Source organism: candidate division KSB1 bacterium, from assembly GCA_016214895.1.
In the GTDB taxonomy this organism is placed as follows: Bacteria; Electryoneota; RPQS01; order RPQS01; family RPQS01; genus JACRMR01.
Genome location: JACRMR010000023.1, coordinates 1 through 57,671 on the forward strand (window position 1 = coordinate 1; position 57,671 = coordinate 57,671).

Annotated in this window: 40 protein-coding genes and 2 tRNA genes; 7 read left to right on the forward strand and 35 right to left on the reverse strand. The window is 61.0% G+C overall.

The genetic code is table 11. The features are described 5' to 3' along the window. Positions 1-496: 496 nt before the first annotated feature. On the forward strand, positions 497-2,239 hold the full coding sequence (locus HZB60_11760) for a carbon starvation protein A (protein ID MBI5060444.1): 1,743 nt from the start codon (positions 497-499) through the stop codon (positions 2,237-2,239). A 49-nt stretch (positions 2,240-2,288) separates the two neighbouring features. Here HZB60_11760 and HZB60_11765 read toward each other — a convergent pair whose 3' ends face one another. The 19 genes from HZB60_11765 to dnaK form a co-directional block, all read right to left on the reverse strand. Continuing rightward, a complete protein-coding gene (locus tag HZB60_11765; protein MBI5060445.1) occupies positions 2,289-2,753 on the reverse strand; it encodes a D-tyrosyl-tRNA(Tyr) deacylase in 465 nt (154 codons plus the stop codon). Further along, positions 2,750-3,727: a hypothetical protein gene (locus HZB60_11770; protein ID MBI5060446.1), complete on the reverse strand. Its 978-nt coding sequence runs from the start codon at positions 3,725-3,727 to the stop codon at positions 2,750-2,752. Before HZB60_11770 ends, HZB60_11765 begins: the two co-directional genes overlap by 4 nt. Before the next feature lie 18 nt (positions 3,728-3,745). Then, complete coding sequence (locus tag HZB60_11775; protein ID MBI5060447.1) at positions 3,746-4,948, reverse strand: bifunctional 3,4-dihydroxy-2-butanone-4-phosphate synthase/GTP cyclohydrolase II; 1,203 nt, start codon at positions 4,946-4,948, stop codon at positions 3,746-3,748. Positions 4,949-4,950: 2 nt separating this feature from the next. Further along, positions 4,951-5,598, reverse strand: coding sequence for a riboflavin synthase (locus HZB60_11780; protein ID MBI5060448.1), 648 nt, complete (start codon positions 5,596-5,598; stop codon positions 4,951-4,953). After that, the gene (gene ribD, locus HZB60_11785) at positions 5,579-6,745 is read right to left on the reverse strand and encodes a bifunctional diaminohydroxyphosphoribosylaminopyrimidine deaminase/5-amino-6-(5-phosphoribosylamino)uracil reductase RibD (protein MBI5060449.1); all 1,167 of its coding nucleotides are present in this window, start codon (positions 6,743-6,745) and stop codon (positions 5,579-5,581) included. Before ribD ends, HZB60_11780 begins: the two co-directional genes overlap by 20 nt. Continuing rightward, positions 6,742-7,779: a D-alanine--D-alanine ligase gene (locus HZB60_11790; GenBank protein ID MBI5060450.1), complete on the reverse strand. Its 1,038-nt coding sequence runs from the start codon at positions 7,777-7,779 to the stop codon at positions 6,742-6,744. Before HZB60_11790 ends, ribD begins: the two co-directional genes overlap by 4 nt. Then, the gene (locus tag HZB60_11795) at positions 7,776-9,248 is read right to left on the reverse strand and encodes a glutamate--tRNA ligase (GenBank protein ID MBI5060451.1); all 1,473 of its coding nucleotides are present in this window, start codon (positions 9,246-9,248) and stop codon (positions 7,776-7,778) included. Before HZB60_11795 ends, HZB60_11790 begins: the two co-directional genes overlap by 4 nt. Continuing rightward, positions 9,249-9,725, reverse strand: a complete 477-nt coding sequence (locus tag HZB60_11800; GenBank protein MBI5060452.1) for a 2-C-methyl-D-erythritol 2,4-cyclodiphosphate synthase — start codon at positions 9,723-9,725, stop codon at positions 9,249-9,251. It abuts the gene before it with no gap. A gap of 107 nt (positions 9,726-9,832) precedes the next feature. Next, positions 9,833-10,528 (reverse strand): 2-C-methyl-D-erythritol 4-phosphate cytidylyltransferase, encoded by a 696-nt coding sequence (locus HZB60_11805; protein MBI5060453.1) that lies wholly within the window; start codon positions 10,526-10,528, stop codon positions 9,833-9,835. Then, positions 10,525-11,601, reverse strand: coding sequence for a tRNA preQ1(34) S-adenosylmethionine ribosyltransferase-isomerase QueA (gene queA / locus HZB60_11810; GenBank protein ID MBI5060454.1), 1,077 nt, complete (start codon positions 11,599-11,601; stop codon positions 10,525-10,527). Before queA ends, HZB60_11805 begins: the two co-directional genes overlap by 4 nt. 45 nt (positions 11,602-11,646) lie before the next feature. Then, a complete protein-coding gene (gene ruvB, locus HZB60_11815; protein ID MBI5060455.1) occupies positions 11,647-12,663 on the reverse strand; it encodes a Holliday junction branch migration DNA helicase RuvB in 1,017 nt (338 codons plus the stop codon). Continuing rightward, positions 12,663-13,247, reverse strand: coding sequence for a Holliday junction branch migration protein RuvA (ruvA, locus tag HZB60_11820; GenBank protein MBI5060456.1), 585 nt, complete (start codon positions 13,245-13,247; stop codon positions 12,663-12,665). The genes ruvB and ruvA overlap by 1 nt, the downstream gene beginning before the upstream one ends. Further along, the gene (gene ruvC, locus HZB60_11825; GenBank protein MBI5060457.1) at positions 13,244-13,750 is read right to left on the reverse strand and encodes a crossover junction endodeoxyribonuclease RuvC; all 507 of its coding nucleotides are present in this window, start codon (positions 13,748-13,750) and stop codon (positions 13,244-13,246) included. Before ruvC ends, ruvA begins: the two co-directional genes overlap by 4 nt. A gap of 15 nt (positions 13,751-13,765) precedes the next feature. Then, entirely contained in the window at positions 13,766-14,512 is a 747-nt protein-coding gene (locus HZB60_11830) for a YebC/PmpR family DNA-binding transcriptional regulator (GenBank protein ID MBI5060458.1), read from the reverse strand. Between the two features lie 133 nt (positions 14,513-14,645). Further along, positions 14,646-15,059 (reverse strand): cobalamin B12-binding domain-containing protein, encoded by a 414-nt coding sequence (locus tag HZB60_11835; GenBank protein ID MBI5060459.1) that lies wholly within the window; start codon positions 15,057-15,059, stop codon positions 14,646-14,648. A 168-nt stretch (positions 15,060-15,227) separates the two neighbouring features. Further along, the gene (locus tag HZB60_11840; protein ID MBI5060460.1) at positions 15,228-15,950 is read right to left on the reverse strand and encodes a TerC family protein; all 723 of its coding nucleotides are present in this window, start codon (positions 15,948-15,950) and stop codon (positions 15,228-15,230) included. 65 nt (positions 15,951-16,015) lie between these two features. Beyond that, the gene (gene clpB, locus HZB60_11845; protein MBI5060461.1) at positions 16,016-18,640 is read right to left on the reverse strand and encodes an ATP-dependent chaperone ClpB; all 2,625 of its coding nucleotides are present in this window, start codon (positions 18,638-18,640) and stop codon (positions 16,016-16,018) included. 182 nt (positions 18,641-18,822) lie between these two features. Beyond that, the gene (locus HZB60_11850; GenBank protein ID MBI5060462.1) at positions 18,823-19,989 is read right to left on the reverse strand and encodes a nucleotide-binding protein; all 1,167 of its coding nucleotides are present in this window, start codon (positions 19,987-19,989) and stop codon (positions 18,823-18,825) included. Between the two features lie 392 nt (positions 19,990-20,381). Then, complete coding sequence (dnaK, locus tag HZB60_11855) at positions 20,382-22,286, reverse strand: molecular chaperone DnaK (protein MBI5060463.1); 1,905 nt, start codon at positions 22,284-22,286, stop codon at positions 20,382-20,384. A gap of 23 nt (positions 22,287-22,309) precedes the next feature. Here dnaK and HZB60_11860 point away from each other — a divergent pair, with 23 nt between their 5' ends. Beyond that, positions 22,310-22,537 (forward strand): hypothetical protein, encoded by a 228-nt coding sequence (locus HZB60_11860; protein ID MBI5060464.1) that lies wholly within the window; start codon positions 22,310-22,312, stop codon positions 22,535-22,537. 635 nt (positions 22,538-23,172) lie between these two features. On the opposite strand, the gene HZB60_11865 is transcribed toward HZB60_11860, so the two are convergent. The 5 genes from HZB60_11865 to HZB60_11885 form a co-directional block, all read right to left on the reverse strand. Then, complete coding sequence (locus HZB60_11865; GenBank protein ID MBI5060465.1) at positions 23,173-24,168, reverse strand: NAD(P)-dependent alcohol dehydrogenase; 996 nt, start codon at positions 24,166-24,168, stop codon at positions 23,173-23,175. Between the two features lie 301 nt (positions 24,169-24,469). Next, positions 24,470-25,117, reverse strand: coding sequence for a carboxymuconolactone decarboxylase family protein (locus HZB60_11870; protein MBI5060466.1), 648 nt, complete (start codon positions 25,115-25,117; stop codon positions 24,470-24,472). Then, positions 25,114-26,673 (reverse strand): histidine ammonia-lyase, encoded by a 1,560-nt coding sequence (gene hutH / locus HZB60_11875; protein MBI5060467.1) that lies wholly within the window; start codon positions 26,671-26,673, stop codon positions 25,114-25,116. The genes HZB60_11870 and hutH overlap by 4 nt, the downstream gene beginning before the upstream one ends. Positions 26,674-26,691: 18 nt before the next feature. Next, positions 26,692-27,093: an HTH domain-containing protein gene (locus tag HZB60_11880; GenBank protein ID MBI5060468.1), complete on the reverse strand. Its 402-nt coding sequence runs from the start codon at positions 27,091-27,093 to the stop codon at positions 26,692-26,694. Positions 27,094-27,208: 115 nt separating this feature from the next. Further along, positions 27,209-30,931, reverse strand: a complete 3,723-nt coding sequence (locus HZB60_11885; GenBank protein ID MBI5060469.1) for a T9SS type A sorting domain-containing protein — start codon at positions 30,929-30,931, stop codon at positions 27,209-27,211. A 462-nt stretch (positions 30,932-31,393) separates the two neighbouring features. Between HZB60_11885 and HZB60_11890 the strand changes: the two genes are divergently transcribed. Further along, positions 31,394-32,806, forward strand: coding sequence for a hypothetical protein (locus HZB60_11890; GenBank protein ID MBI5060470.1), 1,413 nt, complete (start codon positions 31,394-31,396; stop codon positions 32,804-32,806). 71 nt (positions 32,807-32,877) lie between these two features. On the opposite strand, the gene HZB60_11895 is transcribed toward HZB60_11890, so the two are convergent. The 6 genes from HZB60_11895 to sppA are packed head-to-tail and all read right to left on the reverse strand — an operon-like array spanning position 32,878 to position 38,586. Continuing rightward, positions 32,878-33,345 carry a hypothetical protein gene (locus tag HZB60_11895; protein MBI5060471.1) on the reverse strand — a complete coding sequence of 156 codons (468 nt, stop codon included), beginning with the start codon at positions 33,343-33,345 and terminating at the stop codon, positions 32,878-32,880. Beyond that, the gene (locus HZB60_11900) at positions 33,342-34,022 is read right to left on the reverse strand and encodes a class I SAM-dependent methyltransferase (protein ID MBI5060472.1); all 681 of its coding nucleotides are present in this window, start codon (positions 34,020-34,022) and stop codon (positions 33,342-33,344) included. Before HZB60_11900 ends, HZB60_11895 begins: the two co-directional genes overlap by 4 nt. Beyond that, on the reverse strand, positions 34,015-34,728 hold the full coding sequence (locus tag HZB60_11905) for a glycosyltransferase (GenBank protein ID MBI5060473.1): 714 nt from the start codon (positions 34,726-34,728) through the stop codon (positions 34,015-34,017). Before HZB60_11905 ends, HZB60_11900 begins: the two co-directional genes overlap by 8 nt. A 51-nt stretch (positions 34,729-34,779) precedes the next feature. Next, positions 34,780-35,535: a class I SAM-dependent methyltransferase gene (locus HZB60_11910; protein MBI5060474.1), complete on the reverse strand. Its 756-nt coding sequence runs from the start codon at positions 35,533-35,535 to the stop codon at positions 34,780-34,782. A gap of 28 nt (positions 35,536-35,563) precedes the next feature. After that, a complete protein-coding gene (locus HZB60_11915) occupies positions 35,564-36,799 on the reverse strand; it encodes a polysaccharide biosynthesis C-terminal domain-containing protein (protein ID MBI5060475.1) in 1,236 nt (411 codons plus the stop codon). Positions 36,800-36,828: 29 nt separating this feature from the next. Beyond that, positions 36,829-38,586, reverse strand: coding sequence for a signal peptide peptidase SppA (gene sppA / locus HZB60_11920; GenBank protein ID MBI5060476.1), 1,758 nt, complete (start codon positions 38,584-38,586; stop codon positions 36,829-36,831). A 258-nt stretch (positions 38,587-38,844) separates the two neighbouring features. On the opposite strand from sppA, the gene HZB60_11925 reads away from it, so the two are divergent. Next, positions 38,845-40,323, forward strand: coding sequence for a hypothetical protein (locus HZB60_11925; protein MBI5060477.1), 1,479 nt, complete (start codon positions 38,845-38,847; stop codon positions 40,321-40,323). Between the two features lie 57 nt (positions 40,324-40,380). On the opposite strand, the gene HZB60_11930 is transcribed toward HZB60_11925, so the two are convergent. From HZB60_11930 to HZB60_11945, 4 genes are all read right to left on the reverse strand, one after another. Then, a tRNA-Glu gene (locus HZB60_11930) sits at positions 40,381-40,452 on the reverse strand. 50 nt (positions 40,453-40,502) lie between these two features. Next, positions 40,503-40,576 (reverse strand) — tRNA-His (locus HZB60_11935). Between the two features lie 31 nt (positions 40,577-40,607). Beyond that, the gene (locus HZB60_11940) at positions 40,608-41,945 is read right to left on the reverse strand and encodes a GTPase (protein MBI5060478.1); all 1,338 of its coding nucleotides are present in this window, start codon (positions 41,943-41,945) and stop codon (positions 40,608-40,610) included. A gap of 216 nt (positions 41,946-42,161) precedes the next feature. Next, on the reverse strand, positions 42,162-44,555 hold the full coding sequence (locus HZB60_11945; GenBank protein MBI5060479.1) for a PAS domain S-box protein: 2,394 nt from the start codon (positions 44,553-44,555) through the stop codon (positions 42,162-42,164). Between the two features lie 445 nt (positions 44,556-45,000). Here HZB60_11945 and HZB60_11950 point away from each other — a divergent pair, with 445 nt between their 5' ends. The 3 genes from HZB60_11950 to HZB60_11960 all read left to right on the forward strand — a co-directional run bounded on the left by HZB60_11950 (position 45,001) and on the right by HZB60_11960 (position 56,139). Next, positions 45,001-49,767 (forward strand): choice-of-anchor J domain-containing protein, encoded by a 4,767-nt coding sequence (locus HZB60_11950; GenBank protein MBI5060480.1) that lies wholly within the window; start codon positions 45,001-45,003, stop codon positions 49,765-49,767. 295 nt (positions 49,768-50,062) lie between these two features. Further along, positions 50,063-55,231: a hypothetical protein gene (locus tag HZB60_11955; protein MBI5060481.1), complete on the forward strand. Its 5,169-nt coding sequence runs from the start codon at positions 50,063-50,065 to the stop codon at positions 55,229-55,231. A gap of 302 nt (positions 55,232-55,533) precedes the next feature. After that, complete coding sequence (locus tag HZB60_11960) at positions 55,534-56,139, forward strand: peroxiredoxin (GenBank protein ID MBI5060482.1); 606 nt, start codon at positions 55,534-55,536, stop codon at positions 56,137-56,139. A gap of 104 nt (positions 56,140-56,243) precedes the next feature. Here the strand turns inward: HZB60_11960 and gdhA are convergent, their stop codons facing one another. Then, positions 56,244-57,608: an NADP-specific glutamate dehydrogenase gene (gdhA, locus tag HZB60_11965; protein MBI5060483.1), complete on the reverse strand. Its 1,365-nt coding sequence runs from the start codon at positions 57,606-57,608 to the stop codon at positions 56,244-56,246. Between the last annotated feature and the right edge of the window lie 63 nt (positions 57,609-57,671).

The following is a 57,671-nucleotide window of genomic DNA, read 5'->3' on the forward strand; positions in this document are numbered from 1 at the left end:
CGCTGAGAGGGGCTTTTTTCCACGCGGCGTTATGTGTCGGCATGTGCCCCGCTCGGGAGGACTTGCTGACGGCTCGCTTCCCGACATGCGGTGCGGTTCAGAGGTCGGGTCGTGGACCCGCCCCTACGGGAGATACGGCCCGTGATGTGCAGGAATTGACGCACCTGCCGTGTGGCGGACTCTGGTCTGGTTGACGACCGGAGCGAGATTCCGGCAGGGACACAGTCCCTGCTCGGCGAGGAGTTCCCGATGCGCGAAGACGCGCACCGCCCCGGCCCCCCACGGGATGTGGGGGGAGAGCCGACCCACCGATTCCGGCAGGGAGCTCCCGATGCGCGAAGACGCGCACCCCCCCGGCCCCCCACAGGATGTGGGGGGAGGGCCGACTCGCCGATACCGGCGGGGCGAAGAAGAGCGGGGCACGTCAACGCTCAAGAGACGTGCCGCCGCGAAGTAGCTTATTGTATTGTTCCTTGTTCCTTGATCCTTTCTTCCCATGCCTCTGCTTCCTATCGTGCTTGCCGCGGCCGTGATTTTCGTGCTGGCGTACCGCTGGTACGGCGGCGCGCTGGTGAAATGGCTGCGGATTCGCGACGACGAACCCACACCCGCCGTCGCGCTGCGCGATGACGTGGACTTCTCGCCCATCGAAAGAAAGTTCCTGCTCAGTCAACACTTCTCGGCGATTGCGGCGGCGGGACCGATTGTCGGGCCGATTCTCGCGGGGGTGATGTTCGGTTGGCTGCCCGCGCTGCTCTGGATCATCGTCGGTTCGATCTTCATCGGCGGCGTGCATGACCTGACCGCGCTGGTGGCCTCGCTGCGGCATCGCGCGCGCTCCATTGCGGAGGTCGTGAAGGAACGCATGTCGCAGCGGACCTATCTGCTCTTTCTCACCTTCGTCTGGATCGCGCTCGTCTATATTATCGTCGCGTTCACGGACATTGTGGGCGCTTCGTTCGTGGGCAGGCAGACGCTGGAGAACGGGACGGTGATCACGGGCGGCGGCATCGCGACCTCCTCCCTGCTCTATCTGGCGCTGCCGATCATGATGGGTCTGCTGCTCCGCTTCAGCAAGCTCAGCTTGAATTGGGCCACGGCGATCTTTCTGCCGCTGGTCGGCGTGGCGATCTGGGTCGGGCAATACATCCCGCTCGAGCTGGCGGCGCTGCTGGGCACGACCGACGGCGACGCGCAGCGCATTTGGAACGTGGGCTTGCTCGGCTACTGTTTTGTCGCGTCGCTTGTGCCGATGTGGTTTCTATTGCAACCGCGCGGCCATCTTGGCGGCTATTTCCTGTACGTCGCACTCGCGGGGAGCGCCGTCGGCCTGCTGTTCGGCGGCAACACGGTGAGCTATCCTGCTTTCACCGATTGGACGTTCATGTCGCAGCGCGGCGAAGCGTTTCCGCTCTTTCCGCTGCTCTTCATCACCGTGGCCTGCGGCGCGTGCTCCGGTTTTCACAGTCTGATCGCCAGCGGCACGACGGCCAAGCAGCTCTGCAAGCAATCCGACGCGAAGCTGATCGGTTATGGCGCGATGCTGCTCGAAGGATTTGTTGCCGTGGTCTCACTCTCGTGCGTAATGATGCTCTCGCAGAGCGCGGCGGCCGCTCTGCAAGGGAAGCCGAACTTCCTCTATGCGCAGGGCATGGCGGGATTCCTGAACACGATCGGCATTCCGGTATCCTTCGGCATTGCGTTTGGTCTGCTCGCGTTCACGACGTTTGTGTACGACACGCTGGATGTATGCACGCGCCTCGGTCGTTACATCGTACAGGAACTGACGGGCTGGCACGGCACGTTCGGCCGCTGGTTCGCTACGGCACTGACATCGGTCACGCCGCTGTTTTTCGTGACGCAGACATTGCTCGACGCCGCGGGCAATCCCGTTCCGGCCTGGCGCGTCTTCTGGCCGCTGTTCGGCGCGAGCAATCAGCTGCTGGCGGCGCTCTCGCTGATCGGCGTCACGGTGTGGCTGCATTCGGAATCCCGCGCCCGGTGGGTGTGGTACGTCACCGGGTTGCCCGCCGTGTTCATGTATCTGATGAGTTCATGGGCGCTGCTGCGGTTCATCCGCGCGGGGTTTTCAGATCAGTACGGCGCGTGGAGCATGACTGCCGATCCGGTGCCGTGGGTGGCGCTCGTGCTGCTGGTGCTGGCGATTTTTGTGCTGGTCGAAGCGCTGCGCATAGTGATTCGCTCCACGCCGCGCGCTCCGCGAGCGGTGCCCGCATAGTTCGCTCCGGCTCCCAAAAGAAAACCCCGCCAAATCGCGGGGTTTTTCACTATTCAAGCTCCGGCGCGCCACCGGGCGGGCGTTCAACGATGATCGTTACGGGTCCTTCGTTGACCAACGCCACCGACATTTTGGCGGCGAAAATACCGGTGGCGACGCTCAGCCCCATCTCGCGCAGTCGTGCGCAAAAGCGCTCGTACAGCGGATTGGCGAACTCCGGCGGGGCGGCCCGGACGAAGCTCGGTCTGCGGCCGCGCTGCACATCTCCGAGCAAGGTAAACTGGCTGATGACCAGGACGCTCCCCCCCGCTTCGATCACACTACGGTTCAGCTTGTGATCGTCATCGGGGAAGATGCGCATGCCCGCGGTTTTCTGTGCGCACCACTCCAACTCCGTTTCCGTATCGCCTTGCTCGACCCCCAGCAGCACGAGCAGACCCGGTCCGATTTCGCCGACGCGCCGGCCGTCCACATCGACGGCCGCGCTGGAGACGCGTTGCAGCACCAGCTTCAGTCGTGCTCCTCCCAGAGCGTGAAGGCGGCCAGATAGCGCGGGAATTTCATCGTGTCAATTTGAGTTTGCGCGGTGTCGGTCAGGGAGAAGCGCAGGATTTCGTCGGTGGCCAGCGAGGCCACGAACAGGTGCTCCGCGCTGCGCTCGAAGCGCGGGATGCCCGCCGAGGCTCCGGCATGATAGTCGCGTCGCTCGCCCGTGGTCAAGTCCCAGACGCGGACGGTACCGTCCACGGAATCCGCGGCCGCCAGCCAGCGATTGTTCGGGCTGACCGCGATATCCCGCGTCCCGCCGGAGGTCGTGTAGCTGTCAATCAGCTCCATGGTCTCGACCGCGAAGAGATGGACGGCCGTGGCGGTATTGACGAAGCCGACGGAGCCGTCGGATTGAAAGCACACATCGTACGGCCGGCGATCAAATCGCAAGGTGTCCGTGATTCGCCGAGCCAGCAAATCCACTTCGTACACGGCGGAATCTCTGGGACACGTTACCCACAGGCGGACAAGATCCGGCGGCACCATGCTCATGCTTCGCGCATCGGTGCTCACGTCGATCGAGTCGTAGGTGGCGTGGGCGATTGCGTAGTCCCAGATCAGTCCATTGCGAGTGAGCACAAACGCGTGCGCACCGGCGCGGTCCAGCTCCAGGTCGAGCGGAATCCCGCCGACGGTGAAGCTTGAGAGTAGCGGCAGATCGGGCAAGCGGTAGATCAGAATCCGATCGGCTCCGGCGTCCGTCACGAACAACCGGTCGCCGCCGAAATTGACCATGACGTCCGTGGCGGAAGAGCCACCGACTTCCGTCAGGTAATGCACGTCACCGTCGCGCGTGTCAAAGCTGTAGAGCAAGCCCGCCGGGGAGCAAATGGCAAGCCCCGCCGGCGGTCGGATCATGCCGCTGCTGGTGTCGTCACCGGTTCCCTTGTCCCGGCACGCCAGCACGAGCAGCAGAGTAAGTAGCAGATACGGCCTCATCCCCCGGCCTTTCTCACGCTAAGAATCGAAATGAATCAGATGTCCCATCTTATCGCGCTTGGTCAGCAAATACTGACGATTGATGTCCGTGGCGTTTACGACCAGCGGCACGCGTTCCGTGACCCGCACACCGTGGGCTTCCAATTCTTCGACCTTTTTCGGGTTGTTCGTCATCAGCCTCACGGTTGTTGTCCCCAAGGCGCGCAGGATTTGCGATGCGGCGCCGTAGCTCCGCAGGTCGGCCTTGAACCCGAGTTTGAGATTCGCTTCGACGGTATCCAGGCCTTCATCTTGCAGCTTGTAGGCCAAGAGCTTCGGACCAAGTCCGATTCCGCGTCCCTCCTGCCGCAGGTAGATCACCGCGCCCGCCCCTTCGCGTTCAATGGCGCTCATGGCTGCGACCAACTGCGCGCCGCAATCGCATCTCGCGCTCCCGAACACATCCCCGGTCAGGCACTCCGAGTGCACGCGCACGAGCGCTGACGGTTTCAGCGGAAGCTCGCCTTTGACAATCGCGAGGTGGTCTTTGCCCGCGTACACATCTTCAAAGTGCACGAGCGTAAAGGTGCCGTGGGCCGTCGGGAAGTATACGTGCACGCGCTCTTCGACGAACCGCTCGCGTTCCGTTCGATAGCGGATGAGATCGGCCACGGAGACCAGTTTCAGACCGTACCGGTCGGCAAACTGTCGCAGTTCGGGGCGGCGCATCATGGTGCCGTCGTCGCGCATGATTTCGCAGAGCGTACCGGAGGGATAGGCGCCCGCGAGTCGCGCCAGATCGACGGAGGCTTCGGTCTGGCCGGTTCGTTCGAGCACGCCGCCGGCGCGCGCGCGCAGCGGGTGAATATGTCCGGGTCGGGCGAAATCTTCCGGTTTGGTCCGCGGGTCCACCACGGCTTTCAGCGTCTTGGCGCGGTCGTAGGCCGAAATGCCCGTGGTCGTGCCGTGCAGATAGTCGATCGAAACCGTGAAGCCGGTTCCGCGCAGGGAGGTATTCTGCGCGACCATCGGGTGCAGATTCAGTTCGTCGGCGCGTTCGTCCGTCACGCAGACGCAGATCATTCCGCGTCCGTGCTTGGCCATGAAGTTGACCGAATCGGGAGTGACAAATTGTGTCGCCATGATCAAATCGCCTTCATTCTCGCGATCTTCGTCATCGACGACAATTACCATCTTGCCCGCGGCGATCTCATTCAGCCCATCGCGAATCGAGTCCAGTATCTTCAATCGTCACTCCCCGCTTTCGCCACGGCACTCGCGCCGCGTAGCCCCACGGGCGCCGCGCCGGACGCCAGCAGCTTTTCGATGTGTTTCGCGAGCAAATCGGTCTCGATATTCACACGGGTTCCCGATCGCCAACGCGAAAAATTTGTCGCATCCCAGGTATGCGGAATCACTCCGACCGTCAGGACATCGCCTTCGATATCGGCCGCGGTCATGGAGACGCCGTCCAGCGCGATCGATCCGGTTTGGATCACATATTTGCTGAGCTGCGGCGGCAGCCGTAGCGTGATGCGTCGGTCCTCCACGGTGTCCAGGACCTTGACCACGGTGGCGACGCCTTCGACGTGGCCTTGGACAATGTGCCCGCCGAGTTCGTCGCCGAGTCGCAACGGTCGTTCGAGATTGACGATGTCGCCGACCTCGAGCCCGCCGAGATTCGTGCGGTCCAGCGTGAGCCGCATCAAGTCGCAGCGGAATGCGCGTCCGTCGGATTCCGTTGACGTGACACAGCAGCCGTTCACGGCGATGCTGCCTCCGAGCGGGAGCAGCGTGACCACGCCCGGCGCTTCAATCCGCAGGTTTTTGCCCCCGGCGGTGACGCGGATCTCCGCGATCCGGCCCGTTGCTTCAACGATTCCCGTAAACATCGCGTTCAAACTCCAACCATATATCGTGCCCCAGTCGGCGGCAGCGGCCCACCACAAAACGCGGGGCGTTATCCAGCTTGGTCAATCCCAAATCTCCCACCGCCGGTCGCCCGTCACCGCCGAGCAGGAGCGGCGCGATGGCCACGATGAACTTGTCGAAGAGCCCCTCGCGAATGAGCGAGGCATGCAGGGTCCCGCCGCCTTCCACGAGGGCCGACGTGATTCCGTGTTGCGCCAGCGTGCGCATGGCCCCGGTCAGGTCCAATCGGCCATCGGGATTCGCCGCGCACCCAAACAGGGTCGCGCCGGTATCCGCGAAGCTGCCGCCACGCTCGCCCAGCGAGGATTCAGTTGTCATCACCCACGTGCGCGCGGGCTGGGACTGCTTAAAGACTCTCGACCCGGGCGAGATTCGCAAGCGCGAGTCCAGCACAATACGGAGCGGATCGCGACCGGCCACGTGCCGCACGGTGAGTTCGGGATCGTCGTCCAGCACGGTCTGCGATCCCACGATAACCGCGTCCAGTGTGGCGCGCAGCTTGTGCACTTCCGTCCGCGCCGCGACGCCGGTAATCCAACGCGACTGGCCGTTGGCCAGCGCGATTCGGCCGTCGAGGGACTGGCCCACCTTCATGAGCAGCCACGGCCTGCCGCGCGTGATGTAGGTCAGGAACGGGGCGTTGATGCGGCGCGCCTCCCGTTCCATCACGCCGACTGCAACCTGGATTCCCGCCGCGCGCAGGGCGGCAATTCCGTTCCCCGACACCAGTGGATTCGGGTCTTCGTGGCCGATGACCACTCGCCGCACGCCCGCGCGAATCAAGGCCTCAGTGCAGGGCGCCGTCTTGCCCACATGGCAGCAGGGTTCAAGGTTGACATAGACGGTCGCATCGCGTGCCAAGTTCGCGGAAAGTTTTCCCAGCAACTCGACCTCCGCGTGCGCGTCTCCATAGCCCACATGATACGCCCGCGCCAGGAGCTTTCCGTCCTTGACGGCCACGGCACCTACGAGCGGATTTGGACTGACGAGACCGGCGCCCCGTGCGGCTTCGCGCAGCGCGATGCGCATGAAGCGTTCGTCCGCTTCACCCGACTCCCGGCCGCGAAACTCCGTGCTGCCGCTGCCGCCGCCGCTCTCCGACGTCACGCGGGCGCCGCCGATTTCCGCAGTGACGCCCGCACGACCTTCTGCATAAGCTCCGCCGGCGACTCACCGCGGGCCGCCGCCGACTTGGGGACCAGCGAAGTCCCGGTCATTCCCGGCAGCGTATTGACTTCAAGACAGATGAATTCATCGCGTTCGTTGAGCAGGAAATCGACGCGCACGACCCCGCGGCATCCGATGGCATTGAAGGCCCGCACGGCGGCATCCCGAATGGCCGCCGCGACCGGCTCGGTGACGGGTGCCGGGCAGAGATAGTCCGTGCGGCCCGCCGTGTACTTGTTGGCGTAGTCGTAGAAGCCTTCGTGGGGGCGAATCTCGATCAGCGGGTATGCTTCCCCGTTGACGACGGTCGCCGTCAATTCGCGGCCTGAAAAATAAGTTTCGACCAGCGCGACATCCCCTTGGGCGGCGATTTGCAGCAACGCCGGCTCTACGTCGTGCTCCGTTCGCACTACGGAGACGCCCACCGCCGAGCCGCTGCAGAGCGGCTTGATGATTACGGGCAAGCCGATTTCGCGCTGCGCTCGCTTTACGACACCGGCCGTCTCGCGCATTTCGGCGGCGCCGACGACAAATCCCTTGGCAATGGGCACTGCTGCCGCGGCCATCGCCACTCGACCGGCTTGCTTGTTCATCGCCATCGCGCTCGCCAGCGCCCCGGAGCACGCGTAGGGCACATTCACCCAATCCAACAGGGCTTGCAGCGTGCCGTCTTCTCCCCAGCCGCCGTGCAGAATCGGAAAGACGAACTCCGCCCGTTCGTGCTCGATGAGGTCGAGAATTCCGCGCACCGTACGTGCATCGAACCCGTCGGTATTCCGCGGCAGCGGCGGCAGCGTGCCGATCTGCGGCGGCGCAAGTTTCTCGGACGGCGTATGCGTCACGCCCGGTCGGGCCGGATCATATTTTAGCACGCAGTGTCCCGCCTCGGCGAGCCATCCGGCAACCGCGTCGCCGGAAGCCAAAGATACAATTCGTTCCGCCGAGTCACCGCCGCAAAACACCAGCAACTTCATGAACTCACCGCCGTAGTTGCCGAAGCGGCATTTTCGAGCTCGGCCATTACCCGCGCGCGCCCCCAAATGCCCACCAGCTTTGCCAGCTCCGGGCCGTGCAGCTGTCCGGTCAAGGCGGCTCGCACGGTTTGCCAGAGTGACTTCCCCTTCAAGCCGACGGCCTGTCCGCTATCGTTGGCCGCAGCTTTGAACGCCGCTTCCAGTGCCGGAAAGTCGTTCCAGATTTCCGGCGGGATTTCGCTCATTCTGCGCTGAAACTCCGTCACGAGCTTTCGCGCCTCCGCATTGGCGAGCAAGGCGATGGATTCCGGATCGTCCGCGCTACGCGGTCCGAGTGTCGCGCGAATTCGGTCGGCCAAATCGCCATAGACTTCCGTCCCGCCGCGCAGGGTGGCGACGGCATAGCGCACGCGTGACTCACCACAAATCTCAATTTGCTCCGTCAGCAATGCCGCCACGTGCGCGTACAGGTCGTGCTCAGACTCGCGCTTGATATACTCGGCATTCATCCACCGCAGTTTGGCACCGTCGAAGATCGCGCCCGCCTTGTTTACGCGCTCCAGCGAGAATTCTTTCACGAGCTCATCCACGCTGAAGATTTCGCGCTCATCCTGCGGATGCCAGCCCAAGAGCGCCACGAAATTGATCAATGCCGCCGGCAGGATCCCGTTGCGGCGATAATCCTCGACGGCGACATCGCCGCCGCGTTTGGACATCTTGCTGCGATCGGGATTCAGCAGCAGCGGGAGGTGCGCGAACCGCGGTCGCTCCCAGCCGAAGCACGCATAGAGCAGCGCGTGCTTGGGCGCCGATGGCAGCCATTCTTCGCCGCGAATCACGTGGCTGATTCGCATGTAATGGTCATCGACGACGTTGGCGAGGTGATAGGTCGGAAAGCCGTCGCTTTTGAGCAGCACCTGGTCATCGACCGTATCGGTGGCGAATTCGACGTCGCCCCGCACCAGATCATGTACGCGCACAATTTGTCCGCCCGGTACCGCCATTCGCCAGACATGCGCCTCGCCGCGCTCGATTCGTCGCCGGGCGTCAGCGGGCGAAATCGACTTGCAGCGCCGGTCATACATCGGCGGTTCGCCGCGCGCGCCTTGCGCCGCGCGCATTTCGTCGAGCGTCGCCGGAGCGCAGAAGCAGGGATAGGCGTGATTGGCGTCGGCGAGCCGCTTCACGTGCTCGCGGTAGAGCGTCAGTCGCTGTGATTGCACGTAGGGTCCGCAAGCGCCGCCCACATGCGGACCTTCGTCAAACTCCAAGCCGAGCCAGTGGAAGGCCGCGAGCAGATTTTCGACCGCGCCTTTTACCTCGCGCGACTGATCGGTATCCTCGATTCGCAGCAGGACGACCCCGCCCTGCTGTTTTGCGAAGAGATAGTTGTACAGCGCGGAGCGCAGGCCGCCGACGTGCAGGTAGCCGGTCGGACTCGGCGCGAATCGTGTGCGGACCTCGCTCATCTACTCCAGGCCCTTGACGAGGGCCACGGCCAGCGCGGCGATGCCTTCGTTTCGACCGGTGAAACCCATGCGCTCGAGCGTGGTTCCTTTCACACTGATCCGCCGTTCGTCGAGGGCCAGCGCCAGCCCCAATTGCCGGACCATCTCCGGCACGTACGGTGCGAGCTGTGGCTCTTCGCACATGACGCTGACATCGATGTTTTCGATCTCGAAGTCATAGTCCGCGAGGGTCTTCCGGCATTCCTGCAGCAAGACGAGTGATGAGATATTGTGATAGGCGGGATCCGTCGGCGGGAAGAACCGTCCTTTGTCTCCCAGCGCGGCCGCGCCGAACAGGGCGTCGAGGATGGCGTGGGCAATGACGTCGCCGTCGGAATGCGCCGCGAGCCCGAACTCGGCCGGCAGCTCGACGCCGCCGAGCACGAGTTTGCGCCCGCTGACTCTGCGGTGCGCATCAACGCCGATTCCGATTCGCAAGCCCATGAACGGAGTTTCTGCGGTGGAACAAAAAAGGGTTCATCGGTTGCATCCGCATCGAACCCCGGAATGGAACAACGTGTTGACGGCGGGAGCGGGCGGGGGAGTCACCGCGCGGCGACCAGCAGGCGCGCCAGCCGCAGGTCGGCGGGCGTCGTGATTTTGAAATTTCCGGAATCGCCTTCGCAAATTTGCACCCGGCCCAGTCCGAACTGTTCGACCAGCGCGACGTCATCGGTACACTGAAGGCCCTCGGCGCGAGCCCGTCGAAATGCTTCGCGCGCGACGGCGATGCGGAGTCCCTGCGGCGTCTGTACCGCGTACAGGCCCTTGCGGGGGATCGTTTCGCGCACGATCGGCGGCATCCCGGCGACGGCCTTGAGCGTATCCGACACCTCGACGCCGGGCAGGACCGCATCCGCGCCGTGTTTCAGCGCGTCGAACACACGCCGGATGGTCTCCACGGTGATCAGGGGTCGCGCGGCGTCATGAATCAGCACGGCATCAATGTCGCGATCGCCGACCGCATCGAGGGCGAATCCGACTGAATCCTGTCGCGTGGCCCCTCCGGCCACCACGCTGAGCTCACAGGTCGCCCACAGCGGCTGCAACACCTGCTGCACATCCGGGATGAGGTCGGCCGGCGCGGCCACCACGATCTTTCGGCATTCTTCGCAGTCCAGAAAGGGGCGGATCGCCCGCACGACCATGGCTTCGCCGCCGAGGTCCACCAGCGCCTTCGGCAGTTCGCTGCCCAAGCGAGATCCGCTTCCGGCGGCCGGAACCAGCAGCGCGAATTTCAAGTGATGAGCATCGCGTCGCCGTAACTGTAGAACCGATATTTTTCGCGCACGGCGTGCCGGTACGCTTTCATGATCAGGTCCTGATCCGCGAACGCGCACACCAGCATGAGCAACGTCGATCCCGGCAGGTGGAAATTGGTCACGAGTCGATCGACCACCTTGAAATGATACGGCGGATAGATGAATTTGTCGGTCCAGCCGCGGGCGATCTTGACGCCGCCGTTAAAATTGGCCACGGTTTCGAGCGTACGCGTGACGGAAGTTCCGACGGAATAGATCCGTCCGCCTTTCTCGATCGCGCCGTTAATGACGTCCACGGCATGCGCATTCACTTCATAGTACTCCGAGTCCATGCGGTGGCGCGACAGGTCTTCGACTTGCACGGGCCGAAACGTGCCGAGGCCGACGTGCAGGATCAGGGGCACGACCTGCACACCTTTGGCGCGGGCTTTATCGACCAGTTCCGGTGAGAAGTGCATGCCCGCGGTCGGCGCGGCGACGGCGCCGGAGACGCGCGCGAAAATGGTTTGGTAGCGCTCGCGGTCTTCGGGTCGGGGTTCGCGCCGGATATACGGGGGCAGCGGCGGCTGGCCGAATTTTTCCACCAGCGCGTTAAAATCGCCATCGTAGTGGAAGCGCACGACGCGCCCGCCCGACGTCGTATTGTCAATGACCTCGCAGGTGATCGCGTCGCCGATCGTGATGCTGTTTCCGGTTCGCACCTTGCGCGCGGGCTTGACCAGGACCTCCCACAACTCCTCCGTCAGGCGCCGCAGCAGGAAGACCTCGATTTCCGCTTCGGTCTTTTCCTTGTATCCTTTCAGCCGCGCCGGAAATACCCGGGTCTCGTTCACGACCATGACGTCATGGGGTCCGAAGAAATCGACGACGTCGGAGAACTGCGCGTCGCGGAACGTCCGCGAGTCGCGATCCACGATCAGCAGCCGGGATTGGTCGCGCTTCGCCAGCGGTTCCTGGGCGATCAGTTTCTCCGGAAGCGAATATTTGAAATCGGACAACCGGGGCGTGGTTTGCACGCCGCGCGGTTGATAGACCGCTGAGGTAATGGGCATGGTTGGTACTACAATTCTAAGGTGAGACTACCCCACAGGACCGTACTAAAAAAACTTCGACTGCTGGGTCATAGGCGGCTGAATTCCGAAATGTTCATAGGCACGCGCGGTGGCGACGCGGCCGCGCGGCGTGCGTTGTAAGAATCCTTCGCGAATCAGGTACGGCTCGCAGATTTCTTCGAGCGTGCCTTCGTCTTCGCCGACCGTGACCGCGAGCGTCCCCAGCCCCACCGGTCCGCCGCGGAACTTCTCCAGCAGCGCGGTCATGAGCCGCTTGTCGAGGTCATCCAAGCCGTATTGATCAATCTCCAGTAAGTGCAAGGCGTCCCGTGCGATTGCCGCCGATACGCGGCCTTCGCCGCGGACCTGCGCGACGTCACGCACACGCCGCAGCAAGCGATTCGCCACGCGCGGCGTACCGCGGGACCGCGACGAGATCTCCGCGATCCCCTCTTCGTCGCAGTGCGTCGCGAGCAACTTCGCCGACCGATGCAGAATTCCGCCCAGCTCTTCGGGGTCGTAATAGTCGAGCCGCAGGTTCACTCCGAATCGCGACCGCATCGGCCCGGTCAACAGACCGGCCCGCGTGGTAGCCCCCACCAGCGTGAATTTGCTCAACTGCAATTGCAGCGTGCGCGCGCCGGGCCCCTTGTCGATCAGAATATCCAGCTTGAAGTCTTCCATGGCCGGATACAGGTACTCTTCGACGACGGAACTCAGGCGATGGATTTCGTCAATGAACAGGACGTCGCCGGGCTGCAGACTCGTCAGGACACCGGCCAAGTCCGCCGGCCGTTCGAGCACGGGACCGGTCGTCACTTTGATACTGGTACCCATCTCGCGCGCGATGAGGTGAGCGAGCGTGGTCTTGCCGAGTCCCGGCGGACCGTACAGCAAGACGTGATCGAGGGCTTCGCCGCGCTGTTTCGCGGCTTGCAAGAAGATGGCCAACTGTTCTTTGACGCGCGGCTGACCGAGGAATTCGTCGAACGAAGAGGGCCGCAACGATTGTTCGAGTTCGCGATCCTCGTCTTGTCTGACCGGCTCAATTACTCGCGGCATCAGCCGACCCGCAGGGAATGCTTGACCAGTTCTTCCGCGCCGTCCGCGCCGCGCTTGATGGCCAGATCGACGGCCCGTTCAGCCTCGAGCCGCGTGAAACCCAGGGCGGTCAGCGCTTCGATGGCCTCGCGGACGTCGCCCTGGCTCGTCCGCGTCTCGGACATCGCGAATTCGGGAACCGCTTTGCCGAGCTTTTTCTTGAGTTCGAGCACGATTCGCTCGGCGGTCTTGGCGCCGATTTTCGGGATGCTTTGCAGGCGGCCGCTGTCGCCATCGACGATCGCCTGCCGCACGGATTCGGCTTTGGCGGAAGACAGCATGGTAATCGCCAGTTTGGCGCCGACGCCCTGCACGGAAATCAGATGCTCGAACAGCCAGCGCTCTTCCAGGGAGCCGAACGCAAACAGCGTGTGCTCGTCTTCACGAATCTGCAAATGCGTCCAGAGCCGCACCTGCTCGCCGACCCCGGGCAGTGAATCGTAAGTGGCCAGCGAGATGATACCCTTGTAGCCCAGGCCGCCGGAATTGATGACGACGTGCGAAGGAGCTTTCGCGGCTAACTTCCCCTCGATGAAATCGATCACCGCACGGCCGCTTTGCGTTCCTGCACCCGTTGCCGCATGACCGAGCTGATCGCGACGGCCAGCGCGTCGGACACATCTTCTTCGCCTTCGTCGAAGGCCAGGGAGAGCATTTTGCCGACCAGATAGGCGACCTGGCCCTTCGAGGCGCCGCCGCGCCCGGTGATGGCCATTTTGACTTCCCGCGGGGCCAGTACGGTGACGGGAATATTCAGGCTTTCGGCGGCCAGGACGGCGGCGGCGCGTGCCTGTCCGAGTTTCAGAGCGGCTTGCGGACCACGGCCGACGAATCCGCTCTCGACGGCGCACGCTTCCACTTGATACTTTTGGGCGACCTGCTGCAGCTGGTTGTAAATTTCGGTCAACCGCTCGCCCTCGGGCGTCGCGGAGTTCGTGCGGATAAAGCCGGAATCGACGTACACAAAGCGTCGGCTTTCGGCCCGCACAACTCCCCAGCCCGTGGTCCCCAATCCGGGGTCAACTCCCAATACCAGCGAGTCCGGCATCGTGAATCGCTGCGCTTAGCGCAACGTCTCCATCACTTCTTCGTCGATTTCAAAATTCGAATAGACGTTTTGCGCGTCGTCGAGGTCTTCGAGTGCTTCAATCAGATTGAGCACCGACTTCGCCGAATCCGCTTCCACCTTTACCGTGTTTTTCGGGATGTACGAGATCTCGGCGGAGCTGGTCTGCTTGCCCTTGGCTTCAATTCCGGCCTTGACCTTGTACAGGTCCTCCGGCGCCGTATAGACTTCCCAAATGGTCTCGTCGCCTTCGACATCCGTCGCTCCCGCTTCCAAGGCGATCTCCATGATCTCGTCTTCGGTGCCGGCGTCGGCTTCCAGCGTGATATATCCGCGGCGGTCGAACATCCACGCCACGGCACCGGCTTCGGCCATGCTCGCGTTGCGCTTGGAGAAGCAGTGCCGGACTTCGCCCACCGTGCGGTTGCGATTGTCCGTCACGCATTCCACCAGGATGGCGACGCCTCCCGGTCCGTACCCCTCGTACAAGATCTCTTCGAGCACCTGTCCTTCGAGCTCACCGGCGCCCTTCTTGATCGCACGATCGATGTTGTCCGCCGGCATGTTGACGGCTTTCGCGGCGTCAATCGCGGACCGCAGACGCGGATTGGCATCTGCATTCGATCCCCCGAGTCGTGAAGCGATCGTGATTTCTCGAATCACACGCGTAAATACTTGTCCGCGCGCGGAGTCGATCTTCTCTTTCTTGCGACGGATCGTCGCCCATTTACTGTGACCGGACATAAGCCTCTGAAACTCTATACTCGAAGTGTCTGAATCTGTTTCTTCCACTGGCCTGGCGCAGCGGGGGGACCACGGCGTCCGCCCGGTTGGGCAAACTTTCGCGTGCGTTCTTCAGGCTTCCGTTCCGCTCCGGCTACACCGCGGCCCGCCGATTGGCCGTGACCCAGTCGCGAATGTAAACAATCGGCACCTGAGTTGGCGTTCCGGGGCCGAACAGCTTGCCGACCCCCAGCTTTTCGAGCTGATCCATCTCTTCCCGGGGAATGATCCCTCCCCCCGTGAGCAGCACATCGAGCATGCCCCGCTCCCGCATCAGCTTGAGCACGGCGGGGAAGATGGTCATGTGTGCACCGGACAGAATGGACAGGGCAACCACGTCCACGTCTTCTTGGAGGGCTGCCTCGACGATCATCTCGGGGGTCTGCCGCAGGCCGGTATAGATCACTTCCATCCCGGCATCGCGGAAGGCCGCCGCCATAACTTTGGCGCCGCGGTCATGCCCGTCGAGCCCGGGTTTGGCCACTAAAATCCTGATTTTTCTATCCATAAGCGACGGTGCCCAGCCGAGCACACTACACACTGGTTCAAATCAACCGGTTCTAACGACTCTAAACTGCAAATATACAAAAAAATCGGCCGGAAATCAATCCTGACTCCCGGCCGACAGTTATATATAATACCTTGGGTTGCCGCGATTTTCAAGATTGCGGTGGGGTCACTCCGCAGCCTCCGGCTCGCGTTTTGGCAGAGCGCTGGTCTTCTTTGAGGACGCGCGGACGGCATATCCGGTTCCACCGACGGCGATGATTCCCATGCCCGACCAGAAGAGCCAGTGGGGCAGTTCTATTTCGGCGTTTCCGACGTACATCCCATACGACTCGATCATCAGCTTCAACGCAATCCAGCCGATCAACGCATAGGCCACGTCCTCGAGGGCCGGCCATTTCTCCAGGACTTTGATGAAGCTGCCAGCCGCGACGCGCACGGCGACAATCCCCAATGCCACCCCGGTGAATACGATCACCAGATCGTCGGACAAGCCCACGGCGGCCAACACGCTATCGATGGCGAAGGCACAGTCCACGAGGTTCAGAACAAGCACGGTCTTCCAGAAGCCGGCGGGCTTTGCCTCGAAATCTTTGTGTCCGGCCATGCGGTGGCGGAAATGCTGAAAGGTCAGCCAGCCGAGGTACAGGGCTCCGGCCAGCCGCAGATACCAGAGTTTGATGATCCAGGTCGCCGTCAGCAGCATCAGGAAGCGGAAGAAGAACGCTCCGGCAATACCGTAATAGAGCGCTTTTTTCTGCTGATTTTGCGGCAGCGGCCGGACGATCACGGCCATCACGAGCGCATTATCCGCTGAGAGCAGGCCCTCCAGCAGAACGAGCGTGGCAATGATGGTAAAGGTGTGTGCCGTAAAGAAAGTTTCGAGAGTCACTCGCGAAAAGCCCCGTGACTGGTGAAGGAGTTACGGGGCTAAGATACGGAGAAACCGACAAATAATCAAGCGTTGGCCGCGGCGGGTGTTTTCACGTGAAATACCATTTGATCGTTAGCGATGTCGGCGGCGACCGTGCAGCCGGGCAGGACATGCCCGGCGAGCAACTCCTCGGCCAGCGGATTGAGCAACAGTGTTTGAATGGCTCGCTTGAGTGGGCGGGCGCCAAAGGCGGGGTCGAAGCCCTCGCGCAGCAAGCGCGCCTTGGCCCTTGGGCTCAGATCGAGCGCAATCTCCTGCTTGGCCAACCGTTCACGGACACGGTCGAGCTGGATCTCGATGATGCCTTCAAGTTCCGTGCGTCCCAATTGCCGGAACACGATGATTTCGTCGATACGATTCAAGAACTCGGGGCGGATCGAATGCCGCAACAGGTCCAGCACCTCGCGCTTGACTTCATCATACACGGCCTCGCTCGATTCGATCTGCTCGGCGCGCGCGCGGATCAGGTCCGAACCGAGGTTTGAAGTCATGACGAGAATGATATTCTTGAAATCGACGGTTCGCCCCTGACTGTCCGTCAAGCGACCATCGTCCATCACCTGCAGCAGCACGTTCCAGACGTCGGGATGGGCCTTCTCGATTTCGTCAAGCAGTACGACGCTGTATGGCCGGCGGCGCACGGCCTCGGTGAGCTGGCCGCCCTCTTCGTGGCCGACATAGCCCGGCGGCGCGCCGATCAGGCGGGCGACCGTATGCCGTTCGCCATATTCGGACATGTCGATGCGAATCATCGCAGTCTCATCGTCGAACAGGAATTCGGAAAGCGCTCGCGACAGCTCCGTCTTGCCGACACCCGTCGGACCGAGAAACAGGAAACTGCCGATGGGCTTGTTCTCATCGGACAGTCCCGAGCGTCCGCGTCGGATCGCCGCGGCGACCGCATTGACCGCCGCATCCTGGCCGACCACGCGTTTCCGCAGTTGCACCTCGATGTGCAGCAGTTTGGCGCGCTCGCCTTCAAGCATCTTGGAGACCGGAATCCGCGTCCAGCGGGAAACCACATCGGCGATATCCTCTTCCGTGACCTCCTCTTTCAAGAGCGCGCGGTCTTTCTGCAGCGCCGCCAGTTGATGGCGTGCGGTCTCCAGTTTCGCGGCCAATTCACGCTGTTTGCCATAGCGGAGTTCGGACACTCGGCCCAGGTCTCCGGCGCGTTCGGCTTTCTGCTCATCGAGCTTGGCGGCCTCGATCTGCTCCTTTTGCGAGCTGATCCGCTTGATGATCTGCTTCTCCTGCTCCCAGTGGACCCGCAGTGTCTGTTCCGTGTGCTTGAGCTCGGCAAGCTCCTCGTCGATCTTCTTGCTGCGTTCGCGCGCGGCGTCGTCAGTTTCGCGGGCGATGCCAACTTTTTCGATTTCGAGCTGCCGGATCCTTCGCGTGAGCTGGTCGATCTCTTCGGGCATGGAGTCGATTTCCAGCCGCAGCTTGGACGCGGCCTCATCGATCAGGTCAATGGCTTTGTCGGGCAGAAAGCGGTCTGTGATATAGCGGTGGGAGAGTGTGACGGCGGCGATCAGCGCGGCATCGGTGATGCGCACGCCGTGGTGAATCTCGTATTTCTCGCGCAGTCCGCGCATGATCGAAATCATGTCTTCGATGGACGGCTCGCTGACCGTCACCGGCTGGAACCGGCGTTCGAGCGCGGCGTCCTTTTCGATATGCTGGCGATATTCGTCCAGTGTGGTCGCGCCGATGCAATGCAATTCGCCGCGCGCCAGCGCGGGTTTGAGCAGATTGGAGGCGTCCATGGAGCCTTCGGCCCGGCCCGCGCCCACGAGATTGTGCAGCTCGTCGATGAACAGAATCACGCTGCCTTCCGCGTCGGTGACTTCTTTCAGTACAGCCTTGAGCCGCTCCTCGAAGTCACCGCGAAATTTTGCTCCCGCAACGAGCGCGCCGAGGTCGAGCGCAATCACGCGCTTGTGCTTGAGCTGCTCGGGGACGTCGCCGGAGACGATGCGGTGCGCGAGCCCTTCGGCAATCGCGGTCTTCCCCACTCCCGGCTCACCAATCAGCACCGGGTTGTTCTTCGTGCGGCGCGACAGCACTTGCAGGATTCTGCGAATCTCCTCATCACGGCCAATTACGGGATCCAGCTTGCCGCGCCGGGCGAGGTCGCAGAGGTCGCGGCCATATTTATCGAGCGCGCGGTACTTGCTCTCGGGGTCCTGATCTTTGACACGCTGCCCGCCGCGCAGGTCTTTCATCGCTTGCAGGATCGCGCCGTACGAGAGCCGCAAGTCCGCAAACAGTTTCTTGATGGCCGGGTCATCGGACGTGGCGAGGCCAAGCAGCAAATGCTCCACGGACAGGAATTCGTCGTGCAGTTGGGACATCTCTTTGAGCGCGTCGTCGAAGAGTTTGGCCGTCGCGGGCGCGAGGTACGTCGCGCCGACCGAGCCGGTCACCGCGGGAAGTTTGGCCAGCTCGACAGAAACCACACGCAGTGTGTCGGCGGGACGCGAGCCGATCTTGGCGAGAATCTCGCTGGCGATGCCTTCGCTGTCCTTGAGCATGCCGGCGAGCAAATGCAGCGGCGTGAGCGCTTGCTGTTGCGCGTCACGCGCGATCTGTTGTGCGGCCTGCAGCGCTTCCTGCGCCTTGATGGTCCACTGGTCGATGTTCATAATTTAGAAAATTCCAAATTCAAAATCCCAAATCCCAAATCCGAGAGCTATCTGCCCATACTATGGCGAGATGCGAAGATTTTGACGGAGCGAAGTGGAGGGGGGCAATTTGTGAATCCGATTCCGGCCGGGTTGCGCGGACTTAACCCGGCTCGGCAAGCCATGACCCTGACACGAAGTTCTCAGTTACCAACAGTTATGCTAATTAACTTGAAGGCGATTAGCTCGCGGAACAGTTCATTCGTCTTGTCCGTAAGTCGATCTTGCTCAAATGTTATGTATCCAATGTCGCTGTAATTCGTTGCGAGGCTCACCTTATCTTCCTTGAAGACAATTATCTTGCGGTCGTAAAGAAACGATGACGCACCGAGTTCGAAGACTACATTCTCACTGGGTCTCCACAACGGCTTGCCGTCCTTGTCCGTCAACTCCTCATCAGCCGTGAAGATCAGAATCGCTGCACCGCACTCATTCATGACGTCCGCAACCTTCTGAGAAATCGGTCGTCCCGCGTTTGCTTCTCTTATGGCAATCTTGTATGGGATGCCATACTGCTTCAGGATCCCTTCAAGTTGTTCGAGCGGGCGCTTGTTCTTTCCATGAGCAATAAAAATTGCTCTTCTAGCACCCGCCTGTGGTTCTCCTTTTTGCGGGGGGCGGGTACTGGCGTCTGCGAGCTGGCGTACATCACTTTGCACGTCATCTTCCGCGATCATTGCGGTTTCAGGCGGCGGATCTGGGAACTGAACTGCAGTGTTGTCCAAGTCAACATACGTCGAGTCCTTCACACGCCTGAAGAAACCTACGAAGTCAGCGCTTTTCTTCAACAATTCGAATGTTCGAGCAGTAGCATCAGAACCAACCCCCATCTCTTCAAGTACGTTTTTCGCAATAGTATCTTGTGGGAACTTGGAATTGTTGTACTTTGTTAAAAACTCCCGAATCACTCGCGGCTTCAGACATGCTTCACGCAACGCAGCTCTTTCATCACCCTCCTCGGTAGGCGCAACCACTCGACGCCCAAGGGGCGTTAGCGAAATCGTCGAAGCGTTATATGCACCGTCGGTGAGACCGTATGCCACAGCGGCACCGGTCATCCTTCGGAAAAGCAAGCCACCCGGTTCCAATTCCATCGCTTCCGCTACTCGAAGTGGCTTAGTCGCGTCCTTGCCAAAATTGTCCGCAATCGCACGCGGGACTCTAACAGCATCTTCAAGTGAGAATCCTGGAATATCAGTTTGCCGAACGTATGCCCGGCTCCGATTTTCCTCAGGATCTCTCTTGTTTGTCTTCGTCTTTGTCGTGCTCCGCTTGCTCGCGCGCCGGATCTTAGATATAGGCTTCTTCACAGGGAATTGCTCCTCGCTATTTGTGATTGAACTCTCCTCGCTGCGACATGTTCAGCCCATGCCCCGCTCGGAATGAATGCTTGGTATTCCAGATTCCGGGCACCCGCGGACGGGTGCCTCGGCGGATGTGCGTTGGCGGGGCACGTCAGGCCTCAAGAGCGTGCCGCCGCAAAGAATGTCCCGAGCGCATGTCGATGCGGCGCTACAAAGATCGCGCACGGCTGTGCGGCGCTACGGTTGTTCATCTATCATCTCTCATCTATCGCGAGGGGCGGGCGATGCAATCAGCCCCTACGGTCGGGCTTTCACGTTTCAAATTTCACGCCTTCAAAATTTTTTCCTCCCCCCCTGCCCCCCACAAGATGTGGGGGGGAATCAGAGGGGTGGCGGAGTCACTTCTTCTTCGTTTCGTCCACGACTTCGGCGTCGGCGTACTCGACATCGTCGCCCTTGTTGGAACCACTTGACTCGGCCTGCGGCTCCGCTTGCGGTTCGGCTTGCTGCTGCTGCTGATAGAGACTGGGCGCGATCTGTGTCCATGTTTCGTTCAGCGCATCACTGGCCGATTTTATCTCCGTGAAGTCACGCCCTTCGAGGGCTTTTTTCACGCGACCGACCGCGGCCTCTAACTTGGACTTGTTGTCGCCCGTGAGTTTGTCGCCGAGTTCAGTCATTTGTCGTTCGGTCTGGAAGGCGAGCGCGTCGGCGGTATTGCGGATCTCAGCTTCCTCGCGGCGCTTGCGGTCTTCGTCGGCGTGCGCTTTCGCATCGCCCTTCATGCGCTCGATCTCTTCTTTCGTGAGGCCGCTCGAGTGCGTAATTTTGATGGATTGCTCGCGGTTCGTGGCCTTGTCCTTGGCCGTCACGGACAGAATGCCGTTGGCGTCGATGTCGAACGTGACTTCGATCTGCGGAATGCCGCGCGGCGCCGGCGGAATGCCGTCGAGCTGGAATTTGCCGATGGACTTGTTGTCAATCGCCATCGGCCGCTCGCCTTGCAGGACGTGAATTTCCACCGACGGTTGACTGTCGGACGCTGTCGAGAAGATCTCCGTTCGCCGTGTGGGAATCGTGGTGTTGGCGTCGATTAGTTTGGTCAGCACACCGCCCATGGTTTCGATGCCCAGCGACAGCGGCGTCACGTCGAGCAGCACCACATCATGCACGTCGCCGGTGAGAATCCCGCCCTGAATCGCCGCGCCCACGGCCACGACTTCGTCGGGGTTAACGCCACGATGGGGGTCCTTGCCGAAATATTCTTTGACGACGTCGATAATGCGCGGCATGCGGGTCGAACCGCCGACCATAATCACCTCGTCGATGTCCTTCGGCGACAGGCCCGCGTCGCGCAGGGCCTTCTTCGTCGGCTCGATGGAGCGCTGCACGAGGTCTTCCGTCAGCTCCTGAAATTTCGCGCGCGTGACGGTCATGTCGAGGTGCTTCGGGCCGTCGGCGGTGGCCGTGATGAAGGGCAGATTGACCTGCGCCTGCGTCTGGCCGGAGAGTTCGCACTTGGCCTTCTCACTGGCTTCGCGCAGCCGCTGGAGCGCCATCGGGTCTTTGCGCAGGTCGATGCCTTCGGCCTTCTTGAACTCCTCGGCGAGGTAGTCGATCAGGCGCATGTCCCAGTCGTCGCCGCCGAGGTGCGTATCGCCGTTGGTGGACTTTACTTCAAACACGCCATCGCCGAGTTCGAGGATTGAAATATCGAACGTGCCGCCGCCGAGGTCATAAACGGCGATCTTCTCGTCCTTCTTCTTGTCGAGACCATAGGCGAGCGCGGCGGCGGTCGGCTCGTTGATGATGCGCAGCACTTCGAGGCCCGCGACGAGGCCCGCGTCTTTCGTCGCCTGCCGCTGCGTGTCGTTGAAGTAGGCTGGTACCGTGATGACGGCCTTGGTCACCTTCTCGCCGAGATAATCTTCCGCGGCCTGCTTCATCTTTTGCAGCACCATGGCGGAGATTTCCGGCGGCGTGTAGTCTTTGTCGTCGATCTTGATCTTGACTTGACCATCGGAGGACACCACGTCGTAGGGGACGCGCTTCATCTCTTCGCTGACCTCGTGGATCTGGCGGCCCATGAAGCGCTTGATGGAATAGACGGTCTTCTTCGGGTTGGTGACGGCCTGCCGCTTGGCCGCCGCGCCGACGAGTCGCTCGCCGCTCTTGGAGAAGCCGACGACGGAGGGTGTGGTGCGGGCGCCTTCGGAATTCGGGATGACGACGGGTTCGCCGCCTTCGATGACCGCGACACAGGAGTTGGTGGTGCCGAGGTCGATGCCGATGATTTTGGACATGTTCGTTATCTCTGGGTTAGTTGATGGTCGAAGTTGAACCTAATTCTCGAACAATATCTATGCAAGGATGGTTCCAGTGCATTTTAGTAATTATAAATATTGCAGATAAAACAAAGGCACACGCGATGTGTGCCGAAAAATACGCCAATATGGCAGAGTTAGTGCATTACCTGAGGTCAGAATGGCAGAAGTTCAGGCGGGAGCGAGGCTTAGAGGAGGAAGAGGCCGAAGCGATGAACGCGGAACGATGAACGATGAAATCCGAGGGTAGGGGTTGATTGCATCGCCCGCGCGTCTGCAATTCCTGTAGCCGCGGCCCCACGTGGCTGTCTCTTTGTCGCGCCGCAGGGATCTGCGCTCGAGATTTCGCGGCCTACAATCTTGAATACGCCAGTTTCCCCTTGCCGCAATTTCGGGCAATTCAGCACTCAATCGTACACACGTCAGTCCACGGCTCGTTGCGGAAGTCCGCCGGGACATTCCACTCGTGCGCGCAGAGTTCGCAAGTCAGTGTCATCCTCCGCGCATTGGGGCACGCACGGAAGAACACCGCCGGCGGATGCGGATTGAGAACCGGGAAACGATTCGATTTAGCAGGTGAAGAGGTCGGTCATGCCGGACTGGGGTACTGGAACCCGCCACGGCAAATCGGCTTTATCGTTCATCGCTCACCGAACCGAGCGCATAGCGGTGCGGGCTCGTTGCCGAAATGATTTCGCTGAGGCACCCGTCCCCGGGGGCCCGGAATCTGAGAAGGAACCTACAGCGGCGATGAAAATTGGGGCACGACTCACTCCGATTCCGGCGGGGTGGGGGCACCCCGCTCGGCGGATTTTGATTTGGGCAACAAGCCCGTGCGGCGCTACGCGGGCGATGCGATCAGCCCCTACGGGATCGTGATGACGACGGCTCCTGTTCGCTGTCCCGCTTCCACATAGCGGTGAGCGTCGGCCGCCTGCTCCAAGGGAAAGGTCCGGTCGACAACCGTGCGGATCACACCGGCCTCCGCAAGGTCTCGCAAGACCACCATGTATTCGGGCTTTTCGGCGGCAATCGCACAGATGACTTTCTTGCTCCCGGAGATCGAAGTGCGAAGCATTTGCAGGAGCTGCTTCGTTTTGAAGCTTGCCAGCAGATAACGGCCATTGGCGGTCAGCGAAGCTTTGCAGCGGGAAAATGAACTCCTGCCCAAGACGTCAAAGATCAGATCGTAGCGATTGCCGCTTTGAGTGAAATCCGCTTTGGTGTAATCGACGACGTGGTCCGCTCCCAGCGCTTTGACGAAACTCAGGCGTGGCGTGCCGCAGACTCCGGTCACTTCCGCCCGGTAATATCGGGCAAGTTGCAGGGCCATGGAACCGATCCCGCCGGACGCGCCGTTGATCAGGACCTTGTGTCCGCTTCTGATGTCCGCCTTCTTGAGGAGGCTCAGCGCCATGATCCCGCCATAGGGTACGGCGCACGCTTCCGCGAACGACATGTTGTTCGGCTTCAGTCCTACGGTTCCGCTTTCGGGCAGGCACAAGTACTCGGCATTGGCCCCCATCTTCATGCCAGTATATGCAAAAACCTCGTCACCGACTTTGAATTTCGTTACGCTCCTCCCGATCGCCGCGACCGTCCCGGACAATTCACTGCCCAGAATCGGCTTCTTCGGCGTGCTGAAACCGAACGCGAATCGTGCCGGCAGCCAGAGGAGCAGGGGCATGTTGAACTCTCGAGAAGACAAGTTGCCGAAGTTTCGAGCCGTCAAGTCGCCGTAATTCACCGCCGCGGCTCGTACTCGAATCAGGACTTCACTGGCCTTCGGAACCGGAGTCGCGACTTCGCTAAGCCGGAGTACATCCGGCGGTCCATAGCGCGTGTAGGTGATCGCTTTCATGGGTCTCCCTCCTCGAACATGGCATCACGCAATGACGAGTGCAGCACGTGCCGCCGCGAATGAACCGGTTTCATCGCTGATCGTTTTGGAGTCGTCTATCATCTATCAGCTCTCATCGATCAAAACGGGCGATGCAATCGGCCCCTACGGAAAGGCCTTCAGCGTTGATCGTTTCCGAGATCGCGCACTCTGTGCGGCGCTACGGCGTATTCACCCCACATCTATCAGCTCTCAACGATCAAAACGGGCGATGCAATCGGCCCGTACAGCTCGGAGTCATCTATCATCTCTCATCGATCATCTATTTGATGCTCTTCCACAACCGCCAGATCTCGGCGCGGTGCGGCTCGTCCAGCCAGCCCTCGACGGTGTGCAACACCAGCTCGACTTCGTCGTGCGTGGCGCCGAGATTGAGCGCGCCGCGGATGTGCGAGTGCAGTTGGCGCGGGAAGCCCTGCACGGCCAGTGCGGCGATTTCGAGCAGTTCGCGCCAGTGCGGCGGCAGTCCGGGGCGTGACATCACGAGCCCATAACCGACCATCACGGTCCACGCTTCGAGTTCGGGCGAAATGGCCAGCAGATTCGTGCGCAGCTTCTCAACACTGCCCGCATACACTTTGGCCTGCAAGTCATAGCCGCGATGCAGCCACACTTGACTGAAGCTCTCTTCGAGTTCGCGCGGATCGCCGGTCAGCGTCGCGTTGAAGACCTCGTGAATCTGAAAGAAGGCTTCGAGCGACGTCTGAAATCCGGCCAGCAGGAGCAGTTGCAGCGCGGCTTCGCGCAGCGCGGCCTGATCGAGTTGACGGTCGCGGTAGTGTTCAAGCAACCGCTTCGCTTCCGGATTCTGCGGCGTGAGCCACATCACCGAGAGTGCCGTCAGATAGATCAGCGTCTCGTAGTCGGGGTGCCGCTGGGCGGAGCTGATCGCGCGGTCGGCAGATCTCATTCCAGCGGAACCGCCGCGCTCACGGCTGCGAGCAGTTCACCGTCGCGCACCAGTTCAATCGCCTTTTCCATGTCGCCGGCGAGGACGCGGTCGCGTGTCAGGACCGGTATACTTTTGCGAAGGAATTCGTGCGCGGCTTGTGAACCTCGTCCGAGCATCGCGTGGGGCACATTCTCCTTCCGCAGATCAACCGCCTGTGCGGCGCAGAGCAGCTCAATCGCGACGACACGCTCGATATTCTCGAGGATTTGCATGGCCTGCCGCGCGCCGTGGGTGCCCATCGAGACGATGTCCTCTTGATTCTCGGAGGTGGGAATCGTGTCGATGGAAGCGGGGTGGGCAAGCACCTTGCTTTCGGCGACGAGCGCGGATGCGGTATAGCTCGCGATCATGAATCCCGATTCGACTCCCGGCTTGCGAGCGAGATAGGGAGTCAAGCCGAAGTTCAGGTGTCGATCCATCAGCCGCGAGACTCGTCGTTCGCTGAGATTGCCGAGTTCGCACAAGAGGATCTTCATGTAGTCCACGGGCAGACCGATGGGATCGCCATGGAAATTACCGCCGGACAAGACTTCGCCGGCGTCGGCAAACACGAGCGGATTGTCGGTGACGGAGTTGATTTCCGTCTCGATGGCGCACCGTACGTGCGCCAGTCCGTCGCGAGCGGCTCCGGCGATTTGCGGAGCGCAGCGAATGCTGTAGGCATCCTGCACGCGTTGCGGATCGGAGTCGGCGAGTTCGCTGCCTTGCAACAGCGCGAGCAGGTTGTTGGCGACAGTCGCGTGTCCCGTGTGCGGCCGCAGTTTCGCGATGCGCGGATCGAACGCCGTGCGCACGCCGCAGGTCGCCTCGATGTGCAGCGCGAGCGCGATATCATGCGCTTTCAGCAAGGCCTCCGCACGCAACAGCGTGAGCAGCGCGATGGCGGTCATGATCTGCACGCCGTTATTGAGCGCGAGTCCCTCCTTGGCTTCCAGCACGACGCGCTCGATTCCGGCCTTATGCATCGCCTGATAGCCGGACATGCGCACACCTTGGTACCACGCTTCGCCGGAGTCCTCCTCGGTATCGCGGTCCGGATCGCGAGAGAGCACAATCGCGATGTGCGAGAGCGGAGCGAGATCGCCGGACGCCCCGAGCGAACCTTGCGCGGGGACAATCGGAATCACGCCGCGGTTGAGCATCTCCAGGATGGTCTCAATTACGCGCGGCCGAATGCCGGAATAGCCCTGCGCGAGGGCGTTGGCGCGCAGCAGCATCGCGGCGCGGACAATTTTCGGTGGGAGCGGATGGCCGACCCCCGCGCAATGCGAGACGATCAAATTGCGCGAAACACGACGGGCCTCGGAAATCGAGAAGCGTTCGCTTTTCAGACTTCCGAAGCCCGTGTTGATTCCATAAACAGCGGGCGCGGCGTCAGCCGCCGCACCGAGCTTTTCGATCCATTTGCACGCCGGCAGCATCTGTTCGGCCGCCGTCGGACTAAGTGCTGCCGGTTCGCCCGCGGCGACGGCGGCCACCGCCTCCGGCGTCAGCGAATGGCCATCCACGACAATGGTAGCCAAGGCGCCCCCTTAACTTGAGACGCGGGATTTGTCCACGAAAACCGGCTGCCAGCCTTTCTCGGTCTTGACGACCACGCCGCCAGCCACTTTACCGGCCGGTGGCTCGACGTCGATCGTCTGAATCTGCGGATGCTTAATCAGGTCAATCAGTGCGACCGGGCGGGGGATCGCTCCGCCGGGAGTGGGCGGTTTGTGACCGGACGCCGAGAGCGAAGGTCGTCCGCCGGTCTTTTGCTGTGCGCGTTCGCGCGCGCCGACGGGATCAATGCCGTGGGCCTCGCGGAGTTTGTCGAGCTTCGCGCTGATGGCCTTGCGCGTCACGCCGAAGCGGTCCGCGAGTTCGGCCATGGGAACCTTGCCGTAGTTCTCCAGCAGATATTTTTCTTCCGCGGGAGTCCATTTCTTTGCCATATCGAGCACCTCCTAAGGGGTTGAATTAGTCGGGGAACCAGGAACAAGTCGGGTTTCGGTCGGGTCGCGATACCCTGGCCCGGCGCGGCGGGCATGCGGGCGATGCCATCGTCGGCTACTTCATCAGAATCATTTTGCGCGTGAGCACACCGAGCGGAGTGGAGAGGCGGTAGAAGTAAATGCCGCTGCCGACAGCGGTACCGTACTCGCTGCGGCCATTCCACGTCAGGCGGTGAATTCCGGCCTCGGCGACGTTGTCGGAGAGCAAGGCGACCGAGCGACCGAGCACATCAAAGATCTCCAGCCGGATCGGACTGCTCCGCGGCAGGCTGAACTGAATGGTCGTCTCGGGATTGAATGGATTCGGGAAGTTTTGCGCCAACTCGATTTCTTGTGGCAGCGCGGTGTGCTCCGGATCGGCGGCAACAATTACCGGCGGCGTCGTCGTCAGCAGAATCTGCCGTCCGGCATCGAGCGCAGCCGCCGACTGCGCATACTGCCCGCTACTGAAGTAGGTGGCGCCGTCGTCCTGCGCGAGGTTCTCGAAGCCCACAGTGGCTCCGCTGTTGCTAAGGGCGCGCGTCGAGACTTCGTTGTAGAGAAACACCCACTGCGCATTTCCCGATTGCGTCGGGTAGGTCGCGGGATTCAGCAGTTGCAACTGGAAGGTACTCCGATAAGTTCCCGTTTGCCAATCGTGAACTTGATACCACTCGACGACGAAGCGATCGGTGGCTGTGTCGTAGTAATACGCCAGTTGGCCGGTCTCACCGAAGCGGTAGAACAAGTCATCCCACAACACGGCGATCATCGACGAGATGTTGTCGCCCGGATTGGGGAACGGCGTATTCGCGTAATTCGTGGCGGAAGTCGGTCCCGGACGAACCCAGCCGTCGGTCGAAACAGACAGCGTGTCTTGGGCCACCCCGTCGTAAGTGAAGCTGAACGGAACGCGCACTCTGAACGTTTGATCGCTCTGGGCGGCTTCGAGCAACGTGCCCGGTCCTCCCGCCGCCGGTGCGATTTCGAGCCACTGGAAGTTCGGAGCAGCCGAGTACTCGACGTCCGTGTTATCATAGAGCCAATAGAACCCGTCCGCATCGGAGAGCGGATCATGGGGGCCGATCTGCCCGATGGTCAACTGAATCGGCAGTGACACTTGGTAGAGGTAAGATCCCATCTGAATCGTCGCGGACAGGTTCAGCGCCACCGGATGTCCGGACGGTGTGCCGCCACTGGCCTGCAAGCGGAACGAATTCTCGGGGAAGTCATAGTCGGTGCCCGCGGCAATCTGCGGCGCATCGACCGGCGCGGAGACGATCGTGGTGTATTCATCGGCGGTCACCAGCGAGTATTGGCCGCCGAGCAGCGTGGCGTTTCCGCTGTTCGCCAGCGTGACTTGCAGGTCGATCAACTCGCCGCGCTCCCAGATGCCGTTCTCGCCGTCTTGGATCACGGTTTGGGTAAGCGAAATCGAGGGCACGTGCAGATCGAGATAGACATTGGAGGTTGTCGGCTCTCCGTTCTGCGACGTCCAATGCAGCACAAATTCGAGCTGCTGTACCCCGGAGATTGTCGGGGCTACGGAGAAGCTGTAAGGCGACGCGCCGACGGCAGTACCGCCCGCGGGAATGTTGCCAAAGGTGGCGCTGTTGACCGTGATCCCCACGCCACCGGTCGTCGTCGTGAGCGTGGCCGCCGCGCTGTTGGCGATCTCCGTGCCGATATTCCGTGCCGTTTCGCTCCAGGCGATCGTTTCGCCCGGATTAACCAAGCCATCGCCGTTGCCGTTGTCGGTCAAGGCGAGTTCGCCGTGGGCAAGAAACGGTCCGACCGGACCGACATCAAGTACTCGGTGGAACGCGAGCACATTGTCACCCGTGATGGTCACGCCGATGGAGTCCAAGCCGGTAGTTACCACGGGAATCGTAATTAACGACTGACCGGGCTGCATCCAGCGCGTCACAAACTGACCGGCCTGATACCAGACCGTGACATTCAGGCTTTCCGCTTCCACCTCGGCCATATTACCGACGGTCAATTCAAGATTGAAGTTCCCGCTCGGGACGGCCGGCGGCAGACTCACGTCAAGGCGCAGCGGAGTGTCGGTGAAGACCTGCAACGACGGGTCACTCAGTACGAGGTACTGCCGCAGCATCGTCTCGGTGACTTCGCGCACATCGCCGTCAGTTTCGAGGAACAGGTCGAAGATGCCCCACGCTTGCATCTTTCCGCTCGCGAGCGCAGCCCCCAGCGTGGGAATGTGCCAATCGAGGAACGCGCGGTAGAGCGAGGAATCGAGGCAGTCATTGTACACGGTATGCGTGTTCCAGCAGGGGCCGATGAAGCCGGCGGCACCTTTTGGTTGGGAAACCGTGCCGACCAACATCCAGTCTTCGCCGAAGCCGAATCCATCAGGTCCGTCGAACTTGCCAACGCCGCAACCGATCCCGGTCACGATGCACGGCTTGCGGACGTTGTTGAGTTGGTTGATGCTGTTTAGATAGAATCCGATTCCCGCCCAGCCGATGTCCCAGCCCGTGCCGCGATAATTGACGAAGGTCACGCCCTGGGTGACTGAGTTAATCAACGGCGTCGGTCCCTGGTTGTCTCCCCAGAGCGAATCCACGTTGGGGAAGCCGTGATCCCACAGCATGGTCTTCACGCGACGCTTGGTCAGTCGCTGCGAAGGATACTGCTCATCGGCGGCGACGGCGGCGCGCTCGAAGCGCAAGGAGTCCGTCACAAAGGTATCACGTTCGTGCAGGATTGTGCGCGCGACTACGTTCTGGACCTCCGTGGGCGTGTTGACAATCCACCGGCCGATAAACAGATCGGGGAAGACATCCGAACCCTGCACACAGGAGAAATAGGCCTCGTTGGTGTACGGGTCGCCGGGGTTGTACGATTGCTGGCTGAACCGTGTAAGCGGGTCGTCGGTATGCAGAGGGCTGATGGGCAGCTGTGTCTCGTCACCGCAGAGCAACACATAGTCGATGCGGGGCGACGATGCATTCAGCTCCTGCACGATGCGGTCATGCACCTGCGTGGCGCTGGGATTGCCGCCAATGGAGTTCTTGGGCAGCGCCGTCACCTTGATTCCGCGCTCTTCCTTCCAGCGAATCCAGGACGACAGATTCGTGCTATAGCTGTCGGGATAGATCAGAAGGATATGGGACGGTTCGCTCGTGTAGAAACTCGGGATCGACTCCCAGTTGGTCAAGACCGACTGATAGACCTTTTGCCACGTGCGCGAGAAGGCGGTGCGCGGCGTGGTGACGGGATTCTGACCGGTTTGGTCATCGATTTCGATGGAAACCGTGGCCTCGGTCACGACGGCGCAGGTCGAACTGGAATTCGCGTACTGAATTGGGCGGAAGGTAACGGGTACGACGCGCACACCGCCCAAGATTCCGACATCTCCGACCATGACGGCGGCCGGATTGGGATTGTTCTCCGGGATATTGATCGTCGGATTGACGTTGAACGTGGTCGTCTGCCAATCCTCGATCACGGCGGCCGGGTTCCCCGTGGAGGGCAGGGCAAGGAAGATCGTGAAGCGCGGCACGAGCGTTCCGGAGGCGTTCATCTCGTCCCACGTCCCGGGAACCGGGTTGTTGAAGTTGATCGCGGATCCGGTCGGCAGGTTTTCCATCACCAGATGGAGCCGCACGCGGTCAGCGCTGAACTCGGTCACCGTGATGGTCGGAGAGAAGCCGGCCCCCTCGTACACACCGAAGGGGAGCACGTCGGGGACGGCCGTCACAGGAGTTGCTGCAAACAAGCCGAGGCCGGCCAACAGGCAGAACAGGTACAGTTCCGTCCGGGTCTTATTCATGGTCCTCTCCGCTGAAGACAGATCGTTTACGTGCGCCAGTCATCGGAATCGCGGATGGTTTGACTTTCCGGTTCCGTTCTACTATTTTACTACCGACCCACGCAGGAAGTCCCCGTTGGGGTTTTCGTATTCAAGGGTTTGTTAAGACAGGAGTTATGCAAATAGCGAGGTGGCCGAAACGCGGCCGCAACCTTTTGAGATCATAAAATATATGGGATTTCAGCGAGGAGTCAAGGACGCGGGGTGCCAACTCGAAAATGGAGCAGGTACTCGTAGTGCACATTCTTCACTCTTCGTGCACAGGGAACAGGGTACTCGGGGTTTAAGTCGCGACAGATTTGGCCGATAATTCGATATAGAGGACTGTCCCGGGTGACCGGGTCTGCAATGCAAAACTTGGCTTCGAGCTCTCCGCGCCGCGCACGTGCCGTGGACAGCCATATGGGAAAGAAAGGACTGGCGATGAACGCAAGACGTTGGAATCTACTCACGGTGGCGGCACTGCTTCTAACCGCGTGGGGTTGGGCGAACGCGGCCCCGGACCATTCGATCAGCGCGCTGGCTCCGGGCTGCACGGTCGAGCAGCTGGAACAGGAGTGGAACCTGATTCAAGCCGCGAAGCAGGCGGATCAAGAGATTACCGAGGAGATGTACGCGCCTTACTACGCGTTGTTCGGACGCCTGTATCCCGAGCGCGGGCTGGAAGGCTCCGGTCGCGGTGAGGGCGACAACCTCGATCAGGGCTACGATCGCTGCCCGGGCTTGGTCATTAACCAGACGTTTCCCATGACCTGGGTGGACTACGGCCAGACCTATAACTATGGTAATGATTGCCGTCGGCCTAATTGCCGCGACGGCAAGGACATTGTCTATCAGTTTAACGTCACGCAGCGCGACTCGATCATCATCAGTACCTGCGGGTCAACGTTTGACACGTGGCTGTGTGTGTACCAAGATGTATGCTGCAGCTCGACGCCGCTCTTTTCGAATGATGACAACTGGGACATCTGCGGCGCACACACGATGCTGTCGGGCGTCGCCGCCTGTTTTGACCCGGGCACGTATTACATCGTATTGGATGGTTACGGTCGTTCGGCTTATGGCCACTATGCCCTGTCGATCAACGGCCTGGGGAACGCCTGCATTCCGCCGATACAGCCGGTGGATTGTCCGCCGGAATGGCCGCGCCACTTCGAGGATGGGATCGACGATGAGCCCTGCGGCGAGGGGAACATGTTTCTCGAGTGCCCGGCGGGCCTGTGCGGTGCGGTGGACGGCCTCGGCGACATCGATGTGTTCGATTTCAGCATTGACCAGTGCAGTGTGGTGACCTTGACCGTGTACGGCAACGATACTCCCGGCCACCACGGCTTCACCGAGGGGCTTGACCCGTACGTGATCCTGTACAACAGCGTATGCGAGGACGCGTTGTACACGAATTTCGATTACAACGACGCGGATCACACGGGCGATGTGCTGAGCGATGATGCGCGCATCGTGACGCTCTGCCTGCGCTATGGCGAGTACCACGTGGAAGTCGGGGGCCAGAATGAGACGGACGGGCCGTACGAATTCTGGTTTGACTGCGTTCCCTGCGGGAATCCCGAGCCGCTCGACATTACCTACCACTACGAGGTTCCGGGCTGTGCGGTGCAGTTGACCTGGCCGAGCAGCGGCTCGAACTTCATCTACTACGTCTGGCGCTACGAGGATGTGGACGGTTCGGGCTTCTGGCAGCAGATCGCCACCACGCCAAACCTGTTTTATTGCGATACGTACGAGAGTGAATGGACCGTAATCTACGCGGTGTTCGACAATCCGTGCGGTGAACCATCGGGCGGGCCGCAGCTCCGCGGGAACACGCAGGGCCGTTGACGCGCAAGTGCGCTTCAGCCGAGGGGCGGGTACCAACCCGCCCCTTTGCGTATTCCGAAGTCACCGAGCTGCTAAAGCGTGAGCTTCAGTACGCCCAGGATGGCCAGCAGCCAGCCCGCGCCGACGGTGATTCGCGCGCGCGCGAAGTTGCGCGGAGCGGCGGCGAGCAGTTCGCGGAGTGCCTGATCGTTCTCTCCCGCCGCCAAGATTGCCGCGCGGAATTTTCGCGTCTTGTTCAATGCCGACAGGGCATCACCGAGGAGCAGGATGCCGAGTAGCTGTTTGAAGGCGAGCCAGAACGTATTGCCGAAATCGAACCACCGATAGCCTCCGGTCATCGTCATGAACGCTCCGGTCAGCACCACGATGCCGAGGATCGCCGCGGTGATGAAGCGCATCCGGATCGCCGTCAATACCAGCGCCGCCCGGGCGCGACCCGCGGTTGCCTGTTTGAATTGCGCGCCGATTGCCCGCAGGGGAACGATCGCGCCGATCAGACAAGCCATGCCGAGCACGTGAATCAAGAGCGCGAATTTCATGGGCCGACTCGCTCCAGTGTGCACATGATCCGATAGTAGGGCGGAAAGTTCAGCCGGTGCACCATCTGCTTCACGAACTCCGGGTGGCGATCATAGCTGTTCTTGACGCGGCGCGCGACGCTCTTCAGATTCCCGAAGAACACACAGCCGATGTGCAGCATGCCGTTTTCCTGTCCTTGAATTCGCACCTTGAAGTGCTGCAAATTCCCGGGCAAGTATTGCGTCGGATCGGGCAATGGATTCTGGAAGTGTTCATCGAGCCACCACGGTCGTCGCACACCGAGCGGCCGCAAGAGATCATATTGCCAGCTCAACAGGGTGTCCGCGATTCTACCGATCTTGCCGGCCGGATGCGTAATGATGATTTGCCGGCGGGCCACGCGGCACATCTCCTGTACGACCGGGGCGCGCCAGGCTTCCGGGAGGTGTTCCAGCACTTCGATGCACAGCACGATATCGAAACTGCGATCGCGAAACGGCAGGGCCATGCCGCTGGCGCGGACGGCCTTCTGCTGCGGAATCGGCGGCTCCGGATACCACGGATCCACTCCGACAAACGGATGCGGGAGGCAGGCGCCAAGCCCCTGCGGTCCGGCCCCGACTTCGAGGATCGTGCCCGCGGGATGCGGCCCCAGAATGCGCTCGACCTCGCCATAGCGGATCAGCTTGTCAAGCATGCTTCTTGCCCGTTCCGCCGACCAAGTCGCGCAACTTGCGCAGCACGTCGCCCAGCGTGGAACTCATTTTCAGATGCTGGCGCGCGGTGCCCGGATGTTTGAGATGGAAGAAGATGTGATCCCAGTTGTACGACGACCGAGGCGCCGGGTCCTTGTGGTGAATAGCCTTGACCCGACCGTCATAGAGTACGCAGTAGCCGAGGCGCCGCAACCGGATCGCGAAGTCCTCCCCTTCGTAACCCTTCGAGCGATCAAAGGATTCATCGAACATCAGCAGATCCTTGCGAATCAGCATCAGGTTCTCCGTGACACCGTGCACGACTTCCACACTCTCGAACTGCCCGGAATCGGGCCGATCAAAATCCCGCGGCATGGAGTTCTCCAGCGTTCCGCAGGAAAAGATTCTCCCATCGTACATCACCACTTTGCATCCGACCAGCCCGACGTCGGGCCGGCTATTGGCCGTCTCGAGCAGCAGCTCCAGCCAATTATCCTGTGTCACCGTACAATCCGCGTCGATGCTCGCGACCCACTCGCTCCGGCTGACCACTAATCCCTGATTTCGATTGGCGGCGATGGGCCGTTTTCCGACGACGGCAATCGCATTATACGGCTGACTCGTGTGCCGGAAAATAGAGTCCAGGCACTTCCGCAGAAACTCGTCAGGCTCGTAACAAATCGTGTAGATGTCAATCGGGTCGTGCATGGCGTCGGTCGGTGCAGCGGGCGGAGGTTGAGTGGAATCGGTCGCGTACGCTTATTTCTGCGCGACGAACAGCATCATTTCCGCTTGTTCATCATCCTTGCCGAACGACCAGATCTGTTCCTGCTTCCAGTCGGCGCTGCTGCGTCCGGTCATGACCTTTTCGGCGGCATGCACCCACTTGCGGGGAAAGCGCGGGCCGGCAAGTCCGACGGCGCGTTTTGCCCGCAGGTACCACACCAGCCATGATTTTTGATAGAATCCGGTGATCAATGGATGCGCCGAGCCCTGGCCGTAGAACTCGATGGCTCCGAACCCTGCCGCCTTCAGCTGATCGACCATTTCTTGTCGCGTGAATTCGTGAAAGTGGTAGGGATTCTTGCCCGCTTCGCTGTAGGTCTTGATGTTCGGCGTGCTGATGATGAGCCGGCCGCCGGGCTTGATCACCCGGAACATTTCGGTAAAGGCCCGCGGATCGAGTTCGATATGCTCAATCACTTCGAAACAAACCACCGAGTCGAACCGGGCGTCCGGCAGCGGGAGCTTTCGGATATCTCCCTGCACGAACTCGCCGGAGTATTTCTGTCGCGCCCGTTCGACGATTTCGGAGTCGATGTCCATCCCGGTGGTCTGGAAGCCCGCCTCGCGCAGCAGACTGGTTCCGTAACCTTCGCCGCAGCCGAGGTCAAGTACGTCGCGTCCGCGAACCTGCGAGCTACCGATGGCCCATTCATAGCGGGCCATGTGATGCGAGATCATCAGTTCATCACTGGCGTGTTCGCCTTCGGGCATCACTCGTTCCTGAATCATTCGTCGCTCCAGAGGGTTGGTTCGCGCATCAGCGCGCTTCGAGCACCGGCTGCTCGTTGGTGTAAAAAGAGGTCTTGATCCGCCAATACATGAACCCGGCGAGATAGGCAAAGGTCAGCAGCAGCACCGCGACCATGCCTTGAATGCCCCACAGCGGGATGAGCGTCAGATTCAGCGCGAGATTGATCAGGATTCCCGAGACGAGCGGGAGCGCGATCGCCGGCGCGCGTCCAGCCGCAACCATCGCGTTCGCAACGACGCTGTAAATCGGTTCGAGGAAGGTGATCACCAGCAAGGCGCGAAAAAACGGAATCGCCGCCAGATATTTCGCACCCAACAACCAGGGGAAGATCGAGTCGGCCGTGAGATAGATCACGATGTTTACCGGCAGCAGGGCGACCAGCAAACCGCCCAATGACTGTCGCAGCCGGCGTTTCAGGAGGCGGAATTGCCCGGCCGCGGCCAGCCGCGCGGCGACCGGGAAGGCGACAAAGTTGATCGCCTGCGAGAATAGCGTGTAGAATTTCAGCAGGGTCCGCGCGGCGAGGTACGGCGCGAGCTGTGCCGGGCTGAAAAATACTCCGCCGATCAGCGCGTCGCCTTGCTGGAGCGCCATATCGCTGACGGTCAGCAGGCCGTACCAGCGGGCATTGCGATAGACCTCACGGAACTTGCCGCTCAACCGCGGTTTCAGCAAAGTCGGATAGAAGCAGATGCCGACGATCAGCGCCAGCAGTGCGGCGACGACGTTCGCCGTGAGCGCCATCTCCGCCGAGTCCAACTTGTCGCGGGTGGCCAGCAGCATGAACACCGAGAGCGAGCCGATGAAGTACCCGGCCTCGATGAGGAATGCGACGACGACCCGGCTCTGTGCCTGCGCCAGCCCGAATGCGATATCGCGCGGCACGAGGACCACGAGCATTACGGCCGCGATCGCCGCCATCGAGTGTCCGACATTCAGGAACGGCAGGAGGATCAGACCCGTCAGGCCCCCGGCCGCCGCGGTCGCGAGGCCGAACCAGAAGACGGGTCCCAAGACGTCTTCCTGTCGGCCCAGCGCCGAACTTCCGACCAGCGACGCCGACCACAGTCCGCGCGACAGCCCCGCGACGAGATTCACGAAGGCGATGGTGATCGAGTAGCGACCGAAATCTTCGAGCGGCACCACGCGCAGCACGAACAGGATGAACCCCGCGCCATAGATCGCCGGCAGCGCCTTGACCGCGAGCGATCCGACCACACGGACGGCGAGGTCACGATTCACGGTTGAAGGGTGCGATCCGGCGGCATTGCTCAGTAGTCAACCTCGATCGGCAGCGTTGCCTGCACGAACTCGCGTCGGGTGGCGAAATTCCGCAGCAAGTCCGCCGCCTGCCGGATCGCCGCTTCCTCGGGTCCAATCCACAGTCGCGTCCAGACGGATTGCGCGCTCAGATTGAGGCGGCGCGAGAGATAGGTGAACCAATCCTGTTCCTCGGGATAGAACCGAAGTTGCACGGCGGCGCTGTCCATTCCGGCAAGTTCAGCCGCCTTTGCGACGGCCACGTCGAGCCCGCCGAGTTGATCGACCAGCTTTCGGTCAAGCGCCTGTTTTCCGGTCCAGACCCGTCCCTGCGCCACGGCGTGCACCTGCTCCACTTCGAGCTTGCGCCCGGTGGCCACGTACTGCACGAATTCGTCGTAGATGCCCGTCGAAATCTGCATGAGTACCGCGCGTTGCTCGGCGGTCAGGTCTTTGTCAAGGCGAAAGAATTCGGCCCATTTCCCGCGGCGCACGGTCTCGACGCGAGCTTCGGCCTTGCGGTAGAGCCCCTCCGCGGAGGGCAGCACGGACACGACGCCGATCGAACCGGTCACGGTATTGGGCTGCGCAACGATCCAATCGGCGCCGCACGAGATGTAGTACCCTCCGGAAGCGGCGACACTGCCCATCGAGACCACAACGGACTTCTTTGCTTTCAGACGCAAGACTTCGCGCAGAATAATATCGGAGGCGAGCGCCGAGCCGCCCTGCGAATTGACACGCAGCACCACCGCTTTGACGCGATCGTCCTCCGCGAGTTCGTGCAGACGTTCGACCATGTCGTCCGAGTTGATCCCTTCAGAGCGGTCGATGGTCGGCACCCCGTCCGGCGTGTAGGAAATCTCGCCCTCGGCGAACAGCACCGCAATATGATCGCCATGTACACGCGGCAACGAACGCGCGTAACGGGCCACCGAAGTTGTGGACAGCTCTTCACCGTTGCCGAGCTGATTCTCGAACTCCATCCAGTCCGCATTCCGGTCCACAAGCTGCTTGTCGAGGGCCTCCGGACCTGTGATCAACAGGTGATCGCCGGACAACAGTTCCTGCTCGAACCTGGCGCCGGGCGAGCGCGAGGCATCGGTTTCGCTAACATAGGTTGCAAACAGGTCGTCGTAGAGCGCTTGCAGGCTGGCCCGCAACGGCGCGGACATGCTATCCGCTCCGAGATTCTCAAATGCACCTTTGAAATCGCCCACGTGAATGACGTGGAACTTGAGCCCGAACTTTTCGAACGTTCGCTTCAGGTAGGTACTTGACCGTCCCAGTCCTTCAAACACCAATCCGGCGGACCTGCCGGGATAGGCGATGATCGAGTCCGCCACCGACGCGAGATAGTAATCACGGTCCGTGGCGAGCTCAAGATAGGCATAGACCGGTTTGCCCGAGGCCTTGAATCTGACGACGGCTTCACGAATTTCGCGCAGATCCGCGAACCCCGCGGCACCGGTTGGTCGCAGGATCAGACCGGCGATGTTCGGGTCGTCTTGGGCGTGGTCGAGGGTCGTCAGGATCTCGGCCAAACTGGGCGCGCCGCCCGTTCCGAACAGTCGAAGTTTGGGCAGCTGCCGATGCTCCTCAACATAGCCCGTCAGGTCCATGACCAGATAGCTGTCCTTCTCGACAACCGGGGCGGCGCCACCCGTGGACTTCATCACGAGGGCCACGATGCCGACCACCGTCCCAAAGAAGAGCAGGAACAAGGCAACCAAGACCCCCAAAATCCAACAGCAAGCTTTGCCTTTCATCCTCATTCACCTTTCTTCACGTCGAAGGGCCGCCGGACCGGAACTACGGTCTCAAGCAATGGTTGAACTATTGTTCGAGTCTGTGCCGACAGTTCATGACAAGCATGCGCGGGGTAACCCAGGCGGGCGTCGCCCACGGCAGCTTGTTTTGCTCAGCAGTTGTTACTAAATTACGGGTAAACAGTATCAGCGCGGGGCACGCGGGTTGCAGCGCTTCTTGAAGATGTCCAATTACTCCAGAAATCGGGACCGGAATTCGTGAGAACCGACCGCATCGCCATCGGCAGCGCCATCGTGATGGTGATCGCCGCATATACCGCCGCGGTATTTGCGTTCTTCAGCACGGCCGGCGAATCACGACTGTTCCTGCTCGGCATCATCGGCCTGCCGCTGTCCGTCGTGCTGTTTCTGTTTCCGCGGGCAGCGCTGATGCTGCTGGGACTCCTAGTCTATTCGGTGGATTGGCTGTCGGACGTCTGGCATGCCGTCCCGCGCGAGGCGACCTGGTTGATCGATATTTTGATTTTGCTGCTCCTGGGACGGACAGCGCTCTTTTCATTTCGCCGCAAGGAGCCGATCCCGTCGCTCGAGAAGTGGATCTACGTCCTGATCGGGTTCGCCGTGCTTTCCACCATTATCAACGGCTCGGGCCGTGCGACGGCGTTTGTCGGGATGCGCGTCGGATTCCGCTATCTCGGTCTGTTCGTTGCCGCGTACTATTTGAGTCCGTCGCCGCGATGGTTACGCGGCTATGTGCGCTTCCTGTTTGTGATCGGACTGATTCAGGTTCCCGTGGTTCTGATCCAGTACTTCGTGTACGGCTGGTCGGATCCCGATCTGCTCTGCGGGACATTCGGGATCAGCCAGACTCCCGCGGTGGCGCTGTTTCTGCTGATCTTGATCACCTACTTGGTCTCGCGGATGATCGAGGAGCGCCATCTGCGGCTCGGATTCGTTGTCGCCATCGGGATCATGATGATCTGCCCGCTGCTGGGCGAGGCCAAGTTCTTCTTCATGTTCCTGCCGCTACTGATGATCTTCATGATTCGGCGCGAGTTCCTCGGCCGCCCGGTCATGGCGATCGGGATCACGCTGGCCGCGGTCGCGGCGATTGTGGCCGCGGATTTCGTGATCGTGGCCTCCGGCGGTTGGGTGGAAGGACGAAACCCGCTCACCTATGTCCGGAAGTTGCCCGAGGTATTCGCCGCGGAGCTGGAACCCTCGACGGAAGAGCGCTACGAGCGCTCGTACACCTATGTGGCTGCATTGCGGTTGGCAGCGGAATCGCCGAAGCACGCGGTGTTCGGCAACGGACCGGGCTCCATCACACAATCCGTGATCTCGGAAGGGCATTCGGCCAAGTCAGCGTACTTTTCGCAGTGGGGGCTGTCCTCCAACGCGACGTCGATCCCCTGGCTGCTGATTGAATACGGTTACGTCGGGACCGGCATCATGCTGTTTATTTTGTATTCGATCTACCGGCGGGGCCGAGTCTTGCGGCACTCGGGGGAGACCGAACGCCGGACATACGGCCGCACGCTGGAGTCGATCACGTTTCTGTATGGCGGGTGGCTGTTCTACGCGCCGTCCTGGCAATCGGACACGATGAACTTTGTGTACTGGCCGCTGGCCGCTTTCCTCGTGCACCTGAGCTATCAACCGGGACCGGCTGTCGCACCGGGACCTGAGGGCGCGGCGCTGACCGGAGCGCGCGATTGGCGGCAGTTGAACGCGTAGCTCAGCCGATCTCAGTGGAAAAGAGCAAACCCGATACGACCGGTATCGGGTTTTTCGTGACCCCACGGAGAATCGAACTCCGATTGCGAGAATGAAAATCTCGAGTCCTAACCGTTAGACGATGGGGCCGCAATGCGGGGATGGGTGACGATCTTCTCGGATGCTCCGGATGTCATTTGGGTGGCTGAGGGGATTTGAACCCCCGACCCTTGGAACCACAATCCAATGCTCTAACCAACTGAGCTACAGCCACCAGAAAAATGAGCTCGCCGTTCGGGCGACCTTCAGCGCCGTTTGCCGGATCCGCGCTCGAGCAGCGGAGCCACGACGGTATCGAGTGTGGGAGATCCGATTTCCTGCAAGTCGTAGCGGACGCGAATCGCCGGCTTGTCGAGTTGAATCACACGACGCAGATCGATGGGCGTGGCGATAATGACCAGATCGGCCTTGGCCTTCTTGATCGTCGCCTGCAAATCTTTCATCTGCTTGGCACCGTATCCCATCGCCGGCAGCAGCGGTCCGATCCCCGGATACTTGCGGAAGGTCTCGGCGATCGTGCCGACCGCATACGGCCGCGGATCGACCAATTCGGCGGCGGCGAACCGCTTTGCCAGGACAACGCCCGCGCCATACTTCATTTCGCCGTGCGTCGTCGTGGGACCGTCTTCCACAACTAATACGCGTTTGCCGCGGATTTTCTCCGCTCCCTCCGCGGAAATCGGGGAAGCCGCATCGATCACGACCGCCGTCGGATTGCAGATCTCAATCGACGCGCGGACCTGCGCCACCTGCTCCGGTGTCGCACTGTCGATCTTATTAATGACGATGGCATGAGCCATTCGCAAGTTGACCTCGCCCGGGTGATACGAGACCTCGTGACCGGCGCGCAGCGGATCGCAGACGGTGATATGCAGGTCGGGCTTGAAGAACGGGAGGTCATTGTTGCCGCCGTCCCAGAGCACCACATCCGCCTCTTGCTCGGCCTGCCGCAGCAGCCGTTCGTAATCCACTCCGGCATAGACAATGGAGCCGCGATCGAGGTGCGGTTCGTATTCTTCCATTTCCTCAATCGTGCAGTGCTGCGCCTTGAGGTCTTTGATGGAAGCGAATCGCTGCACCGCCTGCTTGACCAGGTCGCCGTACGGCATCGGGTGGCGCACGACCACGAGCTTCTTGCCTGCCGCCTTCACCAGCTCCGCTACCCTGCGTGTGGTTTGCGACTTGCCGGCGCCGGTGCGTACGGCGCAAACAGCAATCACCGGCTTTTTGCTGGGAACCATCGTGGCCCGACCGCCGACCAGGCGGAAGGCCGCTCCGGCGGCAAGCACGCGGGAGGCCCAGTGCATCACATACTCATGCGCGACATCGCTGTAGCTAAAGACGACTTCGTCCACCTGTTGTTTGCGGACGAGGGTCTCCAGTTCAGCCTCCGCATGAATTGGAATTCCTTTGGGGTATAGTGATCCGGCCAATTTGGCCGGATAGCGACGGCCATCGATATCAGGGATTTGCGTGGCAGTAAACGCGACAACATCGCAGGCCGAGTTGTCACGATACAGCATGTTGAAATTGTGGAAATCCCGGCCGGCGGCTCCTTGGATGATCGTCTTGATCTTGTTCATCGGGTTGGACGGGTCAGACAGTGAACTTGCGAAACTATGAATTTATGATTCTCGGCGGTAAAAGTCAACTCGGGCCCAATCTTGCCTTTCGCGGGGGATGTCGCTAACTCGTAAATAGTTATATTATACCATGTTAACAGATCGTGTGCAAAGCGAAGCGCCGATCTTGAGGACCGGCGCCGGTGCGACTTCAACCGCGATTGGCGTAAGGAGGGCTCAGACGAGCTTGCCCTCCGCCCGGCACTTGCAATGACACTGGAGCAGGTAGGCGAGGAAGTCCGCCACTGCCGAAAGCGTGCGGACATAGGCGGGTGCTTCCGGTCGCGGCTCGCGATCCGCCGTCATGAGCACACCGAAGACGCGATCTCCGTCTCTTAGCGGCGCGGCCACATAGCCACGGAATCCGGCGGCCCGCGCCGTCTCGCAGAACTCCCCCTCCTCCCGCGAAAGGTCGGCGAAGGCACAGGCCTCGCCCGTGCGGGCGACCCACCCGCAGCGAGTGGTCGCCACGGAGATCTCCGTAGTGGCCGGTGACATGCCGTAACAACCGGAGTAATCCAGAGTAGCTCCGCCCGGCCTGAGCAACTGAATGGCCACGATGGGGAAGCCGATATGTTGTGCGATCAACTCCGGCACCACGTCCAGTAACTGGTCCCGGCTCGCGCCGCAGACAAGCAGGCGCGACAACTCGGAGACGACTTGATGCTGGACCTCCCGTAATCGCTGGTCGGTGACGTCGCGGGCGCTGCCAACGATTTGCAGCGCATTGCCTGCTTCATCCCGCAGCGAAACCGCGTTGCGGCTTTCGACCCAGCGCCACTGATTGAGCTTATCGCGGAATCGCCACTGGAGTTGCATGGTCGTGCCGTCCGGCTGGCGCACCAGCTCTTCCATCCGTTCATTATAGTGACTGATGTCGTCCGGGTGCACGCGCTGGAATACGAAATTCGGACTCAGGAGCTCCGGATCGTCCGGCGAGAATCCCAAGCTTTGTTTGACGCCCGGACTCACTTGCAGCATCCGGTGTTCGCGGAGATCGAAAACATACAGCATGTCCGGGGACGCATCAAGAATGCGTTGCACGAGCACCTGGCTTTGCGTGAGTCGTGCAACGGTTTCCTTGTGGTCATCTACGTCGAGACAGGAACCGATGTACCCTTGATACCCGCCCTCAACCCCGTAGCGCGGCACGCCGTGGTTAAGCACCCAGCGATACGCGCCATCGCGCCGGCGCATCCGATACTCGAGCGAGAACGGCTTGCGTTCAGCGGTGGCGGCCTTGAATTCGGCCTGGAATCTCGCCGCGTCGTCCGGGTGCAGATGGTGACTCCAGTCGGCCTTGAACTGCTGGTCCGGCGGCAGTCCGAGGAAATCGAAGCCCATGCGGTTGAGATACGCGAGCGCGTTGTTTTCATCGATCATCCAAATCATCACGGGCGTAGCGTCGGCGACGGAGCGGAATCGTTCTTCGTTTTCCTTCATCGCCGCTTCGACACGCCGCCGTTCGGTGATGTCGCGCACGATTGCCAGCACGAGTCCCTCCCCGCCAATTTCGACGGAGGACAGGGAGACTTCACAGTCGATCAGTATGCCGTCCTTGCGCCGATGCTTCCAGTAGAAGGATTGCGCGCTGCCCGCCATGGCCGCCATGATATACGCCCGGGCCGCTTCGGTGGAGGGTCTGCCGTCGGGCTGGATTTCGGGGGAGAAGTTCACGGGCGACGCGCCGATCAGGTCGGAGCGCGTGCAGGCGAAGATTTCGCAGGCTTTCGCATTGCAGTCGCGGAAGTACTCGTCCATCAGGAAGAAGCCGTCGCCCGAGCGCGTGAAGACGGAGCGGTACTTCTCTTCGGACTCACGATACGCTTCGGCGGTCCGCCGTTGTTGTTCGAGTAGCCGCGCGGTTTCGACTTTGGTCGCGGCGAGATCGGCGAACAATTCGAGATAGAGAAATGCCTCGGGCGTGGGGCGTTTGCCATCGACGGGATCATCGCAGTTGACGGAGCCGATCACGCGGCCGCCGGAACCGTAGAGCGGCACGTATGCCAGATCCATCGGATTCCATTCGTCGCCCGGCTGCACCTCACGGCGGCCCGGCACGACCGTGTCCACGGGGATCACGGACGGCAACTCTTCGGCCGGTACAAAGTAGCTGCGGCTGATTTTGAAGCGCTCAAAGGCCGGACCGAATTGCCGCGCGCGATCTTCCGGTGACCGTCGGTTGGACTCCAGAAACTCGATGTCTTCGGGTGTGCAGCCGACATAGGCCGCCTGGACAATTGCCCAGTTCTTGAACAGGCTGACGGAGACGGAACCCCAACCTGCCTCATGGACCGCATCAGCAATCCGCTGCAACGTCGCCTGCACGGTACGGGCTTCCTGTACGGCGGCGGCGGCGCGGAACAGACGCGTCAGCTTATCCCGCGATTCCTCGAGCTGCTTGGCGTACTCATCGAGGACGCCGAGCGAATCGAATCGCTCTTGCTCTTCCGTGACGCGAGCGATTTCCATCTCTTCGAGCTCGTACAGCCTCGAACGCAGCGCGTCGAGTTCGGCGGTGAGCTTCTCTACTCCGTATTCGGCCTCAGTCTGTGCGCCCGAGTTCACCATTCGTCGCGGATGTTTGACGTTGCAGAATTCCGACACTCCCCGCCGGCGGAGCGAATTGTTACGAGATCATGCAAAATTGATTCCCGAGCACGGGAGCCGCGGCGCCGGTCGGGTCTCCGGTCAGAACCGCTCCCTTAGCTTCATTCGCACAAAATAATTGCAGTGCTTCGGACGGACTGACGCGCAGAATGTGCAGGGTCTGGCGAATTCGGTCCTGAAGTTCCGCCAGAGACTCACCGAACTCGGCGTCGGGCCCTTGCAACCGCCTCGAATCGTCGGTATATTAAGTGGGCCCCTGACTCGTAACATCGCGCACTGCCGACAATAGCGGATTTGCCTTCTCGGAATGGACAAGAAACGGAGTGACGACGTGAGAAAAACCGTAGCAATTTGTTGCCTGTTTGCGACAACCATGTTGACATCTGCAATCGTATGGGCAACGCCTTTGGGTGGATCTATCCCTGCCAATTTTCACCGCCTGACCGGTCCATCGGCGGCGGTCCCTTGCCCGACTGAACTAATCGACAGCAATCCGGAGGCCATCCGCCTCGGCTTTTACGATCCGCCGTTCACACGGCTGGGTATTGAGCTGGGCGGCCAATCGTATGTTGCGCTGCGCATGGACGGTGAAGGCTCCACTCTTTTGCCGGGTCAGCCAGACTTGCCGATGGTGAACCGCGTGCTCATGGTCAGTAATCATGGGCAAGTCGGGGTCCGTATAGTTTCCCAATCTTACCATGTGGAGTCGCTGGACGCACTTCCCGCGCCATTCGTTTCGCTGCAATCGAATGACGAAGAAAGCCGGATGTTGGTGACTCCCGATAGTCGAATCTATTCGACGGACGCGTGGTACCCCGCGGAAGTCGCCGCGGTGAGTACTCCGGCGACGTTTCGCGACCTGCGGATCGTCAACTTGTCGGTATTTCCAATTCAGGTGAATCCGGTCACGCGCGAGATTCGCGTGTACGACCAGTTGGAAGTAGCGGTGGAGAATCTGGGCGGAATCGGCGAGCACGAGATCGATCTCGTGCCGCAATCGATCACACCCGGCTTCAAGAAGCTGTACTCGATGGTGACGAACTTCCGCGACAGCGCGTTGGACGCGTTGCCGGTAGTCCCGGGGAAGCAACTATTTATCTGTCCAGACGGCACGACGCAGGCGACCACGCAGCTGCTCGTGGACTGGCGGCGGAAGAAGGGCAATGATGCCTATTTGACCACGGCAACGGCCATCGGCGGGAACGATGCAGTCCTCATTCGGAACTACATAGTAACGGAATACAACAACAGCGGCGGCACTCTCGAATCCGTGTGTTTGGTGGGCGATCCGTCCGGTGGTGCGGGTTACAATCTCGCCACGCACGGCACGCAGCTCGACAACTTCTTCGGGACGTTGGGCACGGGACCGAATCCGGATCCGGTGCCGGACATCGGGGTCGGTCGTCTGCCGGTATTGGATGCCACTCAACTCGGGGCGATGGTCACGAAGACCGTCAACTACGAAGCGGATCCGTACGTCGCGGACACGACGTGGTTTCGTCGCGCGTGGTGCGCCGCGCACATTGCGACCATCGAATCCAACGCCTCGACGAAGCAGTACACGCGGCAGATCATGCTGCAACACGGCATGGATTCGGTCTACTTCAATATCATGACCAGCGACATGACCGCCGAGATCATGGCGCCGCGCATTGATCAGGGCGTGTGTGTGTTCAATCATCGCATGAGCTGGCTGTTTGAGATGGATCCCATCGAGATCGACGGTCTGACTAACGGCCGCAAGTTGCCGTTTGTGATGACGGTCACCTGCGGAACCGGGACGTTTTCGGGCAGTGGTGATGTCCTGTCGGAAGCGTGGGTGCGCAAGGGTACGGCATCGACTCCAATCGGAGCGATCGGCGCGGTCGGGATGTCGGGTTCAGGAACGCACGTTGCGCAGAACAACATCGTTGATGCGGGCGTGATGCACGGCATCTTCTCGCTCGGTATTCGCGAACAGAGTCTGGCGCTGATTGCCGGCAAGCTGGCGCTCTATCAAACCTACTCAGGGCACGACGATGCCTCGGTGAACAACTTCTGCTACTGGGCAAACCTGATGGGCGATCCCGGAGTGGAACTCTTCACGCGCGTGCCACGCACGGCAGTGGTTACGCACCCCGCGTCCATTCCACTGAACACCAACAACGTCACCGTAACGGTCGCCGTCGGCGGCGGTTCGCCCGATCCCGGGGCCCTCGTCGGCCTGGTGAAGGGTACCGAGACGTTCGCCCGCGGCTACACGGATGAAAACGGCATCGTGAATCTCGCTGTGTCCACGCCGACCACCGGGACGATGATCATCACGGTAACCGGCCCCGGCATCGATACCTACAACGGCACGATCACCGTGGCCTCGGCTGCCGCCTCGCTCTCGTTCTTCAGCAACACGGTTGACGACGACAACTCAGGTGGCACGGTTGGCAACAGCAACGGCGTGCTCAACCCCGGCGAGACCATCGACCTGAATCTCCGGCTCACCAATAGCGGTACGACCTCTACGGTAACGGGCATCAGCGGGACGCTATCGTGCTCGCATCCGGGAGTTTCCGTGACGGGCGCGACGCGCGGCTATCCCAACATCGCGGTTGGCGCGAATGCGGCTCCGACAACTCCGTTCCGGATTCAAACCGCACAGCTGTTCAACGCGGAGCCGATCTCGTTCTTCTTGACGACCACATCATCGGCCGGTACACAGGTCATTCGGCTCGATCTCACTCCGTCCAGCGGCGATGTGGCATTTGTCAGCAGTTCATTCCCCGACGGCAACAGTCGCGTCGATCCGGGCGACACGGGTCCGCTGACGGTGACGATCAACAACTCCGGGGCCGTTGCTTTCACGAACGCCAGCGCGATCCTGCGCTCCTTGGACCCCGACATCACTGTCACGGATTCCCTTGGAACTTATGGCGCGGTCGCCAACGGCGCCAATGCCACGAACAGCGGCAACCCGTTCGCGCTGGTCGCCTCGGCACAGGCGCTCGGCGGGTCCACGGCGCGAATGCAATTGGTGCTGACCGACGTGACCGGCTTCCGTGATTCCGTGGAATTCCTGCAAAACGTCGGACTGGTGGCCACGACCTGTGCAACGGGTCCGGACGCCTACGGCTACTACGCGTTCGACAATACGGAAACCTCGCCGGCCAGCGCGGCGTGCCAGTATTTCTGGACCGAGATCAGCGGAGTCGGAACCAACCTCGGGATGACCGATAACGCGCAGGATCAGGATCAGAGCGCGCTGCGCACGCTGCCGTTCACGTTCCGTTATTACGGAGTGGACTACACGCAGATTACGATCTGCTCGAATGGCTGGATCGCGTTCGGCGATCACACGGACATAACGGACTTCCGCAACTATCCGATCCCCGGCCCGCTCGGTCCGCCCGCGATGGTCGCCGCCTTCTGGGATGACCTGGTGATTGGCGGAATCGCGAATCCGGGTGTGTGGATCTATCATGATGTGGCCAACGCTCAGTACATTGTGCAGTGGCGCGTCCAGACGCGATGCACATTAGTGGATGAAGTCTTCCAGATCGTGCTCATGAATCCGGCGGTCTATCCCTCCGCCTCCGGCGACGGCAAGATTCTGATGCAGTACCAATCCGTTGCGCAGTCGAGTAACTGCACCGCGGTCGGCGGCGTCAACGACAACGAATACTCCACCACCGGAATCCAGAACGCGGACCATTCGGCGGGCCTCCAATATTGCTATTGGAATGTGTATGCACCGAGCGCCGCACCGCTGGCCGCGGGCCGCGCCGTCGTGTACACGACCGACCAGACCGGTAGTCTGATTGCGGACCTCACGTTGATCGCTCCGAACGGCGGCGAGCAGTGGTATGGCGCGGATGTCCGCGATATCGCGTGGCATCCCGGCGATGTCGGCGGCAACATCAGCATCGAGCTCTCGCGCAGTGGCACCGGCGGGCCGTGGGAACCGCTAACGGCTTCGACACCGAACGACGGTCTGTTCTCCTTTACCGTAACCGGGGCCGCGTCGAGCACCTGCCGTGTGCGTATTACGTCACTCTCTGACCCGTTGCAAACCGACGTTTCGGCGACGGACTTCTCGATCGCGGGACTGACCTTGTCGGCTCCCGACGGCGGAGATTTCTGGTTCACGGGCGATACCCGCACGATTAGTTGGGTTCCCGCCGGCGTGGCGGGTAATATCCGCGTCGAACTTTCGCGGACCGGAAGCGGCGGTCCGTGGACGGTGCTGGATGCCGGGACGGCCAACGATGGGCTGTTTGACTGGGTAGTCGTCAGTCCGATTTCGACGGCCTGCCGGGTTCGCATCACGGCCGTGAACGATGGCGCTCAGACCGATGTCTCCGCGGCCGATTTCACGATTGCCACGTTGCAAACGATCTTAAGCGAGGGCTTCGAGAGTGGGGCACCGCTCTGGACCCACGCGGCGAGCGGCGGCAGTTGGGTGGACCAGTGGCACATCTCCACGGAGCTCGCGCAGACCGGCACTCACTCGTACAAATGCGGAGATCCCAGTACGGGAACCTATGCGGCCCTGAACGATGCGCTGCTGCTCTCACCGGTGCTGACGGCGCTCCCGGCGAACGCGACGCTAAGGTACTCCTACCAGATTGAGGCGGAGGTCTCGACCACGTTTCCCGACTCGGCGTACGATGGCGGTGTGCTCGAAGTCTCGGCCGACGGCGGCGCATTTACGCAGGTCTTCCCCACTGCCGGGTACAATCGTCGCTTCCGGACGACGGCCGGCGGAGGCAATCCGTTCACCGGCCCGATGCCGGGACTGGCCTGTTACTCGGCCACGGTTTCGACCTGGACCACGGAGTCGCTTGATCTGAATCCCTATGCCGGGCAAGATATCCAGCTTCGTTTTCGCTTCGGATCGGACGCGGGTGCTCATCGTGAGGGCTGGTATGTTGACGATGTCTCCGTCACGGCCCCGCTGATCGCGCCTCCGCCGCCGACCGAGCCGATTTCCGTGACACTTTCCCGTCCCAGCGGTGGTCTGGTGACCCTGCACTGGGCCGATGACACGAATTACGGCTATAAGATTCTCTACTCGACGACTCCGGACGGACCGTGGACCTGGAATCCGGCCTGGGTGACGACGGGGAACAGCTTCGTGGTGCCGGACGGCATTGCCGAGGTAAGGCGCTTCTTCTATGTCATCGGTTGGGATGGGCAGTAGGCGACGCGGATCACCCCTATGATTCCCGGGCGGCCGGGGCCAAATGGCCCTGGCCGCTTTGTTTCAGCCTGCACGGTAGGTGATTCATGTCTCATTCAGCTCCGAGAATATTCTCCAACTCCCGTCGGCAGCTACTGCAATTTGTGCATTAGTACGCATTTACCGAGTGTGACAAATCGGTCGCTTGCGGTTGATTCACAGTCAAAAACCACGTAAATTAGCACTGCTAAATGTAGCTATATCACTTGTGTAACGCAGTGCAACTTGGCGTTTTGAGGTTAGGAGAAGCACCCCAATGAGTTTTCGGCGACAGTTTGACCAGCTCGGACAGATTAGCCTGATACTTGCCGTGCTGGTAGCAATTTGCTTAGTCCCCGGCAGTTATGCCGCGGAAACCGGTTCGCAGACTTCGGTCCGACCGGTCATGGTACCTGCCAATTTCAATCAGCTTGCAGGCCCGCAGGCGGTGGTTCGCATGCCGCAGGAGATGCTGGATCCGAGCCCGGCAGCGGTCCGACTGAGGTTCTATGATCCTCCCGTGGAGTACGGTACCGCGGAGGTGGGCGGCGAGACGTACCAGACCATGCAGATGCTCGGCGAGGCCAATACGCTCGAACCGGGCTTTCCCGATGTTCCGCGTATAGCCCGGCTCTTGATGGTCGATCGCACGGGGAATGTGGACCTGACGATTCTGAATCAGCAATTCCACATTGAGCAGGGCGGCGTTCCCGCTCCGGTGCAACCGCTGCAAGGCGACAATGGCTATGAGCCGTCCGTCCCGGTGCTTCCGGCGGACGAGATTTACGCGAACAACGACTGGTATCCGGCGCAGATCGCGACGATCTCGGAGCCGATGACGCTGCGCGACATCCGGTTCGTGATTCTCAACATCTTCCCGGTGCAGGTCAATCCGGTGACGGGCGAGCGCCGCGTGTATGACGATCTCGAAGTGATCGTCGAGAATGTCGGCGGTACCGGTCCGAACGAGATCCTGTTTGTCCCCACCTCGATTTCGCCTTCGTTCAAGAAGATGTACAGCATGTTCGAGAACTTCGAGGACAGCGCGATCGACGCGCTTCCCGTATTCCCGGGCAATATGCTGATCTTCTGTTCGACGGATGCGACGGTGATCAGCAATGTGGGCGAACTGGCCCAGTGGAAGAAACTGAAGGGGATCGACGTATCGGTCCGTTCAGGGACGTGGACGACGCAGGCGATCAGGGACACGATCACCGCGGTCTATAATCAGACCGGCGGGAAGTTGGAATACGTCTGTCTCGTTGGCGATCCGGACAATGGCAGCGGCGCGTACTACGTGCCAACGCACTGGACGGGTTCCGAGAGCTCGTCGCAGTGGGACAATTACTACGGCACCCTGAGCTCCGGCGGGCCGAATCCCGACCCGGTACCCGACGTCGCGGTGGGTCGTCTCAGCAACATCGAGACCAGCGATGCGTTGGTAGGAATCATCCGCAAGACGACACGGTACGAAGCCGCGCCCTCAATGGCTCCGGATAGCGGCTGGTTCACCCGCGCATGGTGTGCTTCCAATACGGGCCACATCGCCTCGAACCCCTCGACAAAAGAGTACACGCGTCAGATCATGCTGCAACACGGCGTGAACACGGTGTATTGGAACGTTTATGGCAGCAGCGGTGTCACGGCGGACCTCGCCGCCCGGATCGGCAGCGGAATCAGCGTGTTCAATTACCGCCTGTCCTATATCGGCGAGTTCGGCCCGGCTGATATTACGACCTCAACGGTTCCGGCGGACCCGCGGACTCCGTTTGTGATGGTGGTCACGTGCGGCACGGGCAGTTTCCAGACCGGCGAGTCGCTGTCCGAGCGCTGGTTGAAACCGCCGGCCCAAACCACGTCAAATCCCGCGGGTGCGATTGGCTGCGTGGGTGTCGCCACCTTGAGCACGAGCGTGCCCTACAATAACGTCATCGACGCGGGTGCAATGTACGCTCTCTACGGCCTTGATCTCGAAGAGCAGGGCCCCTTGTTGGTGGCGGCCAAGCTGCAGCTGTACTTGAACTACTGGAACGTTGGCCATAGCGGGCAGGTCCAGCAGTTCAGCTACTGGTCGAACCTGATGGGTGATCCGTCCGTTCCGATCTGGATCAAGCAGCCACTTTCGGCGGTCGTAACCAAGCCGACGTCGATTGCCGTCGGCGCGAACAACGTGGCGATCTCGGTTGCGGACGCCTCCCATGGCACGCCGGTCAACGGGGCGCTCGTCTGTCTCGAAAAAGGGTCGTGGTCTTCGCCCGAATCGTGGACTCGCGGCTATACGAGCGGACTCGGCGCCATCAACCTGCCGGTGACGATCACGACGACCGGCTACCTGTACGTGACGATCACCAAGGATGACCTGCGGACGGTTCGCGATTCGATTCTGGTGAACGCCGCCTCGGGTCTGGCCTACAACAGCCGCACGGTTGACGACGACAACAGCGGTGGGACGATCGGCAACAGCAACGGCGTGTTGAATCCGGGCGAGACGATTGATCTCTCCATCGGCATTCACAACTACAATGGTAGCACGATCAGCGGCATTTCCGGGACGCTTTCCACTTCGTCTCCGGGAATCACGATCACGCAAGGCGTGAGCGCCTATGCCAACATCGCCGCCGGCGGCAACGGGACGAACTCGACGCCATTCCGCTTTACCGTAAGTTCCGTCTTCAATGGCGAGCCGGTCTCACTCTACTTGTCTCTGACCAGTGGCTCGGGCAGTTTCTACCTCCGCCTCGACTTCACGCCCGCATCCGGTGATGTGACGTATGTGAGTAACGTTTACTCCGGGCCGGGCGGCAGCTACGACCCGGGTGAAAGCGGGAACGTGACGGTGACCTTCCAGAATTCCGGTGCCGCGCTGCAATCGCTGATTTCGGCGCAGGGCATCCTGCGCTCCCTCGACCCCTACGTGATTGTCAACGACTCGCTGGGCGCGTACGGCACGGTCACGGCCGGGTCCAATGCCACAAACAGCGGCGACCCCTACAATGTTACCTTGAGCAGCCAGTCGTTCAACGGTCGCGTGGCCCGGATGCAGCTGGTCGTACATGACAACAATGGGTTCCGCGATAGCACGAACTTCTCGATCACGATCGGCACCGCGAGCAGTACCAGCCCCTCCGGACCGGATGCTTACGGATACTACGCTTACGATAACACGGAGACTCAGCCCGCGGGCATCGCGTCCACATATAGCTGGATCGAAATCGCGCCCGGTCTCGGCGGTTCCGGTACGTCGTTCAATTGGGACGACCAGCTGGAAGACGGCGACGACTACGGTGTCTTGACACTGCCGTTCACAGCCCGCATGTACGGGCAGACGTTCGTGCCGTCGCAGATCACGGTTTGCGACAACGGCTGGCTGGCCTTCGGTAACTATGCGATGTGGGACTACCGCAACTATCGCATGGGCACGCCGATTGGACCGCCCTACATGGTCGCGGCGTACTGGGACGATCTCGAAGTCCAGTCCGGCGGGAACATGAACGTGTTCTACTACTACGATCCTGCCAATCACTGGTATGTCGTCGAGTGGCTCGCGCGCACGCAGTACACGAATGTGACGGAGAATTTCGAGGTCATCATCTACGACCCGGCTTACTATCCGTCGGTCACCGGTGACTGCAAGATCAAGGTCCAGTACCAGACGGTGAATCTCAGCGCGAATTCCAACACCAACGACAACGATTACGCGTCGATCGGCATTCAGGACGGCGATCACGCGGTTGGCCTCGATTACTACTACTGGAATGAGCTCTTGTCCCTGCATCCCGGTGCGGCCACCATCGCTGCCGGTCGTTCGATCATGTACACCACGGATGCGACCGGCCAGTTGAATCCGATCGTGACGGTCAACACTCCGAACGGCGGCGAGACGTTCTACATCGGTCAGAGTTACAACGTGCTTTGGTCAACGTCCGCGATCTCCGGGAACATGAATGTCTATCTGAACCGCGCCTATCCCGGTCCGACGTGGGAAACGCTGTTCAGCAACACGCCGAACGACGGCCTGCAAGCATGGACGGCGGCCGGCTCGCCGACGACGGCGGCGCGCATTCGCGTCACCAGTGTATCGACACCTTCGGCCGGCGACACGTCGAACGCCAACTTCACGATCGCGGCACCGACGGCCCAGATCACGCAGCCCAACGGCGGTGAATTCTTGTCGATTGGTGATCCCTACTCCATTCAGTACGTCTCAACCGGTCTGGGTGCGGCGACGGTTTCGATCAACCGCAACTATCCGGCCGGCTCGTGGGACGTGATCGATGCTGCCGCGGCGGGCGACGTGTACTGGGTCATCACGGGACCGGGAACTTCGAACGCCCGCATTCGCGTGATCGGCAACGCGGCCCCCGCTTACGGCGACACCTCGGACGCGAATTTCACGATCGGCCTGGCGCCGACCCTGAGCCACGATCAGCATCCGGACGGTGCCCCGGGCGCCGCGACCTTCACCGCCTTGGTGACGGACGATGCGGGCGGATTTGTGACGAAACTCTTCTATCGCGTGGTCGGCGCGGCGAACTTCGACTCCCTGACGTTCACGAGCACGGGCAATCCTGACGAGTTCTCGGCGGTGACCCCCGTTCTCGCGGCGGGCTACTATGAGTACTTCGTCCGTTGTACCGATGCGCAGAATCTGTCCGTGTATGAGCCGAGCACGGGTACGCACACGTTCGACCTCGCGGAGCTCAGCACTGCGGTGATCTTTTACGATGACGGCGGCGCCGAGAATTACAACTGGGTGGACGGCATCGGGTTCAAGTGGGCGGTCAAGTTTGACGCTCCCTCCTACCCTTACGCGCTGTGCAACGCGAAGTTCGCCGTTTGTCCGACCGCACCTCAGACCGGCCATCAGGCGGCGCGTGTGACCGTGTATTCGGCTGATGGACCCGGCGGCTTGCCCGGCACGATCCTGTTCAGCGATACGTCCGGCGCAGCCGGCAATATCATCGGCGGTCTTCCCGCGGGTGCCGCATGGGCTGACGTGGTCACGCGGCTGAGCAATAGCTGTCTGACGATCAACTCCGCATTCTATATCGCTGTGGAAAATGTCGAGCCGCGTCTGAAGCCCGATGCCTTCGCCACGGACACGAGCGTGACCCGCGCGGGCCGCTCTTACTTCTGGGACGAATGCGACGGGCAGTGGTTCATTGAATCGTCCGGCGACATCAACGCCCGTCCGGGCGACCGCATGATCCGGGCTGCGGGCTGGACGGTCACACCGCCCACGATCACGGTGATCAAGAACGGCAGCAACGCCAGCTTGAACTGGACGGCCACCGGTGCCCCCTATTACAAGGTGTACGCGGCGACGACGTTGACGGGCGGTTATGCCTACATCGGATCAACCAGTACCAACAGCTACAACGATCCGACGCCGTGGGTTGCAAACGCGAATCGGTTCTATCAGGTCACGAGTAGCGACGCGCCGTAGGCGCCGCGCCTCTCCTTCTCGACAGCAAGGCCGGCCCGCGGGGGTCGGCCTTGTTGATTCCTGCCCTCTGAATGTGTAAATTAGACCTCCTTGGTCCGATTCGCCTCGAGGGCGCGCTCCATGCATCGCATTGTGATCCGTGGAGATTTCGTGATCTGGCGAGGGTCGCGGCGGGGAGGTTAGAGTGGAAAAATCGGCGGCAATCGCTTATATTGCGGGCATTAGCAGGCAATTAACCACCGGCTCTGCCGGACGAGGAAACAGATATGTCATGTGATTGTTGCGACGGCGACGACGACGGGATGGTCGTCGAAGTCGGGGAGGTGGTGCCCGATTTTGCGCTCAAGACGTATGAGCCTTCCACGGGTGATTGGGGCGAATTCTCGCTGGCGCGTACGCGCGAGGCGAAAAAGTGGTCGCTTCTCTTCTTCTATCCCGCCGACTATACATTTGTATGAACGACCGAGTTTGCGGCTCTGGCAGAGCTGCATGAGCGGTTTGCGCGACTGGGCGCGGAACTGGTGACGGTCTCGACGGACAGCCATTTCGTTCACTTGGCGTGGCAACGGGAAGAACCCGGACTGGCCAAGGTGAGGTTTTCGATGGGCGCGGACCGCAGCGGCGAGATTTCGCGGCTGTTTGGCGTGTGGGAGGCGGTGAGCGGCGAGGCCTATCGCGGCACGTTCATTATCGACCCTGATGGCGTTTTGCGCTCCATGGAGATCAACGCGAACAGCGTGGGCCGGAACATCGACGAGCTGATGCGCAAATTCAAGGCATTTCTGCACGTAACAAAACATCCGAAGACGGATTGCCCGTCGAAGTGGAAAGATGACGGCGATCCGACGCTGCAGGCAAGCCCGAAGCTGGTCGGGCGCGTCTATTCGAAGGGCGGCGATCTGGCCTGATCGCGGTCTTCGACAACGGGCAGGTAGAGCAAGCGCCCCGACTCATCTGAGTCGGGGCGCTCTTGTCCTTAGTCCGCGCGGCCTTTCGGTCGCGTGAATCGCGACTACACGAGACCCTGCTCCATCATCGCGTTGGAGACTTTCAGGAATCCGGCGATGTTGGCGCCGTCCACGTAGTTGCCTTTCCGACCGTACGCCTCGGCGGCGTCCTTGCAGGACTTATGAATGTTCTTCATGATGTTGTGCAAGCGCTCGTCCACCTCTTCGCGCGGCCAGGCCAGCCGCATGCTGTTCTGGCTCATCTCGAGGCCGGAGGTGGCGACACCGCCCGCATTGGCGGCCTTGCCGGGTCCGTAGAGAATATGCGCATCGAGGAAGACTTCCACACCATCCGGCGACGTCGGCATATTCGCGCCTTCAGACACGACACTGACTCCGTTCTTGACCAGATGCGCGGCATCCGCGCCGTTGATCTCATTCTGCGTGGCGCTCGGGAACGCACATTGCGCCTTGATCTCCCACAACGGATTGGAGCCATTCTTGGCGCCGTTGATCGGAGTGAAGGTCGCGCTCTTGTACTTGTCCGCGTACTCCTTGATCCGACCGCGGCGAGTGTTCTTGAGTTCCATGACAAACGCCAGCTTGTCGGCGCTGATCCCTTCCGGATCGTACACAAACCCATCGGAGTCCGACAGGGTCACGGGTTTCGCGCCCAGCTGATTGAGTTTCTCGACCGTGTACTGCGCAACATTGCCGCTGCCCGAGACCAAACACGTCTTCCCCTTCAGCGAGTCGTTCTTGGTCCCCAGCATTTCGGCCGCGAAATAGACCGCACCGTAGCCGGTGGCTTCGGGCCGGATCAGCGACCCGCCCCAGGCCAGGCCTTTGCCGGTGAACACGCCCGTGAATTCGTTCCGCAGACGCTTGTACATGCCGAACAGATAACCGATCTCACGACCGCCGACGCCGATGTCACCGGCCGGCACGTCGGTATTCGCGCCGATGTGACGGAACAGCTCGCACATGAAGCTCTGGCAGAAGCGCATGACTTCCGTGTCGCTCTTGCCCTTGGGATCGAAATCGGAGCCGCCCTTGCCGCCGCCCATGGGCAGAGTGGTCAGGCTGTTTTTCAAGACCTGCTCGAAGGCCAGGAACTTGAGGATGCCCAGGTTGACCGTCGGGTGGAAGCGCAGGCCGCCCTTGTACGGTCCGAGCACGCTGTTCATCTCAATGCGGTAACCGCGATTGACATGCACATTGCCCTTGTCATCTTCCCACGGAACCCGAAACATGATCACGCGTTCCGGTTCGACCATCCGCTCCAGGATTCTCGCCTTGCGGAATTCGGGGAATTTGTGGTAAACTGTCTCCAGCGATTCAACGACTTCCTGCACGGCTTGCAGAAACTCAGGCTCGCACGGATTCTTGGCTTTGACCTCCGCCATGAAGGAGGTCACGAAATCAGACATGAATTGCTCCTTTACCAACAGGGTTACTCGTTGGAGATTGACTGAAGGGCGGGCAAGTGTCGG

Excerpts from the sequence above, each read along its gene's own strand:
- sppA (MBI5060476.1), bottom strand. The coding sequence starts at position 38,586 with ATGAAAGGCAAAGCTTGCTGTTGGATTTTGGGGGTCTTGGTTGCCTTG.
- HZB60_11890 (MBI5060470.1), top strand. The coding sequence starts at position 31,394 with ATGAACGCAAGACGTTGGAATCTACTCACGGTGGCGGCACTGCTTCTA.
- HZB60_11860 (MBI5060464.1), top strand. The coding sequence starts at position 22,310 with ATGGTCGAAGTTGAACCTAATTCTCGAACAATATCTATGCAAGGATGG.
- ruvB (MBI5060455.1), bottom strand. The coding sequence starts at position 12,663 with ATGCCGCGAGTAATTGAGCCGGTCAGACAAGACGAGGATCGCGAACTC.
- HZB60_11885 (MBI5060469.1), bottom strand. The coding sequence starts at position 30,931 with ATGAATAAGACCCGGACGGAACTGTACCTGTTCTGCCTGTTGGCCGGC.
- HZB60_11955 (MBI5060481.1), top strand. The coding sequence starts at position 50,063 with ATGAGTTTTCGGCGACAGTTTGACCAGCTCGGACAGATTAGCCTGATA.
- HZB60_11760 (MBI5060444.1), top strand. The coding sequence starts at position 497 with ATGCCTCTGCTTCCTATCGTGCTTGCCGCGGCCGTGATTTTCGTGCTG.
- HZB60_11880 (MBI5060468.1), bottom strand. The coding sequence starts at position 27,093 with ATGGCAAAGAAATGGACTCCCGCGGAAGAAAAATATCTGCTGGAGAAC.
- queA (MBI5060454.1), bottom strand. The coding sequence starts at position 11,601 with ATGCCCATTACCTCAGCGGTCTATCAACCGCGCGGCGTGCAAACCACG.
- ruvC (MBI5060457.1), bottom strand. The coding sequence starts at position 13,750 with ATGCCGGACTCGCTGGTATTGGGAGTTGACCCCGGATTGGGGACCACG.
- HZB60_11795 (MBI5060451.1), bottom strand. The coding sequence starts at position 9,248 with ATGAGCGAGGTCCGCACACGATTCGCGCCGAGTCCGACCGGCTACCTG.
- HZB60_11905 (MBI5060473.1), bottom strand. The coding sequence starts at position 34,728 with ATGCACGACCCGATTGACATCTACACGATTTGTTACGAGCCTGACGAG.
- clpB (MBI5060461.1), bottom strand. The coding sequence starts at position 18,640 with ATGAACATCGACCAGTGGACCATCAAGGCGCAGGAAGCGCTGCAGGCC.
- HZB60_11790 (MBI5060450.1), bottom strand. The coding sequence starts at position 7,779 with ATGAAGTTGCTGGTGTTTTGCGGCGGTGACTCGGCGGAACGAATTGTA.
- HZB60_11910 (MBI5060474.1), bottom strand. The coding sequence starts at position 35,535 with ATGATTCAGGAACGAGTGATGCCCGAAGGCGAACACGCCAGTGATGAA.
- HZB60_11940 (MBI5060478.1), bottom strand. The coding sequence starts at position 41,945 with ATGAACAAGATCAAGACGATCATCCAAGGAGCCGCCGGCCGGGATTTC.
- dnaK (MBI5060463.1), bottom strand. The coding sequence starts at position 22,286 with ATGTCCAAAATCATCGGCATCGACCTCGGCACCACCAACTCCTGTGTC.
- HZB60_11945 (MBI5060479.1), bottom strand. The coding sequence starts at position 44,555 with ATGGTGAACTCGGGCGCACAGACTGAGGCCGAATACGGAGTAGAGAAG.
- HZB60_11870 (MBI5060466.1), bottom strand. The coding sequence starts at position 25,117 with ATGAGATCTGCCGACCGCGCGATCAGCTCCGCCCAGCGGCACCCCGAC.
- HZB60_11770 (MBI5060446.1), bottom strand. The coding sequence starts at position 3,727 with ATGAGGCCGTATCTGCTACTTACTCTGCTGCTCGTGCTGGCGTGCCGG.
- gdhA (MBI5060483.1), bottom strand. The coding sequence starts at position 57,608 with ATGTCTGATTTCGTGACCTCCTTCATGGCGGAGGTCAAAGCCAAGAAT.
- HZB60_11900 (MBI5060472.1), bottom strand. The coding sequence starts at position 34,022 with ATGCTTGACAAGCTGATCCGCTATGGCGAGGTCGAGCGCATTCTGGGG.
- HZB60_11895 (MBI5060471.1), bottom strand. The coding sequence starts at position 33,345 with ATGAAATTCGCGCTCTTGATTCACGTGCTCGGCATGGCTTGTCTGATC.
- HZB60_11865 (MBI5060465.1), bottom strand. The coding sequence starts at position 24,168 with ATGAAAGCGATCACCTACACGCGCTATGGACCGCCGGATGTACTCCGG.
- HZB60_11780 (MBI5060448.1), bottom strand. The coding sequence starts at position 5,598 with ATGTTTACGGGAATCGTTGAAGCAACGGGCCGGATCGCGGAGATCCGC.
- HZB60_11830 (MBI5060458.1), bottom strand. The coding sequence starts at position 14,512 with ATGTCCGGTCACAGTAAATGGGCGACGATCCGTCGCAAGAAAGAGAAG.
- HZB60_11835 (MBI5060459.1), bottom strand. The coding sequence starts at position 15,059 with ATGGATAGAAAAATCAGGATTTTAGTGGCCAAACCCGGGCTCGACGGG.